The sequence below is a fragment of the Devosia sp. MDV22-iso42 genome (assembly GCF_058629155.1).
Genome location: NZ_JBZVWR010000003.1, coordinates 1 through 55911, shown reverse-complemented (window position 1 = coordinate 55911; position 55911 = coordinate 1). Strand labels below are relative to the sequence as shown.

Genomic DNA, 55911 nt, shown 5'->3' with positions numbered 1-55911 from the left:
CGAACAGCAGACAGACCGCAATCCACCCCATTACCGACATTGCGGTCACCTGAGCAGATGTTCAGCTCCTGGGAAATCGAAACGGCCACCTGGATTGCCGGAACGCGGCTCATGCATTGTGAAACGCGGTCAATCCAGACTAGTCTGCATCGGTAATAGGATCACTTTTTATCATAAAATGTCAGCATATTGGTTCGAAATTGATCATCGAGCCACCAAACACGGCACCGCACCTCGCCATCGCCCGCAACGGTGCTGACGTGCTCCTGAAGCACCTTCGCCGCTGCTTGTGCAGGGCTTTGCGCCTCGACGTGAACAAGTTCGGTAGAATTGCCCTGCCCGTTCAAGGATGCTGGTTCTACCGAATAACTGGTCAGCTCCTACATATACTCCCATTTCAAATTTTGAGCGAAGGCCCATGTTTTCATAGGTGAGGCAGTGACACAACGCGCCTACAGCCAACCAGGGCGGCTTGGTAGCAATCGCCGCTGCTGGGCGTAAGAAATTTCGCATTTTCTTCAGTTGCCGAATACGTCGCTGACTTTGCTGACACCCGGTTTGGTCGAATAAGCCTATAGCTCGAGGGACTTATCTATTTCGCACTGGTATGAGGCCAGGCCCGCAAAGACAAGCGTTGGACGCAAGAGCAACTGGCCTTTGAGGCTGGGGTCAAACGCGCCTATCTCAGCGAGGTCGAGAACGGGCAGCGCAATGTCAGCTTGGACGTGGTGGAGAAACTAGCTAGGGCCCTAGATGTTCTCCCGAAACATTGATGCTGCCCTAGATCAGGCAAACATGTTAGTGGTGCACAGAACTGACGTGCTGGTCTTTCGACCCGCGTCGCTGCCTAAACCCCAAGTGAGATGACTGAATGAATGACGTTGCTGAACGTGCCATGATGGACGCAGATCGCTTGGAGCAGGTGACAGAGATTGTTGCTGCGTATGTCTCGCATAACGCTCTGTCACCCACTGACCTCCCTAAGCTGATTGCAGAAACCCACAAGGCACTGCAGTCGTTGTCCGGCGCGGTGGCGCGGTCTGAAATGGCAGCACTGCAGCCCGCTATCGCCATCAAGAGATCGATCACCCCGGATTTCATCATCTGCTTGGATGACGGCAAGAAGTTCAAATCCATGAAGCGGCATCTAGCGCAGTTGGGCATGACGCCGGATGAGTACCGGACGAAGTGGGGTTTGCCTGCGGATTATCCGATGGTCGCGTCCAATTATTCTGCAACACGATCCGCGCTTGCCAAGTCAATTGGACTGGGCCGAAAGCCTGCGGCAGAACCGGTTGTATCGGCAAAGACGACCAAGAAACCTAAAACCAACGCCTAAGACCCCACGGGGCTTGCTCTCCAAGAAGAGGGCCCAGGAACACGCCCTGGGCCAGTTGAGGTCGGTCCAAATAGTCTGCCTGGTAACTTAGTCAATCTCAATACCGGACTAAAAACCCGACAGTCCGCTCAACGCCATGGAAAATCGAAACTGGACGGATGACTCCTTGCCCTAACGGGCATCGTGCGAGAACTTACGTCATAATTTCCGCCGAGTGAGATACTGGTGTTAACCCTGTCGCGTCGGGTACACATTAGCCAACGAAACTGTTGACTGAAAATGTGTGCGACAGGAGGGAGTGTGATGGGTGATGTCGTTCGAATTCGAGCAGCTGAAATCGCATATTGGACGAGACAAGTGGAGTTGTGGACTGCACAGTTCGCCCATTTGAAAACCCTCCGGTCAAGTTTGAAGGCGAGTGGACAGTCTACAGCGCCAGTTGACGGATTGATCAGGGATGTAAAAAAAAGCCTTGCCGATGCTTGCGACTATCTTGCCGATATTGAGAGTGATTAGGTGCTCAGCATGGCTGGCGCATCCCCATCAGCAGATATCGCTCACCGATCCGGCTGCAAGCTCATATGCGTGTACTCCAAGCAACGCCTGTAGCGCCTGCCCACCCCGTCCGCTGTGCAAACCCGGAAAGGGAGAAGCGCATCCGGCGATGGGACCTGAAGCGGTGCTCGATGCCATGGAGCGTCGGCTGGAAGCTATGCTCGGCTCTATGGCGGTCCGCCGCCGTACTGTCGAGTAAGACTTCGGCACCACTAAAGGCGCGATGGGACCCACTTGCGAGCGCGGGGTCTCAAAAACGTCGCCACCGAAACCAGCCTGGCAATCTTGGCCTGCAGCATCAAGCGCGCCATCGCCGGCATCGGTCCAATCCGTGAAGCGATGAGGGGATGAAGGGGGCCGCTGATGCAATCGCATCCCTCTCAGGCCATAAGCTGCCGCGAGTTCTCACACAGCCTTGGGTCTGTTGCGGACTAGGTCGTCGAGGACACCATAACCGCCCCGCAGTTATCGACTCCATAACAGCAGAAGTGCTTCTGCGAGGTTCTCCGAGCCCCGCCACTCATGTCTGCACGCTTGTGCCGCTCTTTAAAAACAACGATTGGGTTTCCCACGCCATGCTCAATGATGCCTGGCAGAACGGCGATTGGGTTAAACTCGGCAGCGCCACCCGAGCCGGATTAGCTTTATGCTAACCATAAATTGAAGCAGCTTGCCAAGATTAGCAAACAGCAACCGGTAAGCTGCATATTCGGTCCAGCCAGAACGGCTGTCAGGAAGAACGATATAGTGGCTAGCGGTCCAGACAACTTGGAGGAGCACCGTTTCAGCTGGCTGCGACCCACGCTGCACGTGATAGCCGCACCTATAGGTCGGATACACGGCCGCACCAACCAGCATCGGCAAAGCTCAGAAAACCCCTTGCCAACGGAGAGCCGTCCATACACGACCCCATTCTGGTCGTTCGAGCAGTTGTTGAGTCAACCTAAAAGCGACTTCGCACGCCTCAGGTGGAGTCCAAAAAACTACCCGAGCTACGCTAGTGTGACCGCCACCAGAATTTTGTAGAGGGGTAGAATTTAATCAAGTTGGTAACTATTCAAGCGGAATATCAGGTCCATAAACGTGGTCCGAATGTTCTCATGGTGGCTCGCTATAATGCGCCAACTAGCTCCAGCACTTATTTTGTCGGCTGTTTCGGTGATGCTGGTTGCCGCCTTCATGCTGGCGCCGCAGAGCAAGGGTCAAATGGCGGTCGCCTTTTCGCCCTTCACTAGCGAAGAAACCGCCTGGTCGATAGTGCGCGCTGCCGGCGGCTATGCCGTGGGGCCGACCAGACTCCCCAATATGGTCGTTGCCTATGCTGACGACGCCGATTTCCAGCAGCGGGCCAGAAGCCTGGGTGCGCTGTTTTTCCTTAAGGCTTACGGGCTCTGTGCTCCTCAACCTGATCGCGAAACCACATGACACTTGATACCATCCGCAGTCGTGCCTCGATCTTCGTCGCCGGTCTGGCGGCGACAATGGCCGCTATCGCACTGATCTGTGAATTGATGTTTCAGGGCACATTGGGCCTGGGCGGCATGCTGGCCGGTATCGGGCTCGCGGGGCTGGCGATCACCTATCTGGTCAACCGCCAGTCAGCCGCCTTCCGCTATATGGCGGTAGCCGTGATGATGGCGCAGGTGATGGCCATGTTGATTGCCACCCGCGGCCAGCCAGAGCAAAACGATATTCACATGGCGTTCTTTGCCGGGCTGGCTGTCTGCGCCCTGCTTTACGATACCAAGGCCATCTTGCTGGGTGCGGGCCTTGTCGCAGTGCACCATCTGGTGCTGGGCATGACGCTGGATGATCTGATCTTTTATGGCGGTGGCGGCTTTGGCCGTGTGCTGTTGCACGCCGTGATTCTGATCATCGAAGCTATCGGCCTAGTTTGGATGACGATCAATACCCACCACCTGCTTCAGATAGCCGACGAGCGTTCACAACAGGCCCAGTCCAGCGCCCAGGAAGCCGAACTACTTGCCGATGAAGTGGAGCGCACCACTGCCTCCAGCCGTCAGGAGCGCCAGTCGACGATGCAGCAGCTGTCCAGCGACTTTAACCGCGTGGTCGATGCGGCCAGCAGTGGCGACTTCTCGGCCCGTATCGAAACCAGCTACAGCGATCCTGAACTGGCCAATCTGGCCACATCGATCAATGGGCTGATCACCACCATGGGCGAGAGTCTTGGGGAAACCGGGCGGGTGCTGTCCAGCCTCGCCGAAACCAATCTGACGCAACGCGTCAAAGGCCAGCATAGTGGCGCCTTTGCCAAGTTGCGAGACGATACCAATGCGGTGGCTGACAAGCTGACAGATATCGTGGGTCAGTTGCGCAAGACCTCGCGCGGCGTGCGAGCAGCGACCGGGGAGATTCTGGCAGGGGCCAATGACCTGAGCGAGCGCACGACCAAGCAGGCCGCCACGATCGAAGAGACCTCGGCGACCATGGAGCAATTGGCAACCACAGTGCTACAAAGCGCCAAGCAGGCCCAGGACGCCAGTGTGAAGTCGCAGGAAGTATCGCGCGCCGCCGAAGAAGGCGGTGTGGTGATGACCCAGGCGACCGGGGCGATGGAGCGGATTACGAGTTCCTCGTCCAAGATTTCCAATATCATTGGTCTGATCGACGATATCGCCTTCCAGACCAATCTACTGGCGCTGAATGCGTCGGTGGAAGCGGCGCGAGCCGGTGACGCTGGCAAGGGTTTTGCCGTGGTGGCAGTGGAAGTGAGGCGGCTAGCCCAGTCAGCGGCCAGTGCGTCCTCGGACGTCAAGGTGCTTATCGAGCAGAGCGCCACAGAAGTGGCCGGAGGCTCCAAGCTAGTGGCGGAAGCGGCCAGTAAGCTGGAGGCCATTCTGGCGGGGATCCGCGAGAACAGCCTGGTGATGGAAAGCATTGCACGCGACAGCAAGGAACAGGCGTCCTCGATCGAGGAGGTCAATGTCGCGGTGCGGCAGATGGACGAGATGACCCAGCACAATGCTGCCTTGGTGGAAGAAACCAATGCGGCAATCGAGCAGACTGAGGGTCAGGCCAGTGAGCTAGACCGGATCGTGGACATCTTCATTCTCGTCGACGGCCCAGGCGTTGCCAGACCACCTATGGCTGAGGCCCCGCGGACCGGGATCAAGACGTTGCAGGACAAGGTCAAGCAGGCCTCCAAAGCCTACATCAGCCATGGCAATGCCGCTATCGCCAAAGACTGGAACGAATTCTAGACGTAGATATCGATCCGATTGAATAAAAAGGGCGCCCGCTAGGCGCCCTTTTTATTTTAGTATGCACAGTATGAGGAAAGAACTCCGCTCATGGCTGGATGAAGGCGACGGTCAGGTCACGATGCTGGATGGTCTGGCGCTGATATTCCGTTGAGGACTTTTTACCTCAATCAGGGTATTCGCCGAGCTGTGAGTGTCTGATCAAATCCGGCGGCCCCATCGAGCTGAAGACCGTAGGTCAACTGCCCACCGGTACTTCCAAGCTTATCCTGAAGTAGGCGTCTTGCTCGACAAGCACGCTGCCTTTCCATTTCCGCTCGACCAGCGCGTTCACTAGCTTGGAACCAAACCCCGTGCCCTTAGCCTGCACTTCGTACTGGGAGAGCGGATCTTCCCAATCGAGACAAAACATCTGCTGCCCTGCAGCACGTTTCTGAAAGGACCACTTTACTGTGATCGTTCCCGCGTCCTTTCCCAAGGTGCCGTACTTCGCGGAATTGGTCGCCAGTTCGTGCAAGATCAACCCCATGTCGAAGCAGAGTTCCGGCGAGAGCATTATGTCCCGCCCCTCAGTCAGCACCTGATGCTTGAATGGCTCTAGGATATCATCAATAAGCTCAGCGAACCGTGTCGCCGTCCAGCCACCCCGTGAGACAGCATAGTTGGATCGGGAAAGGGCGCTCAACCGTTCGCTGAAAACCTTCTTCGCAAGTTTGATATCGGCTACATCGCCAAACGTTTGACCTGCTATGCTGTTGACCAATTGCAGCATGTTGCCAGCACGATGCGCCATTTCGCGTAGGAGCAGCTGCTGGCGATCTGTTGCCGCTGCGTGCCTCGCGGCGCCCGTGACGATATTTGCCAGTGATTGGAGGAACTCTGCATCAGTCGGATCAAAAGTCCGAAGATCGCGGGAGTGTATGCCAAATACCCCAAATGGCCTGGCTTCCGAGCCGGAAATGACCACGGACACCCCACTGCGCACTTCGTGGTCATGGAGGAGCTTGGGGCCGTCAAACCTAGTTTCCAGTGACAAGTCCCATACGATGACAGGCTTGTTCACGGACAGGGTGTATCCCGCCTGCGAGGCCATTTCAGTTCCGACTTCGGCGTATCCGACCAGACCCTCCTCCCAGCCTATGCCGGCGCGCAGGACAAGTCGATCGGCGGCATCGGTGAATTGCAGTATCTTCGTCAGCGGGACATCGAGGACTTCTGCTGCGACCTCAACAGCGCGGTCCAGTACCTTCTGGATATCATTCTGGCTAAGCGCAAAAGAGCCAAATCGTGCCACAGCGCTCTGCTGACACAGTCGCCGTTTCAGTTCCGCTTCGCTTTGCGCGCGTTCCGTGACGTCAAGGCAAACTCCGGTCAAGTATCGAGAGCCATCGGTTCCAGAGGAAATGCCGCCAGACGCTTCGATCCATAATTCCTGGTGATTAGGGCGAGGCACCGTTCGGTAAGTCGCCTTATAGGGCGCACTTGCGTCAATGCACGCTTTGATCTTTTGCCACACCGTATCGACATCGTCTGGATGAATGTCTCGTTGGAAGCTTTGGAACGTTCCATCGTATGAACCAGGGCAAAGTCCGTGCACGCTTTCAAGGTTTCGCGTCCATTCCAACTTGTCAGTGTCTATCTTCCACCGCCAGACGCCAACCTTGCCAAGGCGGATCCCATCTTCCAGCGAGCAGTAATCGTCCAGGAAGGGAAGTTCGTTGATTACATCGTGTTCGACGTTCTTCATGGATGGTGCTAGTCCGCGGGCGACCAATAGATGCATTTTTTGCTTTGTCTCACAACTTTGCAAGCCCAAAAAGAGGGTGAGCGAATTCGGATATAGTTCGCCACCTGGCCGCAGATTGCTGCTTGGCAATAGGGCGGCGTCGTTTGCCGATCGCTTGAACTTTGTCTACCTGTGCGACTAGCCGACACCACGGCGTCGCAACCTGCCAAATTCTAAGTTTTGGGCCAAGCCGGTCTCGGCGTATCAAGATTGATGCAGGGTAATGTCCGATTTGGCCCGCTGCGTGCCAAGAGCTGCCGGTCGGCAAACCACCGATCATTTCCATAACCTCGACTTCAGCGGACCGGCTGCTTTTCGGAAATCGGAGAGGCGGTCTGAACGATCGATTTGGGGCGCGTTTCTGCCAATCAGGCATGAAAGGTGGCTAATGCTCTGAGGGGGACGGCTAGCGCCGCAGCACCTCGCCGATGGCTTCTGACAGAAAATCAGCCACCCGCCGGATGCGGGCATTGCTGCGGACTTCCTCGCTCATCACCAGCCACACTGGCAAGGCGCTCAGCTTTATGCCATCGACCAGTTCTAGGTCGGGATGGCGCTTGGCGAGAACGAGCTGACCGACGCCAACGCCAGCGCCGGCGAGCAGCAGATTCCATCCCAGCACGACGTCGTCAGTCCGCAGCGCAAACTCTTCGCGCATGAGGTCGATGCCATTGGCGGCGAAGGCCCGCGCCAGGAAGTCGCTGCGATCGAGACCGATCAGGTCGTGATGGCGCAGATCATCCTTCGAGGTGATCCGGCCGCGGCGATCGAAGTAGTCGCGCGTGGCAAAAAGCCCGATCGGTGTGTCCCCGAGCTTGCGGGCAATGAGGGCGTTCTGCGTCGGTTCGGCCATGCGGATGGCGATGTCGGCGTCGCGACGCAGCAGATTCTGGTTGGTGTCCGAGGCGACGATCTCGATCTGGATGCTCGGCTCTGCCTGCCGGAGCGCCGCAAGCATAGGCGGCAGCATGAGGTTGGCCGCGATGACCGACGCGGTAATCCGGACCGTGCCCTGCAACTGCTGCGAGCGCCCCTGGGCCTTGAGAGTAAGCGCTTCGGCGGCGGCACCCATGGCACGAGCATCATCGACCAGGCCAAGCGCTGCATTGGTCGGGTCCAGGCCCTGTGCTGACCGCGTAAAGAGGATGACGCCCAGCGCGGTTTCCAGCTCTCTGACGTGCCGGCTCAGCGTCGGTTGCGTGGCGCCAATGTTTTTGGCCGCGGCGGAAAGCGAGCCCCCTTCCACGACGGCCAGGAACGAGCGCAGCAGTGTCCAGTCCAGGGTATTCATTTTTGAAATGAGGTAATCCCATATTGCTCAATTTCCATGCAGGAATAGGGCAGCTACCTTGATGAGGTCAACAACGAGATCGCGGGCAGCCCGGCGGTCACCCAAACCAGAGAGACTCATCATGACCGGTACCAGCACCCAGACCCAGTTCATCACCACCGAGGGCGGCCGTGTTGCTTTCGAAGACACCGGCGGCAACGGCCCGGCAGTTCTCGCCATTCCCGGCATGGGCGATCTGCGCTCGGAATACCGGCTGATCCGCCCGGCTTTGCAGCAGGCCGGCCACCGAGTGATCACCATGGATGCGCGCGGTTTCGGTGAAACCTCCGCTCATTGGAGCGACTTCTCGGCCCGCGCCGTCGGCCGCGACGCTGTGGCTGTTCTGAGGCACCTGGGCGTCGGCCCCGCCACTATAATGGGCAATTCCTTTGCCGCCGGTTCGGCCCTCTGGGCGGCACACGACGCCCCCGACCAGGTCAATGGCGTTGTGCTGCTGGGGCCGATCCTCCGCAATCTCGAGGCCTCCTTCATCCAGAAGCTGTCGCTCAAGATCGGCTTTGCCGGCCCCTGGAAAGTCGGGTTCTGGACCATGTACTGGAACACCCTGTTCCCCACACGCAAGCCCGTCGACCATACCAAGGTTAAGGCCGCGATCACCGCGAACCTTCGTGAGCCAGGACGCATGGATGCCCTCATGGCGATGCTCTCCCTCTCGAAGGCCGACACCGCCGCCATTTTCGACCAGACAAAAGTGCCTGCACTCATCGTTATGGGCACCAAGGATCCGGACTTCACCGACGCGGTCGAAGAGGCCCGCATGCTGGCTGGCAAGCTGAAGGCGGAGACCATCATCGTCGACGGTGCCGGGCACTATCCCCACGCCGAAATGCCCGAATTGGTCGCGCCCAAGCTCCTGTCCTTTCTCGGTGGTCTTAAGGGCAATGGCCCCAAAGCAGGCCTCCGCGCCATCGCCTGAGACGACTTCCCCCCATCGGCGCCGCCACATCTCCTAAGCGGCGCCGCGACCCAACAAAGGAAACTCCGATGACCACCGCCCCCGATTCAAAGATGACTACGCAAATTGTTCTGCCCGGAATCGTGGCGCCTTCCGGACTTCAGGTTCGGCAAGTCGGCATGTCTGACCCGGCCGCCGGCCAGGTGCTGTTGCGTATGGAGGCGAGCGGGGTGTCGTTCGCCGAAAAGGCGATGCGGCGCGGGCGTTACCCGGGACAGCCAAAATCTCCGTTCGTACCGGGCTACGACGTCGTCGGCACGGTGCTGGCCGTCGGCTCCGGCGGGGACCAGTCGATGGTCGGGCGGCGCGTCGCCGCGGCAATCAAGACCGGCGGCTGGGCCACCCATGTGCTGGTGCCCGCGGACGAGATCGTTGCGGTGCCCGTAGGCGTCGCGGCGACCGAAGCGGAAACCGTGATCGTCAACGGCGTGACCGCCTGGCAGATGCTCTACAACAAAGTCCAGGCCAGGCGGGGGCAAACGATCCTCGTGCTGGGGGCCTCGAGTGGCGTCGGCACGATCCTGGCGCAGCTGGCGATCGCCGATGGCATAAGGGTCATCGGCACGGCGTCGCCGCACCAGCACGCCGCGCTCAGGGCGCTCGGGGTCGAACCGATCGATTATGCTGACCCCGATATGGCGGCACGGGTGCGCGAGTTGTCACCGCGCGGTGTCGACGCGGTGTTCGACCATCTGGGGCCAACCAGCGTTAAGCAGAGCTTTGCGCTGCTCGACCAAGGCGGCATCCTCGTCGTCTATGGCATTGCCGCGGACCTGGACAAGACCACGGCACTGGTGCCCAAGTTCCTCAAGCTGCTCGCCACGCTGGCGCTCTGGACGGCGTTGCCGAATGGCAGGCGAGCCCTGTTCTACGATTTTTGGGAAGGCATGCTGGTCGGAGCAGCAAAAGCCAGGCAGCGGCGCCGCCAAGATATGGCGAAGGTCTTGGCGCGGCTGGCGGCCGGCGCAATCAAACCGGTGATCGCGGCAACGTTTCCGCTCGGCGATGCGGCGGCTGCCATGGAACGCTCCGAGGCACGTGGTCAGTTCGGCAAGGTGGTGCTCGTGCCGTGATGCTTTGCGCCCCAACAAGCGTCAGAACTGCGACAGCGGCAGGATCAAAGCACTGTTCAGAGCCGCTGTGATGAACCGTCGTTTTGGGAATGGCAGCCACCGCTAGTTACCATTCCGCGAGCTGCCATCCTCCATTCCACCTCGTTGCCTTCACTTGAGCGGACCGTCCGCCTTCAGGAAATTCAAACGCCGTCTGAACGGCCGGTATGGGGCGCGTTTCTGCCTGGCAGGTGTCGACCCCCTTTCGGCCATCTGCACGCCGAGAGCGAAATCCGAAAAGCTGCCATCCACGTCATCCCTTCCAGGTGTGAGATGATCACAGATTTGCCGCGGCCTTGGTCTCTGCCCTAACCGGCGTCACTCGGGCGATAGGTGCTGCCCGGCGAGAAGCGGCGCGTAGGCGTCAAGCCGGCGGGATATGAACTCGGTGAAGAGCCGCACGCGCTTGGTCTTGCGTGTCTCCCCCTGCGTGAGAAGCCAAACCGGCCCATAGAGCTGCAGGTCGGTATCCGGCACTCTCTTCAATAGTGGGTCGGTATCGCCGACGAAACACGGGATCGCCGTGATGCCAATGCCCTGCCGCACCGCCGCGATCTGCGCTGCGAAGTCCGTGGTCCAGAACGGCGTCCCAGAGGTGCGACGCTCTCCGGCGCGGGTCCAATCCGGGACGCCTTGGCCGCTGATGCCGATCCACCTAGGATCCGTCCCACCCGCCCGCCATTCGGCGAGTTGAGCGCCGGACATATAGAAGCCGCCACAGAGAGGCGGTCCCTTGAGTCCGTAAAGATTGGACGGCAGGGTCTCGCGATCATAAACAACGCGGATCGCGACGTCGGCCTCCCGGTTGGTCAGGTTTGCCAGTGCGCCGGACGACAGGATTTCCATCTCGATGCCGGGATGCAGGCGTGTGAAATCGGCCAGGTCCGGCATGAGCAGATGTGCAGCCAAGGGCGGCGGCAGCGTTACACGCAGGAGCCCGCGCACGCTCTGGTCGCGCCCGAAGACGCGAGTTTCCAATTGCAGAGACGACGCTTCCATCTGGCCTGCGAACTCGAGGACCTCCTCACCCGCTTCCGTCAGGCGGTAGCCGGAAGGCAGCCTGTCGAACATCTGGGTCCCGAGGCGCTCCTCAAGCTGGGCGATGCGGCGCAGCACGGTCGCGTGGTTCACGCCGAGGCGCTTGGCGGCGGCCCGAACTGAGCCCCCGCGCGCCGCGGCAAGAAAATAGCGAACGTCGTCCCAGTCCATCATGGTGCATTCCCGCGCCGTACGCTGCGTCTTGCCAAGCTCATCTCCGTGCACTGAGCCCCATTTGTGCGGCTGCTGCAACGGTTCATCGTCTCGCCGGATCGTTTTCGCACCACCGATGTGCGCGATTGACCACTGAGCGGCTGACTGCGACGCGCCTATGTCTTGGCTCTCAAGGCGACCTCCTCCCTAGACCCACATTGGCGAACCAAGGATACCAACATGACCAGACTGAAGGACAAGACCGCCGTGATCACCGGTGGTGCAACCGGCATCGGCCTCGCCGCGGCAAAGCGCTTCACTAGGGAGGGTGCCTTCGTCTTCATCTTCGGCCGCCGACAGGACGCTCTCGACGCTGCCTTAGCCGAGCTCGGGCCCAATGCCCGCGCGGTGCAGGGATCGGTCTCCGACGAGGCAGACCTTGACCGGCTTTATGCGGCGGTCAAGGTCGAGCGCGGAACCCTCGACATCGTGTTTGCCAATGCCGGAACGGGAAGCCAGCTGGCACTGGGCCAGCTCACCGCCGCGCATATTGATGACACCTTCGACACCAATGTGAAGGGGACCATCTTCACGGTCCAGAAGGCGCTGCCATTGATGGGGCCAAGCGGGTCGATCATCCTGACCGGGTCGAGCGCCGGCACGACAGGCGCCCCGGCATTCAGCGCCTATGCCGCGAGCAAGGCCGCCGTCCGCAATCTGGCGCGGACCTGGGCGGAAGACCTCAAGGGAAGCGGCATTCGGGTCAACGTGCTGACGCCCGGGGCGGTAGCGACCGAACTGGCCAAGGCAGCGCTGGGAGCAGAGGGCCTGGCGGTCTATGGCGCGATGACGGCGCTCCAGCGCATGGGCGATCCCGCGGAAGTCGGCGCTGTCGCCGCCTTTCTCGCGTCGTCGGACAGCAGCTTCATGACCGGCAGCGAAGTCGCCGTGGATGGCGGCCTGGCGCAAGTCTGACCCCGACATGCTTAACCCAAGGAGAAAATCATGACTTACGCAATTATCGGCTTCGGCAGCGTCGGCCAGGCGCTGGCCAAGGCATTTGCTCGCAACGGCATCGAAGTCGCCGTTGCCACCACACGCGACCCAGAGAGCTTTGCCGCCGATGCGGCGGCGATTGGGCCCACCATCATCCCCAAAACCCTCGCGGAAGCCGTCACGGCGGACACCATCATTCTCGCTGTTCGTTTCGAGCGGCACCAGGACGTCGGCAGGGCCCTGCCCAACTGGGAAGGCAAGACGGTGGTCGACGCGATGAACAGCAACCTTCCTCTTGAGGAGATGAACGGCCTGCTGTCCTCTGCCTTTGTCAGCCAGGCGTTCAACAGCGCCAAGCTCGTGAAGGGGTGGAACCACCTGCTTGCAGCCACGCTGGCGACTGACCCGGAGGTTGATGGCGGTCATCGCGTGGTCTTCCTGTCGAGTAATGAAGCGGATGCGATCCCGCCAGTGGCGGCCTTGGCGAAGCGACTCGGGTTTGCCCCTGTTGACCTGGGAAAGCTCGATGAGGGTGGCGCACTGGTGCACGCCCGCGGCCGCGTCTGGGGCCCGCTGATCTTCAAGGACCTGTTCAAGAAGGAGCAGTAGTCGGCCCAAGCGTCTGGTCGACGCCAAGGACTGGTCGCGCGCTAACACCTCGAGTTGCGCGCGATCAACCATTTTGAGGCTGCAGGGACGCGAAGCCTGGGCGGGGCGGTGCGGCATGTGCGTTGCTCAGAAAAAGTCGTGTGGCGTTCCGCAGCGGACGTGGCTGCATAACGGTCGCCGTCTTTACAGGGCCAACGTCCGCTGCCGCGGCTCCTGGTCTGAGAACTGGCCAGCTTCCCACCCCCTTATCGCCATTACGTCGACTTCAGCGGACCGACTGCTTTTAGGAAATAGAAGAGACAGTTTGAACGGCGGGAATGGGGCGCGTCGCTGCCTGGCAGCATCCTGCCCCCATTTTGTCGTTAGCACAGCATGTCGGTAGTCTTGGAGGCGGTCATCGAAGCTTGATAGAGGGCATTTCGAATGCAAGCTCGATTCTAGGCTGTCCGCAGACCAAATGGGGTATCTGGCAGGGAACAAAGAAAAGGTGCTCCAATTAGGAAGCGCCTTAGGTTCTCTCGGGGAGAACGTCGAGAGGGAGGAGATCCCCAACTTGCGCTCAGCGGATTAACGGGCTGCTAACGACGTCCTCCGGTCAATCTGTGGCTCAATGAGGAGCTGTAGTGATCACCTTGGCTTGCTCGGGGCAACATCAAGCCAAGACACATCGCGTTCGGCCCGGTGCGATCCGCTCCCGCCGACATGTTTTGCATTGATCTGGAGTCTGTGCTTGATCACGTGCACCACTATAGGGAGGTCTAAAACGCACCAAAGTGACGGCCCAACAGTTCGAGTCGACTGTGTCTATTTGCGAACTTAATACGCACCAATCTTACGCTGCCTCCCCCGTTGGGACCTCCGTTGATCAGTCGCTGTTCAACCTCGAAACTTTCGACGAGTCCCCTGGTTCTCCAGTGGTATGGCCAAAGAGCGACCGGCTTGAGCGTCCCGTCCTGACAAAATATCTCGGCTACGTCGGCTGTTACGTCCTGTATAAGGCCTCGCACGACATCGTCGGCGTGCATTTCAAGCCGAGCTGCACGTAGTTCTGTAGCTTGAGCTATCGCAGCGCCAACTGAAGTTTTCTGAAGCAGTTGGTGCCCAATCTGTTCGGCCGTCCGGCGACTATAGCCTGCTCGCACAGCAGCAGCTTTTGCGCACATGTCCAGCATATATTGGCGAACGAACTCTGCTTGCCGCTGAGTAAGTTGAGTGTTTTTGGCCGTAGATTTCTTCATTTTGACCATTCCAGGTTTCAGTCGGGAGGGTTTGTGCAAAGGCGCGAGTGAGGCTTCGACCTCCACTCGTAGCGCCTGGGCTTGGCGGCACCGCGCTCTTTCGAGCAGGAGTTAGCGGCACCCACTGCGGCGTGACGGTCCGGGGTAGAGCCGAACAAAATCTTCGACCATCTGCCGGACGTTGGCGCGGCTCTCAGGAGATTTTTCAAGTGGAGGCGCAGGTAATTGTGGACTTGCTATCTTCTGCAGATACCGGTCCCGCGCACGCCTATCGGCTGCGAACCGGCACGTCTTTGCCACGAGTGCTGGGGAAGGCCTAAATCGCCCATCATGCCCTGGCGCCTGTCCACGAGTGAACATTGAAGCTGCGTCCATGACCAGCTCTGCCTCGAATCCATCAACGGCCTTTATGTAGAACCGCAACATCTCCTCTGCGGATACATCGCTCGTTGCATTGGGGTAGGGGGCAACGATTTCCCTGATTGCCTGCAATCTGCGTTTCGCGTCACTCATGACCGGTATCCATCTGACTCATCAGGCGATCGGCGACATCGGCAATGGATTGTTTCTCAAGCTGAGGTGACCGCGACAACGCCACCGCAGGCTGGTCTGCCCATCTGTCTTGGTTGAGCCAGGTGGAGGGGTTGCACCAAGGACGATCATCCCGCTTAGAGACGTATCTGTGCAGACCAGCCATCAAAGTGGCTAGCTCGACACGCTTTAGCGCACCTTTGAAGGCCCTCTGGGCCGCTGCCTTCCCGACTTTGTTAGGGTAGCTGTTCCAAAACTCATCGAAAATCCCACCCTTCGGCACGAGCGCAAGCGCGTTCTCCGAACGAAGTGAGGCGTCTGTATCTGTAGCTGTATCTGTATCTGTATCTTGTCGTTCGGCCTCGTTCGTCCGAGTTTGGTCAAGTTCACTCGCGTTCGAATGCGTTTGGTTGCGTTCGCGCTTCTCACGCTGAGACTCGCGCCAGCTTTTTGCGCGGGCTGCAGAACCATCTTCCCGAACCGGCTGGCGCTTCTCCCATGATGCAAACCTCAGGCCTGAGACAATGCCCTTGGCAGTCATCGACTGAACGATGGCTTCAATCTGCTCGGGCTCGCAACCGAAGAAAGCCGCTAGGGCATCTGGATCGTAGCCTGCGATGCTTCCTCGTTGCTCAGCCTGCGACGCACGATCCAACATCGACCAAGCCACCGCAATGACAAGGCTCGTCGGTACGTCCGCGATTTTGGCCAGAGCCAGCCATTTTATATCAGTTGGCGCGCCGTGCCATGAGCGGAACCACTCAACTGCCATCGCCGACCCCCCATTCATCATCGCCAAAATGGGTCGAGATGATCGGAAACTCGGAAGCGAATTTCGCCTTGTCCGAGCCTGCCACTGCGCAAGCTATCGGACCTTGTGAGAAACTGCTTTGGGGGTTAAAAAGGGAGTGGTTCATGCGGCCAGCAGAACCCTTTTCTACCACGATGCCCGCCTGTCAATTACGGGCGGGCATCGTTGCATTAAGAGGCTACATCGGAAACCTCCTGGCGAGCGGTTCGTACCTGCGGCGGCCTTTTTGATGTGGGGGCTCATGGCTTGCTGACCTCCCTGATCGATTCAAGGTATGCGTCCAGATCTGCCCGGAGGATGAGCACCCGCTTGCCAGCCTTCAAGCGCGGCAGCCGGCCCGCTTCGAAGAGCTTATAGAAATATGACCGTGACAGGCCCGAGTACCGGACCGCTTGCACGATGGTCAGTGAAAAGGGCGCCCACGGAATGTTCAGTGTGCTCATGACTATCTATTTCCTTGGAGGTTTTGGATAGTCTTTGGTTAACGTCGCTGCTCGCGCCGGTATATACGGCGCTAATTCGGACTAGATAGGTATGAGCGCAACGTCAGGGTATGCCTTTCGAAGGCGAAGAATTCTTTCGTAGGTCCGGCGCCTGTGGTCTGCAAATTCTTGGGAGGTCGTATCGATTTCGTCGAACTTCTTTCCACTTGCCAGATTCTCTAGAATTGTGATTTTTGCCGCGAGGTCACTAATACTGACCTTTTTCCTCAAAGTCAGTTCCACTGCAGCCTTTTCCCGAAAAACAGCCCTTAACCAGTTGCGATCGTTAGCTACCTTATTAGGATGGCCATGCTGGTAGCCGCGGTTCCTCTCAGTGATGCCTAGGATCGGGTTTTCAATTGCTAAATGGAATAGTGTCTCCGCTAGCCAATGGGTGGTGCTGGTATCGACGCCATAGGCAATCGCAACGGTTCGAAGTGCTGTCGGCAGCTTTTGCCTAACCGTTTGAGATATGGGTTCTGGAAGTACTCGATCGAGAAGTCGAAGATACCTCTTATATTCTGGATGCATAATGCCTGGCGCCATCGGATCATCGGTGGGATCGACCATTGGAAGAGGGGGTGTTGGTCTGTTCTTTCGGTTCTGGGGTACGAATTTTACCGGTTTCTTTTTTGTGTCTGGCTTTCGGGTCATTGCTCGACCCCATCGCTCAGATACTCGGCCCACTGCTGCATCAGGAGCCGCCTCTTCTCCAGGGCGTCCGCCCGCCGATAGGCTCGCTCGGTCGCATCACCAACAACGTGGGCAAGTGCGGCTTCAGCGGTCTCGCGAGCGTGTGCCGTTTCCTCGCCGGCCCAATCGCGGAATGAGGACCGGAACCCATGCACGGTGACGTTGGCCACCCGAAGCCGGCGCAGCAACATCTCCATCGCCATCGCTGACAACGGGCGCGCGGCCTTTTGGCCAGCAAACACGAACTCAGATGTTCTCGTTGGGCCAAGACCCTCGATAAGACCACGCGCCTTCTGCGATAGCGGCACTCGATGGGGCCTGCCGGCCTTCATCCGCTCTGCAGGAATTTTCCAGATACTGGCTTCAAGGTCGAACTCCTCCCACCGCGCCCCAAGAACCTCTCCTGATCGAGCAGCGCAGTAGATCAAGAATTCCAGTGCTCTTGCGGCCATCGCATCCGAATGTTGCAGCCGTTTTACAAGCGCAGGAACTTCCTTGTAGTCCATCGCCGCGTGGTGCCCTCTGCTAAGCTTTTGTCGCGGTGGTAGAATGCTCTTCAGATGGCCGCGCCAGAGTGCAGGGTTCTCTCCAGTTCGCCAGCCCCGCGCTTTAGCATAGTCGAGCACGCGTTCGATGCGCCCTCTGATGCGCGAGGCTGTCTCTGGCTTTTTCATCCATATGGGATTGAGAACCGCGAGAACGTCCTCCGTATTGATATGCGAAACGCGCTTGTCCGAGATAGCCGCGCAGTAGGTATCGCCAAGCGTCATTCGCCATTGCGCGCGATGCTTTGCATTGCGCCACTGGGTTTCCATGGACGACAGAAACTCGTCCGCACATTCGGAGAAATTGAGTTCCCTCTGCGGCGTGCGAAATGCCTTTGGATCAGAACCTTCAGCAACAGTCGAGCGCAGCTCGACAGCTTTGATGCGCGCCGATGCCAGGCGAACTGCCGGGTACGGGCCCAGCCCCACTGCCTGCCTCTTTCCGCCTCTAGCGAACATGAATATCCAGCTCTTTGCGCCGCCGGGCTTGACGTTGAGATACAGCCCACCGCCGTCGCTATAGCGGCCTGGTCCAAGCGCGGACTTTGCAAAGGTATCCGAGATTTTATTGAGCGCTCTTGCCATGGTGTGCACTTCCGTATGCACTTCAGGTTGGAGATAGCCAGAGATAATGAAGCGCAACTGAGGACGATAGAGCGGCTTACGCACCAAAAAGTCAAGCGAATGCGGCGTTATCGAGTATCATCATAAACAGTCAAGAACGGCAGTACGGCGGACTCTCTCTCCGCCATCGATCTTTCCTGAAGCCAGATTGCCGCGTGCTGCCCGCTGGTGCGGGCGCTGTCGCGTCGGCGCGCCAGCCGGCAGGACAAAGGGACGGCGTGTGCCGTCCCTTCCGCTATCGGGCTGGCCTGACTGAAGCGTCAGGTGGCGGTGACCCCAACGCGCCTCAGCGGCGGATACCGCCGGCGGCCTGACGCAGGTGCTGGACGTCCCGGTCGGGCAGCGGGCCGCGCGACCGGGTCGTGGCGCCGTCATCGGTCTTGAATACCTCGACGATGCGGTCGATTTCCCGGGCCTGGTCTTCGGTCTGGGTAATGGCGGCATTGGTCTGCTCGACCAGCGCCGCATTGTGCTGGGTCATCTGGTCGATCTGGCGTACGGCGCCCGAGACCTCCTCGATGGCCGAGGCCTGTTCGCGGCTGTTGCGGGCAATGCCTTCCATCAGGGTATTGTTGGCGCGGGCCGCCTCCATCATGGCGGCCAGCTTGCTGGCGGCCTCGGCCACCAGCTTGGTGCCCGCGCCCACTTCGCCGGCAGAGGCCTCGACCAGGGTCTTCACATCGGCCGAGGCCTGGGCGGCGGACTGGGCCAGGCGGCGCACCTCGACGGCGACCACGGCAAAGCCCTGGCCGGCATCGCCAGCCCGGGCGGCTTCCACCGAGGCGTTGAGCGCCAGCAGGTTGGTCTGGAAGGCGATGTCGTCGATCAGGCCGATGATATTGGAGATCTTGGACGAGGATTCGGTGATGCGGGACATGGCATCATTGGCCTGGCGCATGACGGCGCCGCCTTCTTCACCGACCTGGTTGACCTTTTGTGCATTGGCATTGGCGTCGCGCGCGCGATCGGCATTTTCCAGCACGGTCGCTGCCAGCTGCTCGATGGCCGCGGAGGTTTCCTCGATGGTGGCGGCCTGTTTGGTGGTGCGTTCGCTCAGGTCATTGGTGCCGATGACGATCTCGCTGGTGGCCGCGCGCATGCTGGAAATGGCGCTGCGCAACCCGCTCATGATGGTGGTCAGCGTATCGGCGAGGGCATTGGTGTCGCTCTGCAGCGTGGCGAAGGCGCCGCGATACTGGCCGGTCATGCGGGCCCGCAGGTCGGCATTGGCCAGGCTGGCCAGCACGCGGGCGGTTTCGCCCAGGCTGCTGCCAACCGTTTCGATCAGGCCGTTGATCGAGGTGGCCAGATTGGCCAGTTCGGGATCCTTGTAGGTGGTTTCGACACGGGCCGAAAAATCGCCGCTGCTGGCCGCATCGACCACGCGGTTGAAGTCGCTGGACAGCTGCTGCATCGTGGCCTGCCGCTCCTGGCGCCCGGTCGCGGTGGTGCGCTGGACTTCGTCGGCCAGCAATTCGGCTTCCCGGGCGCTGGTCTGGGCCTGCTCCGAACGCTCGTCGGAAATCTGCAGCAGGCGCTGGGTATTGACGGTCATCCAGACCAGGCTGACGGTTTCCACGATCAGGATCACGGCATGCAGCAGGACGCGGGTGAAGCCGCCGCCGCCATAGAAGATCAGGTCGTCCAGGGTCATGCCCAGCACCAGATGGTGCACGGCGACCAGGGCAGCGCCCAGGATGATGGCCTTAGTGTCGTAGAGCAGGGCGCAGACGGCCAGCCCGGCAAAGAAGGCCATATGGATATCGGTCTGCAGCGGATGGCCGCGGGCGGCGATCAGCAGGGCCATGACCTCGGCCATCATGACGGCGACCGCCATGTAGCGGAAGGTGGCTGACTGACGGTTGACAAAGAAGGTGGCGAGCAGGGCGGCCAGGCCCAGCGCGGCCAGCATGCCGGCCAGGTTGAAGTCACCGTGCAAGGCCATTTCAAGGATGATGGCGCTGGCGGCCATGAGGGCGGCGAGGCTGGCCACCAGGATCGATGCGCGACTGCGGATGGTGTCGAGGGTCATGTGATTTCGCGTTCAGGTTGGGGCGCACAAAGCCCGGTGGCGTTCAGAAAAAACAGGGCGCCCAGACTTCTGGCGCGCTCCTGGAAGCCGGCATCGCCGGCATAGGCGACCACCACATTGGGCAGTCTGGTGGGGGCAACGGCGTAACCGCCCGCGGCGCGCACGATGGACCAGGCGGTCGCTTCGCTGGTGAAGGGCGGGAAGGCCACGGCCATCTGCCCCCGGTCGGCGGGGGCGAGCAGATAGGCGCTCACCAGCAGCACCGTCAGCGTCGAGAAAAGCAGAGCAGGCGCAAACTGTCGCATGATCGGTCCCCGGAGATGCCCCAAACGCCTGAATTACAGGCAGCAGCATTCACCAGAAATGGTTACCAATTCGATTAAATGCCGGCGTGCCTGAAAATACATTGCCGGCTGGCGTGGGGCGTCACGATCAGTTCAGCAGGACCCGGACGGTGTCGCCGCGGCCCTCGGCATCGACCACCGAGAGGGTGACATAGCCGGGCCCGTCCGGCTGCCAGCTGTCCTGGCGGGCGAAGTTGGGGCGGCCGAAGGGCGCGCCATTGGCAAAGAAGGTGAAGGGCGGCACGCCATTGCGTACCTTGACCATGAGCGGGGCAATGTCGCCGGCGGCCAGGCCCAGATCGACGGCGACGCCATCGCCGGGAAAGGCGATTTCCGGCGCGGCGTCGCGGGCGACGAGGCCACTATCAGGGTGGCGAAACCGTCGCAGCGGCGCCGGCAATTCACTCGTGGACGCCAAGAGCGCACCCTGCGGCGCCCGCGGCAGTGCAGCGCGGCGGCTGCCCAGGCGGTCAAAGGCTTCGAACAATATGGGGGCGGCGGCGGTAATGCCGGAAAGGCCCGGTACCGGGGCGCCATCGGGGCGGCCGGCCCAGACGCCGATGACGGTCTTGCCGTCAAAGCCGATGGCCCAGGCGTCGCGATAGCCATAGGAGGTGCCGGTCTTGTAGGCGACGCGACCGGGCGAGCCGTTGAGCGGCGGTGGCACGTCGGCCAGGATATCGGCGACATACCAGGCGCTGAGCGGGTCCAGTACGGGGGCGGCGCGGCTTGGCGCGGCCGGCGGCGCGGTGCCGTCGTGGAGCTGCACGGGCACGCCGCCATGGGCAAGGGCGGCATAGACCGAGACGAGGTCGCGCAGCGAAATGCCGACGCCGCCCAGCCCGACGGCCAGGCTCGGCGCGGTATCGACCGGCAGGCGCGGATCGGCATAAGCGCGGCGCAGGCGCGACACCAGGCGGGCCGGGCCGACGGCGTCGAGCACCACCACGGCGGGAATGTTGAGCGAGAGCGTCAGCGCGTCGTGAATGCTGACCGTGCCGCGGCTGAAGCCGTCGAAATTGACCGGCACATAGGCGCCGAAGGCGGTGGGGCGGTCCTCGATCAGGCTTTGCGGATGGGCCAGGCCCAGTTCGAAGGCGAGGCCATAGATCAGTGGCTTCAAAGTGGACCCCGGAGACCGTATCGCCGTGGTCATGTCGACATAGCCATCGCTCTGGGTGGCAAACAGCCCGGCCGAGCCGATCGAGGCCAGGATTTCGCCAGAGTTGATATCGGCGGCGACGATGGCGACGGAAACGCGCGGATCGATCAGCCGGGCGCGGGCAGCGGCGAGCTGTTCGAGCGCGTCCTGCAGGCGCCGGTCGATGGTCAGGGCCAGGGTGCGGGCCTCGGGGCGGGCGCGCACGGCCTGTTCGGCCAGGTGGGCGGCCAGCATGGGGAAGTCGCGGCGCGTCGTCGGCAGGGGCTCAGCCTTGGCGGCCAGCGCCTCCTCGGCGGGCAGGGCGCCCAGGGCGACAAGGCGATCGAGCACCTTGTCGCGGCCGGCGCGCGCCGCCTCGGGGTGGCGGTCGGGCCGGCGGGCCTCCGGCGATTGCGGCAGGGCCACCAGCAAGGCGGCCTGGGCGGTGGTCAGCCGGCTCGGCTCCTTGCCGAAATAGGCCAGGCTCGCCGCGCGGATGCCCTCGATATTGCCGCCATAGGGGGCCAGGGTCAGGTAGAGGTCGAGGATCACGTCCTTGTCCAGGTCCTGCTCAAGCGCGCTTGCATGCACCATCTGCCGCAGCTTGCCAAAGGCATTGCGGGTGGGCTGGCCCTCAAGCAGCCGCGCCACCTGCATGGTCAGCGTCGAGCCGCCCGAGACCACCTGTCCGCCCGCCAGCACGAGCTGGCCGGCGGCGCGCAGCATGGAGCTCCAGGCAATGCCGTCATGGGTGGCAAAGCTGCGGTCCTCATAGGCCACCAGCATGTCGAGGAACCTTGGATCGACCTGGTCACGGCTGATTGGCAGACGCCAATTGCCGTCCGGCGTGGTGAAGGGGCGCAGGAGGTTGCCGTCGCGATCGGTCACTGCAGCCGAAACCGGCATCGTCGCCAGGTCCGGGATCGGCGGCAGGTTCTGGGCGATTCCAGTGACCGTCGAGGTCAGCTGGATCGTTGCTGCGCAGCCCAGCACGAAAAGACTGAAACTTGTGAGCACCAACCACCGCGCCCAAGGGCGCGGTGGTGAGACATTGGTGCTGGCGTCCGGCCCGCTCATGGCCCGGTCGCGGTGACCTCGACCGTGCCCGATGCGGTATTGGCGCGGCGTTCGGGGCGATACATGTCTTCCACAGTGGCGCCGGGCAAAGCGAAGCTGCCGGGGCTCACCGCGCGCACCAGATAAGCGGTGGTGACGCTGCCGGTTTCGCTGAAATAGCGGAAGGCGGCGACATATTGGTCGGTCCGCGATTCCACATGGGCCGGCGTATCGAGCTCAAGCCAGTTGAAATCGGACACGCCCTCCCCGGCCGAGAGGTCGGGGTTCTCGATCTCAAAGCCCGCCGGCAGCGGATCGGCCAGCACATATTGCCCGGAGCCGAGTGCCTCGGGATAGGCCGTCAGCACGACGACGAAGCGGTCGTTCTGGGACAGCGAATGGGCGACCGGGTCGATCGGCGTGCCATCGGGCAGGTAGTAGTCGCGGGTCAGGGTGAAGCCATTGCTGGCTGGTTCGGGCGGGGTTGCCGGATAGCCGGTGACCGTCACCTTGGCCTGGGTCGCGGCGGCGTCATTATTGGTGATCTCGACGGGAGCAAAGCCGAGGGCGTCAAAGCGGCGATAGAGCGGGGCGCTCAGGGCCTCGCCATCAAAGCTGATGCTGCCATCGGTGCCGGCCTGGCCCAAAGCGGCGGCAGCCAAAAGCGTCCAGCTGTCTTCCTGGGTCGAGGTATAGTCGGCATTGTCGCGTAGCGCGGCGAGCTGGTTGGCCAAAGCCAGCAGGTCGACGCCGGCAGGCTTGAACTCGGCGGCCAGAGCCAGCACGCCGGCGGTGTCGCGCAGGGCGCTGCCATAGTCGGTGCGGTAGCGATTGCCGTCCGGGGTGTCGGCCAGGCCGGCGACCGCCGCGGTGAAGGCGGTGTTGGCGCGGGTCGTGTCGCCATAGAGCGCCAAAGCGGCGCCGAGCTGGGCCTGGGCCAAAGGCGAGCCGAAGGCGTCGAGGCGGGCTTCGAGATAGTAGCGCAGATCGCCCATGGTGGCGCGGCCGGCCCGGGCCAGGTCATAGAGCGCATAGGCGACGTCTTCGCCGCCCTGCTCGAAATCGCTGGCATAGGCGAGCTGGTTGGAGAGGTTGTCCAGTGCCCTGGTCATGGCCTGGTCGGGCACGGCATAGCCGGCCGCCTGGGCACGCAGCAGCATGTCGGTGACATAGGCGTCCAGCCAGGCATCGCCGCCGTCAAAGGGACCCCAGAGGCCAAAGCCGCCGCCCGAATTCTGCTTGGACAGCAGGTCGGCAATGGCGGCGGTGACGGTGGTGTTGAGGTCTTCATCGCCGGCCAGGCCAATGAGCTTGGCGACGTCGTTGAGATAGAGCAGGGGCAAAGCCCGGCTCGAAACCTGTTCGGCGCAGCCATAGGGATAGCGGTCCAGGGAGACCAAGAGGCCCGGAATATCGAGCTGGGCGAGGGGGCCAATGGCCAAGGTCATCGACCCGGTATTGGCCAGATAGTTGGCAAAAAAGCTGTCATCGACAATGGTGCTGGCGCCGGGCTTGAGGGCAATAGTGCGACTGGTGGTGGCCGGCGCGCTGGGCGGGCGGACGCCCAGGGTCAACTGCTTGACGCTGGTGCTGCCATCGGGCGCGGTGATGGTCACCTCGATCGGCCAGTCGCCAATGGCAGTGCCGGTGAGGCTCAGGTTGAGCGCGGTGCGCTCGCCCTGTTCCAGGGTAACCTCGCTGGCTGCAGCATCGGTGGCGAGGCCCGTGCCGGTGGTCAGGGCAATGCCATAGGTGCCGGCGGCGCCATCGACATTGTTGATCTCGACCAGCAGGCGCGAGGTGTCGTCAAGGCGCAGAAAGCGCGGCGGGCTGAGCGTGACGACGACCGGGTCGCGGACCACGACATCGGCCTGCGCATGGCCCACGGCGGTGTCGGTCCAGGCCATGGCCATGACGCGCACGGTGCCGGAGAAATCGGGCATGTCGAAGGTCACGCTGGCCTTGCCGTCGCTGTCGAGCTGGACAATGCCGGAATGCAGCGCCACCAGCACCGAGGTGGGTGGGGGCGTGCCGAGGCGCGCGGCCCCTCCATCGCCGCCCGAGCGCAGCGCGCCGGCCATGCCCTGGGTCGGATCGATCAGCGAGCCATAGAGGTCGCGCAGGTCCATGCCGAGCTGGCGCTGGCCGAAATACCAGGCGTCGGGGCTGGGCGTCTTGAAATTGGTCAGGTTGAGAATACCCAGGTCCACGGCGGCAATACTGACATAGGCGGTCTGACCGGCGGCCAGATTGCCCAGCGCGACATCGACGGTAAAGCTCTGGCGCGGCAGCGAGACTTCGGGCGCGGAGAGGGTCACGTCGAGCTGGCGATCGCCCGGCTCGACATCGGCAAAGGCCAGGCCCAGAGCCCGCGAGGGCATGCGCTTTTCCCCGGCATCGGCGGGGCGATAGAGAATGGCGGTGACATAGGCGCCCGGGCCCCATTCTTCGGTCACCTCGAGATCAACCGTCGTGCCCTCGGCGGGCACCTCGACCGCCTGCATGGCGATGACGCGGTTGTCGACGACCATGACCAAGGCGGTGCCGGCAAATTGGGGGTCGAGCTTGAGTTTAGCCTTGTCGCCCAGGCGATAGGCGGGCTTGTCGAGCGCGACCTGCAGCGTGTCGGGCGTGTCCGAACCGGCATCGGCATAGTAATAGCCGGCATAGAATTCATAGCTCGAGGAGGTGGCGTCGGGGCCGGTGCTGTTGACCTCGAGGCGGTAGCTGCCCCAGTCGACATTGGCGCCGACGGTGACGGGGCCGCCCTCGGGCGTATCGACACTGCCGCTGGCAATGTCGCGCGTGGTGGTAATGGCTTCCCACTGCCAGGCCGTGCCGTTGCGATACCACTGATAGCTGGTTTCAAGGCGCGACAGGGTCCAGTTCAGGCCGGTTTTTGCCACGGCTTCGCCCGCCGGCGAGACGGCGATGATGTCGAACTGCGCTTCACTGCCCGAAGCCAGCCCGGTCGGGTCCGAGAAGACGGGCTTGATGCCGATGCGGTCGGCATCGGCCAGGACAGGGCGGGACAGGCTGCGTTCGATGCTGCGGCCATTGGTATCGACCAGGCGCAGCAGGATCTGCGCGGTCAGTGGCTTTGTGGTGGTCTGGATCTGCGGCAGCTGCACCTCGGCCACGGCATTGCCGGCCTCGTCGGTGGTGCCGACCACGCCGAGCGGCTCGCGCGTGGTTTCCATGGCGTCGTCGAGCCGGCCAAAGCTGTAGCCGGGGAAATCCTTGAGCGTGCTGACCGGGCTGATGATGGCGTCAGCCTCGATGGCGAGGCCCGGCGCGGTGGCGCCGTAGAGATATTTGGCGGCGACGTCGATGGCGGTGACGGCCCCCAGGGCAAAGGGGGCGGCGTCCGGCGTGCTCAGCTCGAAGGCCAGCCGCTCGGGCTCGAAATCTTCCACCAGGAAGCTGGTGGACGAGAGCGCATCGGCATGGGGATCGGCATAGAGACGCAGCGTCCAGGAGCCGCGCATGACCTCTTCGACCATGGGCAAAGCAGTGAAATAGCCGCCTTCACCCTGGTCGGTCAGCAGTTGCGTACTGGCAACGACGCCATCGGGGCGCTCGACTTCCAGGGTCAGCGGCAGGCCGGTCACGGCATTGGCGCGCTCGTCGCGCAGCAAAGCGGTGAGGAAGACGGTTTCGCCGGGGCGGTAGACGCCGCGCTCGGTGGTGGCAAAGAGGTCGAGCGGGCCGGGCGAGGGGCGACCCTCGACACCGCGATCGGTGAGGTCGAAGGCCGGCCGGCTGAGATCGAGAAAGGCGTAATCGCCATCTTCGGTTTCGGCTACCAGCAGCTGCGGCGCGGCGCCGCCGGTGCCACGGGCCAGGCCGGGGGCAAACAAGGCGCGGCCATCGGCGTCGGTTTTGGCTTCGCCCAGCACTTCATTGTTGACGGCCACCAGGCGGACGCTGGCATTGGCAATGGGCTGGGCGTCGGTCAGGCCGCGCACAAAGGCATGCACGCCATCATCGCCGGCAATTGTGGTCAGGCCCAGATCGGTGACGATGAACCACTGCGTGGCCTGCTCGCTCCAATATTGATCATCACTGGCGCCCTTGATGCGGGCCGTTACCACATAGGCGCCGGCCGCCATGTCGCCGATGGCTTCGGCGACGGGAATGGCGGTGGTCGTCAGTTCATTGAGCGGACCGCGCGCCAGCTCGATCTGCCCGCTCCACACCGCCTCGCCGACGCGGTCGGCAATGTCCTCGGCGGCATATTGGGTGAGATTGCCCTGGAAGATGCCGTCGCGCACGGCCGTGGCGACGCTGCGGTCGCCGATGCGGTAGATCATCAGCTCGGCGCTGTTGGCATTGACCGAGGTAATGGGCAGGCCGCCACCGAGACCGGCCGGCATGACATAGGCATTGTTGGCAAAGCCGACAAAGGGGGCGCGGTCGGGCACATAGACGTCGAGATCGACATCCTTGGCCAGCACCTCGCCATCGGCCGAGGGCAGGCCGGCGCGCAGCTTGATCGCATAGCGGCTGCCATGGGTGACGCCCTCGACGCAGATCTGGTCGGCTTCGGTTTCCACCGAGGTCTGGGGTGCATCGGCGACCACGACATAGGCGGAGAGGTCGGTGCTGCCGAGGGGATCGGAGAAGACGGCGCAGATGCGCGGGGCAGCGGCTTCGGCATCGACCACGTGATTGACGACGCCGAAGCCGTGCTGGGCCACGACCTCATCGAGATGGGTGGCGACATCGGCATCGGGGACCAGATTAAGGCTCAGGCGATAGCTGGCAATGGCCTCGCGCCAGCTGCTGGCATATTCCAACCCATTGGCCAAAGCGCGCAGGGCAAGGGCGCGCGCCTCGGTGGTTTGCGCGCGCAGATAGGCGTTGAGCGCGGCCGATACGGCGGTGGCGCCGAGTTCATAGCTGTTGTCGCCGTCGGCCTGGCCGGCCACAGCTTCGGCGCGGCTCAGGGTGGCCACGGCCAGAGCCTGCCAGACGGCGCCGTCATTGGGGTTGATGGCCAGGGCCTGGCGATAGGCGGTGATGGCGCCGGCGGGATTTTCCGCGGCGCTGGCGGCGTCGCCCTCTTCCACCAGGTCGGCATAGCTGACCTTGGGCGGCGGGGCGTCGGTCTGGGGCAGCTCATCGGCGAGGCGCCGGGCGGCGTCGATCAGGTCCTGGGCCGGGAAGGGCAGTTCGGCCTGGCGAACCACGGCGGTGCTGAGCTGAGACGTGCTGCGGTCGAGCGTGCCGGAAACGGCGCTCTTGAATTCAGTCGCCTCGCCAGCCTCGCCCTTGAGGAAGCACCAGTTGGATTTCTGGTTGAAGGTGAAGGCCAGGCATATCTGGTCACCGACACAGGCGGCGGTGCAGGCGTCGAGGTCGGTATCCTTGACGATGGCATAGTCAAAGCCGGGCAGATCAGTGTCGGGTAGCAGGGTTACCTTGGGGTCGGCCGCCTGTGCCAGGCCCAGGGTCAGAAGCAGTGCCGCGCCAACCAAACCAATCGAGCCAAGACCATGCCGCATGCTGCCCTCCCAAGCGTCAAGCTTTGGCTGCATATGGAGGCCAGGCGCGAGCAGAATGCAAGCGCGATACGCGCTATGCAATGGTCACAAACGACGGCCGTTCAAACGTCCCTGGTGGCCAGCGCACCCGGCTTGAACAGCGAGAGCGGGCGGATCTCATAGGCGCCCGAACCGGGATTGGCCGCGGCCAGATCCCTGGCAAAGCCGATCGCCTCATCGAGGCTGTCGCAATCGGCAACGTAGAAACCGAGGAACTGCTCCTTGGTCTCGGCAAAGGGGCCGTCGATCACCAAAGGCGCGCCATTGTTCTTGCGCAGGGTAGTGGCCGCCTTGGTGTTGCGCAGCCGCGCCACCGGGCCGAGCTTGCCTTTGGCTCCCATGGTCTGGTGCACCAGGTCGAGCCGGGCCATGCAGGCATCGTCCTCCTCCTTGGTCCAGGCGCCAACGGCCTTTTCGTCCTCGTAGCACAGGATGGCATAGAGCATGCGGCACTCCCCCTTTTTCACGACGCGACAACACTATGCCCAGTTTGGAGCACAGGAAAAGATGGAGCGCGCACAAAATGCGCCGGGCCGGCTTCGCGCGCCAGCGGGCTTGGTTTATGTAATGTTCTCATTGCGGCAGTGAATCAGGCAGATCGCGAGGAGAGCGGCCAATGGAATATCGTTATCTGGGGCGCTCGGGGCTCAAGATCTCCGTACTGACCATGGGGACCATGACCTTTGGCGGCTCGGCGCAGGTCGGTCACACCGAGCAGGCAGAGGCCAACCGGCAGATCGATCTGTGCCTGGATGCCGGGATCAACCTGCTCGACACCGCCAATGTCTACAATGCCGGCGTCTCCGAGGAGATGCTGGGCGTGGCCCTGGCCGAGAATGGCCGGCGGCAGAAGGCGCTGGTGGCAACGAAAGTGCGCTTCAAGATGGGCGAGGGCCCCAACCAGATCGGCCTGTCGCGTCACCATATCATCGAGCAGTGCAAGGCCAGCCTCAAGCGCCTGCAGACCGATGTCATCGACCTCTACCAGGTGCATGAATGGGACGGCCTGACACCGATCGAGGAGACCATGGAGGCGCTCGACACCTTGGTGCGCCATGGCCATGTCCGCTATATCGGCTGCTCGAACTATTCGGGCTGGCACATTGCCAAGGCGCTGGCGGCGGCCAGGGAGCGGGCCGGCGAGCGCTTCGTCAGCCAGCAGATCCACTATACCCTCCATTCCCGCGAAGCCGAATATGAGCTGGTGCCGATCAGCCAGGACCAGGGGCTTGGCATCCTGGTCTGGTCGCCGTTGGCCGGTGGATTGCTCTCGGGCAAGTATCGCCGTGACGGCGGTCCGGAATCGGGCCGCCATGTCGGGGGCTTCCGCGAGCCGCCGGTCCATGACTGGGAAAAGCTCTACAGCATCGTCGACGTCATCGTGGCCATTGCCGACGAACGCGGCGTCTCGGGGGCGCAGGTGGCGCTGGCCTGGACGCTTGGCCGGCCGGGGGTGACCTCGGTGATCATCGGCGGCCGCAACCACGCCCAGTTTGCCGACAATCTGGCGGCAGCCGACCTGGTGCTCAGCGCCGAGGAGCGGGCGCGGCTCGATGCGGTCAGCCAGCCGCCGCTGCTCTATCCCTATTGGCACCAGTCATTCACGGCGCAGGACCGGCTGGGCCCCATCGATCTCGATCTCATCGGACCTTACCTAGAGGACTTCAAGCGTGGCTGATTTTCTATTCGCGCCGCCCAACCCGGTTACCGTGCCGATCGCGCGGGGTGGGCTGTTTGCGGTGCGCCGCGTCTATTGCGTGGGTCGCAATTATGCCGAGCACATTGTGGAAATGGGCAATGACACGCGCGATCCGCCGTTCTTCTTCACCAAGCCGGCTGATGCCGTGGTGGTGGGCGGGGCGAGCATTCCCTATCCGCCCCAGACGGCCGACTTCCACCACGAGATCGAGCTGGTGGTGGCCATCGGCAAGGATGGCAGCGGCATCGCCAAGGAGGATGCGCTCAACCACGTCTATGGCTATGCGGCGGGGCTCGACATGACGCGACGCGACCTGCAGGCCTTGGCCAAGAAGGCCGGGCGGCCCTGGGACATGGCCAAGGGCTTTGATTTGTCCGCACCTATCGGCACCATCGAACCGGCCAGCGCCATTGGCCATCCCGACAAGGGCGCCATTACCTTGAGCGTCAATGGCGTGGAACGCCAGCGCGGCGATCTGAGCGACCAGATCTGGAGCGTGGCCGAGACCATCGCTTTTCTCAGCGGCTTCGTGACGCTGCGGGCCGGCGACCTGATCATGACCGGCACGCCGGCCGGGGTCGGCGCGGTGGTGGCGGGCGACCTGATCGAAGGCAGCATTGCCGGCGTCGGCACCGTGCGGACAGCCATCAGCCAATGACCGTCTGGTCGCCCCAGCAGGATGCGGCGCTGCTGGCCGTCTCGGCCTGGCTCAAGGACACGGACGGGCCGCAGGTCTTCCGCCTGTTCGGCTGGGCCGGCACGGGCAAGTCGACGCTGGCGGTGCATCTGGCGCAGGATGTGCGCAGCGTCAAGTTCGCCGCCTTTACCGGCAAGGCGGCACTGGTGATGCGCAAGCGCGGCTGCAAGGGCGCCCAGACCATTCACAGCCTGATCTATACTTTGGTCAGCGAAAAGGATGGCGAGCCGCGCTTCGTGCTCGATGCCGAAAGCCCGGCCGCCGATGCCGATCTCATCGTCATCGACGAGGTGTCGATGGTGGACGAGCAACTGGGCCGGGACCTGCTCAGCTTTGGGGTCAAGGTGCTGGTGCTGGGCGATCCGTTCCAGCTGCCGCCGGTGCAGGGGGCGGGGTTCTTCATCGCAGACGAGCCCGACATCATGCTGACCGAAATCCACCGCCAGGCGGCTGACAATCCGATCATTCACCTGTCCATGCAGGTGCGCGAGGGCGGCTTTCTCGAGCGCGGCAGCTATGGCGAATCGGTGGTGGTGGGGCGCGACAGCGTCGACCGCGATGCGGTGATGGTGGCCGACCAGGTGCTGGTGGGTCGCAACAAGACGCGGCTGCAATACAATGACCGGCTGCGCGAGCTCAAGGGCCTGCCCTTCCACGAGCCGGTGGAGGGCGACCGCATGGTCTGCCTGCGCAACAATCCGCGCAAGAAGCTGCTCAACGGCCAGATCTGGATCGTCACCGAGGCGACGCGGCGCTCAAACGGCAAATGGAGCCTGCTGCTGGGCGCCGACGAGGGCAAGGGCGAGGCCAAGGTGCTGACGCACAAGGCGTTCTTTGCCGGCGAGGAAGACGCCATGAGCTGGCCCGAACGGCGGCAATTCGACGAGTTCACCTTTGGCTATTGCCTGACCGTGCACAAGGCGCAGGGCAGTCAGTGGGACAATGTCTATCTGTTCGACGAGAGCTTCGTCTTTCGCGAGGAGCGAGCGCGCTGGCTCTATACCGGCATTACCCGGGCGGCCGAAAAGATCACGGTGGTGTCATGACCCTGCTGTCGGTGCGGCACGAGACGGTCTATCGCTATGCTAGGCCGGTCCAGTTCGGCGACCACCGCATGCTGGTGCGGCCACGCGACAGCATGGAGCAGCGGCTCGACCAGTTTCGCCTCGAGATCACACCTGAACCGGCCGGTATCCGCTGGATTCTCGACGTGTTCGGCAATGGCATCGCCATTGCCAGCTTTGCCGAGCCGGCCGAGGAGCTGCGGATCGTGGCCAGCATGGTGCTCGATCATACCCATGTGCTGGTCCCCGAATTCGAGATCGACAACCGTGCCAAGAGCTACCCGTTCGACTATGGCACGCCGGACGGGCTTGACCTGGCACCCAATATGGCCCGGCTGTTTCCCGAGGAAACAGAGGTCGATGCCTGGGCCCGGCGGTTCCTCGATTCGACCGGCAAGACGGGGACGATCCATCTGCTGGTCGGCATGACGGCGGCCATCAAGTCCGATTTCACCTATCTGCGCCGCCCCGATCCCGGCACGCAGCGCCCTGCGACGACGCTGAGCAGCCGGGCCGGGACCTGCCGGGATTTCGCGCTGCTGATGATCGAGGCGGTGCGCTCGCTCGGCTTTGCCGCCCGCTTCGTCACCGGCTATCTCTATTCGCCGGCGCGCGACGGCAATCATCGCGGTGGCGGCGCGACCCATGCCTGGTGTCAGGTCTATCTGCCGGGGGCGGGCTGGGTGGAGTTCGACCCGACCAATGGCATTATCGGCACGCGCGACCTGATCCGGGTCGGTGTGGCGCGCGAGCCGCGCCAGGCCATTCCGATTTCGGGGACCTTTGTGGGCAAGAAGGACGACTATATCGGCATGAATGTCGAGGTGATCGTCGAGCGCGTCACCAGCGTTCAGGACGGCATGGGCTAATCCCGCGTGACGCGGCCCAGAGCAGGATATGGGTATCGAGCAGTATCTTCATGCGCCCGTGCCAAAGAGCTGCTCGATCTCCTGGGCACCCATCTGGTCAAAATCAGGGGGCACGACAAACTGACCGCCCATGAATCCCAGGCGGCGTACTTCCGCAGCGGCAGGTTGATCGAGGGGCACAACCTTCACCATGGGCTTGCCGGCCTTGGCGATGATGAAGGCCTCACCCTTGGCCGCCCGCTCCATCAAACGGGACAGATGCGTCTTGGCTTCGTGAATGTTGACCGTTTTCATCGCAGCTGCCTCGATTAATTTAGCCCACAGTAATGTGCAGTATAGCTCATTTGGCGCGATTGGTGTCGCGGCGAGCCGGCCCCCCAGACCCCTTAATCCCGCGTCACGCTCACCGCATCGGTGGTCCATTCCTGGGCCCGGTCGCCATTGATGGCATCGGTCCAGACCCGGATGGGGTAGGAGTTTACCTGGCCGTAAATGGTGGCAAAGGCGGTGTCGGCCGCGTCGCGACCGACGCCGATGCGGACCATGCCGTCAAGGGCAGCCATGCGGGTAGCGTCGAACAGGTACCAGCGGTCGCCGAGATAGGCCTCGAAGACGGCGTGGAAATCCTGCGGCTCGAGCTGCCAGGCATAGCAGGAGACAAAGCGGGCCGGGATGCCCAGCGCGCGGCAGAAGGTGATGCCCAGATGGGCAAAGTCGCGGCAGACGCCGGCGCGCAGCGAAAAGGTGTCGGCGGCGGTGGTGGTGGTGTCGCTGGTGCCGAACAGGTAATCGACCTCGGAATTGATCCAGTTGCAGATCTCGACGACGCGGCCGAAGCCGGGCTCGATATTGCCGAACTGGCGATTGGCGAAGCGCGCCAGCTGGTCGGAGGGGCAATAGCGCGACGGGTTGAGGAAGGGCAGGGTGTCGAGCGGCAGCTTGGCAATGGGCACTTCATGAATGACGGCGGGCGCCCGGTGCAGGGCGTCGAGCTCGATCTGCGCCTCGTAGCGCAGCGTCACCTGGCCGCGCGGCACGGTGAGGCGCAGATAGCGGTTGCCGCTTTCCTCGGAGGTCTTTTCGTCGGCCGGCAGGTCGGGGGTAATGGTCAGCCGTTCGCTGACCACGCGCTGGCGACCGCCGCGCATGGCCTCGATGTTGAAAATCAAGGTCGTCGTATCGAAGACCTCGTAGCCGATCTCGCACCCCAGGGATAAACGCACGGCGCATCCTTCTCGTCTTGACGGTCTCGACGCGGCGCGCGGCTGGCGCGCCTGGGTGATGACCTCTGCTGCTTACAATACCATGCCGGCGCAAAGGTTTCATGGTGCCGATGGCCCCGCGGTCGGCCCTGGCTGCATGGCAGCACCGCGCCGGACGAGGATGGGCGCAAATTCGCCCCTTTAACTGGCTAGGGGCAGGGCACAAGCGCTTGCGGATCGTAGGCGCATACTCCATCTTGGCGCTAGAGATTGCTGTCCGCGCCAGGATATCAGCCCCGTTCAGGAGACACCATGCACCACGAGATTCCCCTGATCACGACGATCGTAGCGGGTCTGGTGCTGGCCTATATTTTCGGGATGATCGCGCATCGGCTGAAAATGCCGCCGTTGGTGGGCTATCTTTTTGCCGGCATTCTGGCGGGTCCCTATACGCCGGGCTTTGTCGCCGACCAGGCTTTGGGCGCCGAACTGGCCGAGCTGGGCGTGATTCTGCTGATGTTCGGGGTGGGGCTGCATTTCTCGCTCAAGGACCTGATGAGCGTGCGGGCGCTGGCCATTCCCGGCGCGCTGGCGCAGATCGGCTTTGCCACGCTGCTGGGCCTGGGGCTGGCGAGCCTGATGGGCTGGAGCCTGGGGGCGGGGCTGCTGTTTGGCCTGGCGCTGTCGGTGGCCTCCACCGTGGTGCTGCTCAAGGCGCTGCAGGAGCGGCGGCTGATCGAGACCGAGCGCGGTCGCATCGCGGTGGGCTGGCTGATCGTGGAAGACCTGGCCATGGTGCTGGCGCTGGTGATGATCCCGGCCATTGCCAGCCTGGGCGGCGATACCGGCATGCATGATCCCTTCGTCTCTTTCGTCACCAGGCTGGCGGGTATCGAGATTGGCGTCTGGGGCATTCTGGGCCTCACCGTGCTCAAGGTGGCTGCCTTTGTCGGCTTCATGCTGATCGTGGGCCGACGGGTCATCCCCTGGGCGCTGCACGGCACCGCCCATACCGGCAGTCGCGAACTGTTCCGGCTGGCCGTGCTGGCCATCGCGCTGGGCGTGGCCCTGGGCTCGGCCCTGCTGTTCGGCGTCTCGCTGGCGCTGGGCGCCTTCTTTGCCGGCATGATCCTGAGCGAAAGCGAGCTGTCGCATCGCGCGGCGCAGGAAACCCTGCCGCTGCGCGACGCCTTTGCCGTGCTGTTCTTTGTCTCGGTGGGCATGCTGTTTGATCCCTCGATCATCATCACCAATCCACTGCCCGTCCTGGCAACGGTGTTCATCATCGTCATCGGCAAGTCGCTGGCGGCCTTTGCCATCGTGCTGCTGTTCAAGCGACCTGTCGGCACGGCGCTGACCATTTCGGCCTCGCTGGCGCAGATCGGCGAATTTTCCTTCATCCTGGCCAGCATGGGCGTGTCGCTGGCCATCCTGCCGCCCGAAGGACAGGACCTGATCCTGGCCGGGGCGCTGATTTCCATCGTGCTCAATCCGGTGGTGTTCTGGGCCATCGACCTGGCCAAGCCGCGGCTCGAGGCCAGGGCGGCCCTGCGCAAAGCCGGCCGGCCCGGCGAGGATGTGCGGGTGGAGCCGGGTGTCGAGCCGGGCAGTGCCGCCGCCGATCTAGCCGGCCACAGCGTGGCCGAACCGGCCGAACCGGCCGAAGACGACGGCGTCGAGCCGTCGCAGCAGACCGACCATACCGTACTGGTCGGCTTTGGCCGGGTCGGGCAGGTGGTGGGCAAGGGTCTGCATGATGCCGGGGCGCCGCTGGTGCTGATCGAGGATACCGACCATTTCGTCACGGCGGCGCGCGCGCTGGGCATCGAGACGGTGCTGGGCAATGCGGCCCGGGCCGATGTGCTCAAGCTGGCCAACCTGCCGGCGGCCAAATGCCTGCTGATCGCCATTCCCAATGGCTTTGAGGCCGGCACGATCTGCGAGGTCGGGCGCAAGCTCAGCCCCTCGGTGCGGATCATCGCCCGGGCGCATTCGGCCGAAGAGGAAGAGCATCTGCGCCGACTGGGCGCCGATGTGGTGATCATGGGCGAACGCGAAATCGGCATGGGCATGCTGGCCTGGCTGCGCGGCGAGCGGGTGGAAGGGGAAGCCGGCGAGACCGAAGCCAGCGGCCCCAGATTGCCCCCCGGCGAGAATCTGCTGGCCAAGGCCGGGATCGCGCCGGCCGTACTGGCAGCCGCGGTGGCCAGCACCGATGAAACACTCGACAGCGTTGCGCCGGCCAGCGGCCTGACCGCCGAGCCGGAAGCTGTGACTGAGCCAGTGCCAGCGGAGGCGGTCATTGAACTGCCGCCGCCGACGATCGTCGAGCCCATGCTGGACAGCAACCCGGCGCCGATCCTGGAAACGCCGACCCCGGTCGAGCCGGTGGCGGATCCGGCCCCCGCGCCGGTGCCAGCGGCCGAGCCTGCGGTGGTGGTGGCAGAACTGGTGGCGATTGTTCCTGCGGCAGAGACCGAGGTCGAAGCGGAGATCCCGGTGGCGGCCGAGGCCGAGCCCGTTGCGGACGTGGCCGAGGTCGATACGCTGGCCACCGCGATGCCCGAACAAGCCGAGAGCGGTGTTGCGCCGGCGGCCGAACCGGCCGAACCAGCTGAACCGGTGGTCGAGACGGCGGACGTGGCAGCCGAGACGGTGGCCGAGCAGACGGCGGACGAGATCAGCGAAGGCGGTCCGGTGCAGCCGGCGGTCGAAAGCGACCCTGCCGGGGCCAGCGATGCCGAGACGGACAAGCCGGCGCCGGGGGCGGCGCCCGCCGTGCTGCCCGAACCGAAAAACTGAGGCGGGGATGATCTCGCAGAAAGCCAAATATGCCCTACGGGCCCTGGTGGCGCTGGCCCGCGCCGAGCGCGGCCAGACCATGATGATCGGCGAGATATCCAAGGAACAGGCGATCCCCAAGAAGTTCCTCGAGCAGATCCTGCTCGAGCTCAAGCGGGCGGGCTTTGTCGGCAGCCGCCGCGGCCGCCTGGGCGGCTATGAACTGGTCAAGGCGCCGGAGGAGATCATGTTCGGCGAAGTGCTGCGGCTGATCGACGGACCGATCGCGCCGCTGCCCTGCCTCTCCAAGATCGCCTATCGCAAATGCGACGATTGCCGGGACGAGGGCAGCTGCGAGATCCGGCATGTGTTCGAGCGGGTGACGCTGGCCACGCGGGCCGTGCTCGACAGCACGACGCTGGCCGATTCGCTGCGACTGGAAGACCTGCCGGTCTAGCTCAGCGCCCGCCGAAAAAGCCGCCAACGGTATCGAGCAGGCTCTGCAATAGAACGGGGTTGTTCCACAGCAGATAGGCGCCGATGAGCAGGGCCGCCAGCAGCACCAGGCCAAAGACCTTCTTGACCAGCGAGAAGACCAGCCAGACGATGAACAGTCCGGCCAGGCCGAGGCCGATCAGCGTGAGATTGTCGGTGGGCATGGTGGAGTTTCCTGGTGGTATGGGGGAGTGCCGCGGTCAGCCGAAGACCACGGTCTTCTTGCCATTCAGCATGACCCGGTTTTCCAGGTGCAGCTTGACGGCGCGGGCCAGCACGCGGCTTTCGATGTCGCGGCCGGCGGCCACCAGGTCCTCGGCGCTCATGGCATGGGTGACGCGCGCGGTTTCCTGCTCGATGATCGGGCCTTCGTCCAGGTCTGGGGTGACGTAATGGGCGGTGGCGCCGATCAGCTTGACGCCGCGCTCATGAGCCTGGTGATAGGGCTTGGCGCCCTTGAAGCTGGGCAGGAAGGAATGGTGGATATTGATCACCTGGCCGAACAGCCGCGTCGACAGCGTGTCGGAGAGCACCTGCATATAGCGCGCCAGCACGACGAGATCGGCGCCGGTCTGGTGCACGATGTCGAGAATGCGGGCTTCCTGCTCGGTCTTGGTATCCTTGGTCACCGGCAGCAGGTGGAAGGCGATGCCGGCATCCTCGGCGACCTTGCGGGCGTCAGGATGGTTGGAAATCACCGCCGCCACATCGGCTTCGAGCCAGCCGACGCGGATCTGGTAGAGCAGGTGCAGCAGGGTGTGGTCGAATTTGGAGACCAGGATGACGATGCGCTTGCGCTGGCTTTCGGCGACCAGGGCGGTCTTCATCGAAAAGCGCTCGATGGGGGATTTGAGCGCGCGCTCGATGGCGTCGCGGGTGATCTCGGCCGGGGCGGCAAAGGCCAGGCGCATGAAAAATCGCCCGGTCTCGCGATCCCAGAACTGGTTGGATTCGGCAATATTGGCGTTGAGCCCGGCCAGTTCGGTGGTGACGGCGGCGACGATGCCCGGGCGATCGGCGCAGGACAGGGTCAGGACGAAATTGGCCGTGGACATCAAGGCACTCCGGTAAATCTGGCAGCGGTATCCATGGCTTGGCTGCATTCGTCAAGGCAAGCAAAAAGGGCCACCCTGACGGGCGGCCCTTCCTGAGACTTTCGGCCTCGAGAGCCGAGGAGGCGGGTGCTAGCCGAGATCACTCCCAGCCGTCACCTTAAATCCACGACCTGCTTCGAGAACCATAACCTCAAAAGACATTGGATCACCTCCTTGCACGTTGGTTGAACATAACATGATGGTGCGCCCGTTTTCCGGACCTGTCCAGAGCCATGTTCTTGCCGTTTCCGTGAACGAGATTGCCGTGGGGAGAGCGGCATGACCAATCCACGCGATGTCAAATATGCCAATGAGAGCATGGCGCGCTGGCAGGAGGCGCTGCGGCAGCGCGCGCTGCTGCCGACGGGCAATATTGCCTTTGCCTGCCTGCGCGGTTTCCTGCACGAATTGCGGGCGCGGCTGCCGCTGGACGCCATTGCCATGGTTGGCAACCACCTGCCAGCGGTGCAGCGCGGCGTCTTCTATCAGGACTGGGTGCCCGGGCCGCCGCTGCCGCTGCCTGATCTGGCGGACTTCGAGGCGGCGCTGGCGCAGCGGCTATTACCGCATGTCCATATGCCCGAGGGGCTCAGCGCCGACATGGTGTGGCTGCTCAAGAGCCAGAGCGAGCCGCATGATGCCGCGGCCATCCGCGCCGTGCTGCCGGCGCCGCTGGCATCGATCTGGGACCGGGTCTAGCCGGGGGACCGTTTGGGCCGGGCGCGCAGCTGGATGATGGTGGCGGCAAAGACGCCCAGGGCGACGATGCCGATGATGATGGTGGCCAGGGCGTTGACGTCGGGCGACACGCCCAGCTTGACCTTGGAGAAGATCACCATGGGCAGGGTGGAGGAACCGGGACCGGAGACGAAGCTGGCAATGACCAGATCGTCCAGCGAGAGGGTGAAGGCCAGCAGCCAGCCCGAGACCAGCGCCGGGGCGATGATGGGCAGGGTGATGTCGAAAAACACCCGTACCGGCGTGGCGCCCAGATCCATGGCCGCCTCTTCGAGGCTGATATCCATGTCGCGCAGGCGTGACTGCACCACCACCACGACATAGGCCATGCAGAAGGTGGAATGGGCGATGATGATGGTCAGCAGTCCCCGGCCAGCGGGCCAGCCCAGGGTGGCTTCCATGGCAACAAAGAGCAGCAGCAGCGACAGGCCGGTAATGACGTCGGGCATCACCAGCGGCGCCGAGACCGTGCCGGCCAGCAGGGTGCGGCCGCGGAACTTGCGGAAGCGCACCAAAGCCACGGCGCACAGCGTGCCCAGCACCAAGGCGATGCTGGCGCTGATAAAGGCGACCTGGGCGCTGAGCCAGGCGGCGCCCAGGATCTGCGGATCGGCCAGCAGCGCGCCATACCACTTGGTGGAAAAGCCCGACCAGACGGTCACCAGGCTGTTCTCGTTGAAGGAGAACACCACCAGCGAAATGATGGGGGCATAGAGAAAGGCAAAGCCCAGCGTCGCCGTTATCGGGAGGAACCAGCCGCGCCGCATCTCAGACTCCCCGTTCCTTATCCTGCACCGCATCCTGGGCGCGTTGCAGCAGCATGATGGGCACGACCACGGCGACCAGCATGGCAATGGCCACGGCGGCGGCACGCGGCCAGTTGGTATTGGCGAAGAACTCGTCCCACAGCACGCGGCCGATCATCAGCGTCGACGGACCGCCGAGCAGCGCGGGAATGACGAATTCGCCGATGGCCGGAATGAAGACCAGCATGCAGCCGGCAATGATGCCGGGCATGGACAGGGGCAGGGTGATGGAGAGGAAGCTGCGCACCGGCCGTGCGCCCAGGTCGGCGGCGGCCTCGAGCAGGGCGCCGTCGAGTTTGACCAGATTGGTATAGAGCGGCAGGATCATGAAGGGCAGGTAGGTATAGACGATGCCGACATAGACGGCGAAATCGGTCTGCATCATCACCAGCGGCGGAATGCCGAACAGGCCCAGGAACTGGTTGATCACGCCATTGCCGCGCATGAAGCCACTCAGCGCATAGACGCGCAGCAGGAACGAGGTCCAGAACGGCAGGATGACCAGCATGAGCAGGATATTGCGCCACTGGTCGGGAGCGCGGGCTATGGCATAGGCCATCGGATAGCCGATGCAGAGGGCGACGACGGTCGAGATAAAGGCGATCTTGATCGAGCTGAGATAGGCGGCGACATAGAGACTGTCGGTGAACAGGCGCAGGTAGTTGTTCAGATGCAGCGTCAGCTGCACCGTGCCGTCCTCATTGGTCAGCAGCGGCGTATAGGGCGGCCGGCCGAACTGCTTCATGGTCAGCGATATGGAAAAGACCACGGCCAGCGGCACCAGGAAGAACACCGCCAGCCAGATGGCCGGGGCGGCGATGACCAGGGCCCGGCCGGAAATGCCGACGGCGGCCAGGGCGCGCTCGACGCCCGACCAGACGCGGGGACGTGGCGCGGGGGAGTGGCTGTCGAAGCTGCTCATACTGTCAGCACCGAACCGGCGCTGTGGCCCCAGGTGAGAAAGACCTTCTCGTCCCAGGTGATGGCGTCGGGATTGCCGCGCATGGTGTTGGTCTGGGTGACGCGCAGCCGTTTGCCACTGGCCAGCAGCACCTGGTAGACGCTGACATCGCCCAGATAGCTGATTTCCTCGACCGTGCCGGCGGTGACATTGGCGTCATGCGCGCCAGCGGGGCGCTCGCGGCTCAGGGTGAGCTTTTCCGGACGGATGGCCCAGCTCAGGCGCTGGTCGGGGGCGCAGTCGACGCCATGGCCGACATAGATGTCGCAGCCGAGTTCCTCGGAGCGGATGCGCACATGGGCCGGCTCGTCCTCGGTGACGACGCCCTCGACCATGTTGACCGAGCCGATGAAGCCGGCGACGAATTTGGAATTGGGAAATTCATAGATGTCGGTGGGCTCGCCGATCATGGCGATCTCGCCCTGGTTCATCACCCCGATGCGGGTGGCCAGACTCATGGCCTCTTCCTGGTCATGGGTGACGACGATGAAGGTGACGCCCAGCGTCTCCTGGATCTTGACCAGTTCGAACTGGGTTTCTTCGCGCAGCTTCTTGTCGAGCGCGCCGAGCGGCTCGTCGAGCAGCAGCAGCTTGGGCCGCTTGGCCAAAGCGCGGGCCAAGGCGACACGCTGGCGCTGGCCGCCGGACAGCTGGTGCGGCTTGCGCGCGCCATAGTCGGCCAGCTTGACCAGGGTCAGCAGCTCGGCGACGCGGTCGGCAATCTCGCCGCGCGGCAGGCCGTCGCGCTTGAGGCCATAGGCAATGTTCTGCTCGACATTCATATGCGGGAACAGCGCATAGGACTGGAACATCATGTTGACCGGCCGGTTATAGGGCGGCACATGGGTCATGTCCTGGCCGTCGATCTCGATGCTGCCCGAAGTGGGCTCCTCGAAGCCGGCCAGCATGCGCAGCAGGGTCGACTTGCCCGAGCCCGAACCACCCAGAAGGCAGAACAGCTCGCTCTTGTAGATATCGAGCGACACGTCGGCCACGGCGAAGATGTCACCGAATTTCTTGGTGACATTCTTGATGCGCACGAAGGGCTTGGCCGCTGGATCGCGCCAGGGGCGCGTGTCGACGGCGAGCTGGGGTTTTTTGACCATGTCGGACCCTATGGAGGCAGAAGGGGCGGCTCATGCCGCCCCTCGGGATTGGACTTACTGGCCGGTCTTGATGCGCGTCCAGGTGCGGGTCAGCACTTCCTCGAATTCGGGGTTGTGCGCCGCCATGACGAAAGCCTTGGCGATGGTCTCGGCCGGCGGATAGATGCCGGGATTGGACTTGACCTCTTCGGCGACGAACTCGGTCGCGGCCAGGTTGGGGTTGGCGTAGAACACATAGTTGGTGATCGCGGCCACGACCTCGGGCTCTAGGATATAGTTGATGAACTTGTGCGCATTGTCCGGGTGCGGCGCGTCAACCGGAATGGCGAGGAAGTCGAACAGGGTCGCGGCGCCTTCCTTGGGGATGACATACTGCACCTCGACGCCCGCATTGGCAGCCGCGGCGGCATCGGCGGCGATGAAGATATCGCCCGAATAGCCAAGGGCCACGCAGGTTTCGCCATTGCCCAGGTCATCGATGTATTGGGACGAATTGAAGTAGCGGATGAACGGCTTGATCGAGGTCAGCAGTTCCTCGGCCTTGAGCAGGTCTTCCTCGGCTTCCGAATTGGGGTCGAGGCCGAGATAGTTAAGCGCAATGCCGACAACTTCGGAGGGGCTGTCGAGCAGGCTGATGCCACAGGCGGAGAGCTTTTCGGCAAATTCAGGCTTGAAGATCAGGTCCCAGCTGTCGGTGGGGGCGTCGGCACCCAGGATTTCGGTGACCTTGGCGACATTGTAGCCATAGCCGATGGTGTTGATCATATAGGGCACGGCGTGGGCGTTGTCGGGGTCCTGGTTGGCGGCGGTGGCCATCACGGCAGGGTCGAGATTGCCCAGATTGGTCAGCTTGGTCTTGTCGAGCGGCAGGATCAGGCCGGCCTGGATCTGGCGCTCGAGGAAATTGCCCGAGGGCACGACGATGTCATAGCCGGAGCTGCCGGCCAGCAGCTTGGCATCGACGATCTCGTTATTGTCATAGACGTCGTAGTTCACCTTGATGCCGGTGGCGGCCTCGAAATTGGCGATGGTGTCTTCGGCGATATAATCGGACCAGTTATAGACGTTGAGCACGGGTTCTTCCTGAGCCAGCGCAGGGCTGGCCACCAGGAGAGCGCCGAGGGCGAGGACAAGCTTTTGGTTCATGTGGACGGGAGCTCCTGTTCGCGTGGTTCTGGGTTTTGGGGCGCTGCACCTTGTGCAGCTATTGTCGTCATGCTGCCCCTGCCGGGACAGCGGCCGCTGCGGCCAGGGCCTAGCTTTCCAGGTCCGGCTGATGGCGAATTTGCTGGTCGTGGAGTGCAGAAACCCTGCGCGCGATGGCGCCCGGCAACCTGACTGAACCGGCCCCGTTGCAGGACCCATAGCGATCTGCGGCAGTGACGCGATCAACCGGAAACGTGTTCAGTGCAGTGCCCTTTCTGCAATGGAGTATGGGCAAAGCGTAAAGTGAAATTGCCGGGCGGACAAGGGATTTGGATGCGGCGTCGGCGGGGGGTTGACGCTGTGCGACAACAAGGCGCAAAACCCGCGCCAACAGGGCCGGTATGGCCCGCTTTTCGACCCTTCAGGAAGACCTCATGACCGCTACGGCCTATCTTTCGATCAGCCCCGATGTGCAGCAGGCACTTGATGCGGGCAAGCCGGTGGTGGCGCTGGAATCCACCATCATCACCCATGGCATGCCCTATCCGCAGAACCTGGAAATGGCGAAAAACGTCGAGGCGGTTGTTCGCCAGCATGGCGCCGTGCCAGCCACCATCGCCATCATGGACGGCAAGTTCTGCGTCGGCGTCTCGGGCGACGACCTTGAGCGGCTGGCGCTGGCCGGCGGTTCGGCGGCCAAGGCGAGCCGGCGCGATGTCAGTGCGCTGCTGGTCAAGCGCGCCATTGCCGGCACCACGGTGGCCACCACCATGCAGATTGCGGCCTTGGCCGGCATCAAGGTGTTCGCCACCGGCGGCATTGGCGGGGTGCATCGCGGCGCCGAGACGACCTTCGACATATCCGCGGATCTTCAGGAACTGAGCCGCACGCCGGTGGCAGTGGTCTGTGCCGGGGCCAAGTCGATCCTCGATATCGCCAAGACGCTCGAAGTGCTCGAGACCAATGGCGTGCCGGTGCTCGGCTATGGCACCGACGAGTTCCCCGCCTTCTGGGCGCGGCAGAGCGGCTTTCCGGTCGATCACCGCTTCGATGATGTCGCCGATATCGCCGCGGCGATCGCCAACCAGATCGCCCTGGGCATGGGCGGCGTGCTGGTGGCCAATCCGATTCCGGCGGGCGATGCGCTCGACCCGGCCGCCATCGAGGCGCGCATTGCCGAGGCCATTGCCGGGGCGGAGGCCGAGGGCGTGTCGCGCAAGGCGCTGACGCCGTTCCTGCTCAACCGCATTTTTGAGCTGACCGGCGGCAAGTCGCTGGTCGCCAATATTGCCCTGGTAGAAAACAATGCCATGGTTGCCGCGCAGATCGCGGTGGCACTGGCGGCCGCATCGGCGGCATGAAAGCGCGGGTGCTGGTGGTCGGGGATGTGATGACCGATGTCATCGTCATTCCCGACGGGCCGATCGTCAAGGGCAGTGACCGGCGCGCCAGCGTGCGCAGCCGACCGGGCGGATCGGGCGCCAATCAGGCCGTCTGGCTGGGGGCCATGCAGGCCGATGTGTGGTTTGCCGCCCGGGTCGGCGCCGCCGACCGCAGCATGTACGAGAACTATTTCCGCGGTCGCGGCGTGGTGCCGATGCTGGCGGGGGATGAAGAGCAACCCTCGGGCGTGCTGGTCACGCTGGTTGATCCCGATGGCGAGCGCAGCTTTCTCACCGATCGCGGCGCCAATCTCAACCTGTGCGCGGCCGACCTGCCCGAGACCCTGCTCGATGGCGTGGGCCTGGTCATGGTGTCGGGCTATAGCCTCTTTGCCCCCGGGCCGCGCGCTGCGGTACTGGGGCTGCTGGCCAGCGCCAAGGCGCGTGGCGTCGCCATCGGGATCGACCCGGCCTCAACCGGGTTCCTCACCGATATCGGCCCGGCGCAATTTATCGACTGGACCAAGGGAGCGGACTGGATTTTTGCCAATGCCGAGGAGGCGGCGCTGCTGAGCGGCGCGGCCGGGCTCGAAGACCAGGTGCGGGCGCTGGGGACCTGCTTTGCCAATGTGATCGTCAAGCGCGGCCGGCTGGGCGCCGTATTGGGTGGCCGCGACGGCATACGCCTCGACCTGCCCGCGCCCAGCGTCACGGTGCGCGATTCCACCGGGGCGGGCGATGCCTTTGCCGCCGGCTTTATCGCCGCTTTTCTTGACGGCAAGGAAGAGGCCGCCGCCATGGCAGCGGGCATCGCCGCCGGCGCCAGGGCCGTGCAGGTGATTGGCGGCCAGCCGCAGGAAGATGGCGGGCCGACAGCGCCGGCAGGCTAGCCAAGCGGCATCGGCGCCGCTAAGCCTTGCGCAACAGGGAGGCATGACATGAGCGGCAAAAAAGTGCGTTGGGGCATTCTGTCCACGGCCAATATCGGCCTGCAGAAGGTCATTCCCGGCATCCAGAAGTCGGCGCATTCCGAGGTGGTGGCGATTGCCTCGCGCGACCTGGGCCGGGCGCAGGCGGCAGCCGACACGCTGGGCATTGCCAAGGCCTATGGCTCCTATGAAGAGTTGTTCGCCGACCCCGATATCGACGCCATCTACAATTCGCTGCCCAATCATCTGCATGTGCCCATGACCGTGGCCGCGGCCAAGGCGGGCAAGCATGTGCTGTGCGAAAAGCCCATGGCGCTCAGCGCCGCCGATGCGCAGGCGCTGCGCGCCTGCCCGCCCGACCGGCTGGTGCTGGAAGCCTTCATGATCCGTTTCCATCCGCAATGGGCGCGTGCCCGCGAGATCGTGCGTTCCGGCGAGCTGGGCGAGATCCGCTCGATCAATGCGGTCTTTACCTATTTCAATGCCGACCCGGCCAATGTGCGCAACCAGGCCGATATCGGCGGCGGCGGCATCATGGATATCGGCTGCTACCCGATCACCGCGGCGCGCTACCTGTTCGAGAGCGAGCCGGTGCGCGTGGTGTCGCTGGTCGAGCGCGATCCGGGTTTCGGCACCGACCGGCTGGCCAGCGTGCTGGCCGATTTCGGCGGCGGGCGACAGCTGAGCTTTACCTGCTCGACCCAGACCGTGCCGCATCAGCGGGTGCAGGTCTTTGGCAGCAAGGGCAAGCTCGAGGTGATCATCCCCTTCAACGCCCCCGCCGATGAGCGCACCGCCATTACCGTGGATACGGGCGCGCCGTTCGACGGTTCGCTGGCGCGGCGGGAAATCCTGCCGGCGGTCGATCAATATGCCGAACAGGCCGAAGCCTTTGCCCTGGCCGTGCTGGGCCAATCCAGCCTGCCCTGGGGCATCGAGGATGCCATTGCCAGCATGAAGGTGATCGACGCCATCTTTGCCAGCGAAGAGAGCGGCGGCTGGGCCCGCGTCTAGCCGGCCTGGCCCGGCTTTGTCACCGATGCCGGGCGCGACCGGCGTGTGGGCAGCGGCCGCTTTGCCTCTTGCCCGGCGCGCGCTGTTTCTCCTATCATCGGGGTCGGATGGGGCTGTAGCTCAGTTGGGAGAGCGCGTCGTTCGCAATGACGAGGTCAGCGGTTCGATCCCGCTCAGCTCCACCATTCTCGCTCATTATCGTTTTGATTTTGCTCGATTAAATTCACTACTTTTAGCCTTTCCCCATTTCCATCCCCACTTTGGATGGCTGCTTGGACGGCGGATGGACGTGATTCTGCAGCAAACCGCTGCGATACTGGCTCTGTCCACAACAACAGCCAGATTAGAATTTTAAAGTGGTTTTACTGCCGATTCACCAGCGAACATCGATCCGCACGGTAGCGCCATTCCCCACACCGCCGCGGACTTGAGAAAGCCTCCTCGGCGGACTTCCACCGTATCCCACTTGGCTACACCAAGGCACCATTGAGCCACGCCAGAAGGCAGGGCGAAGTTCTCGGCCATTATGGCTATGACCTGATTGGTTTCTGATCCGCAGTTCGAAGGTGGGGCGCAAAAGTCGTTCTCGATAGCGAGCTCCTGAGCGAAATCCCAACCCATGGACATTGTCCATTGGCCCACGCCATAGCCGCCGCCGAATACGAGTATCGTCATCAGCACGATTGCGGGCAATCTAGACCGCCAGCTCGCGACCTTTGGTTGGGGCGTCGGAGGAGGTGGAGCCAGCACAAGCGGCTCTGGCTCAACATCGGCTTGAGGGGCGGGCGCAACCACATAGGGTGTGAGGAAATCGCGCCAGCCCGCCATGTTGCCCATTGGGTCGGTATTGACCGCTGGAAACTCCGGAACCTGAATACCGACAGCGGCGAGACGTGGCCGCAAATTGTCCAGCGCCTCTATATCGGCCAACGGGTCTGTGCCCAAGTCCAATGTCCAAGGTCGAGTTTCCGCTAGCTGACCCAACATTTGGTCTAGCCAGTCGACAGTGTGGCGCACGTCTTGCGCTAAACTCGGGTCCGCCATCCCGCTGCCCCCCCCATTCCCAGCAATCAAGCAGAGCTTTCAGAGGGAGTCGAGTCGGTCCACGCATTTGTGCCTTTCGCCTTGGCCAGTCGGCGGTCACTGACTACAATTGCAAGTTCAGGTTCGTTCCGTAGACATCCTACCCGCGGCATCCCACTCGATGTCGGTTTCGACGAATGCCTCGACAGTCACGTCCTCTGCAAAGCGGGAGGCATGCTCGGCCAGCAGCGAGCGTGCAGCGGCAACCGCGGCTTTCTTGCCAGCGCACTTCACGTGGCACGTGTCTACCGTTGTGCCGACCGGGCCGACATAGTCGCTCGTGGTCCACTGCATAATCTCAACATATGCATACCATATGCCGTCGCCCTTGCGTCGCCGCCGCGCAATTTCCAGCAATTCGTCGGCCATCTCCGCGACAGCTCTGTGCAGGATTGGGTTGTCGAATTCGCCAGACAGTCGCCTTGCTTCAAATGCGATGCCGGCAAGCGCAGGTTCCTTCAAGTTAGAGAGTGCATCCTGGATTCGATAGAACGGCTCATTTAATGAGGAAAGAGCGCGTTTCCCCTCGTGTGTGAGTGGCGGCGGTTTCACCGCCGATCCCTTGGCTGCCTTTAAAGTGCCGGACCTGCTCTTCTTGAAAATGTCGGATACCACGACAGCGAGGTCGTCCTCCCCTACCGCCCAGTGGTGTTCTTCCTCGTATTGTTTCCGCCTGATTTTCGGCTGCAAATCCACTACCTTGCCGCTGCTGGTCGCTTTGTTCTGCCACCAGGTTTCGAGGCCGGCCGCGAGGGATTTCTGCAGGCTCTCGGCAATGCCACCATCCTTGTCGAAGACCCAAATGGAGCCGCGGTTGGCAACGATCTGGTCGGGCTTCCCATCGACATTGTCGAGAACGATTTCGAGGACCTTCTGACGTGTGCCCGCGTAGTCCGGCAAAAAGTCTTGGGCCCTGCTAAGCCGTTCGACCAGTTCCGTTGGCAGCCGGATGGGTGGCGCGCCATCGGGGAACAAATAATGCCGGACAGTGTAGCCCAAGAGGTTCCTCCCAACGACCAAGTTGAGAGGCACAATTACATGGAATATATACGTTTCGGAAGAGTCCGTGGTGTTTATGACGGTTGCCATTGGGCTTAGATCATCAGCCCCTGCAATTGGGGCGCCGACCGTGATGTCATCTGATGAGGTAACGGGGGTGTTCCAGGGGTTGGGGGGTGATGACATCACGGTGCTATCCTCTGGAGGACGTCTCCAATTAAACTATGGGCTTACAGTTTCCGTGAGTGCAGTCACTAGTGCATGAGAGGGGACACCGAGCGCCACCAGCCGGTTGTAAAGTCGCGCTTTAGCGGTCGGATCGGTGAGCTGGCGACACCACACATGAGGGAGCGTATTCCCCTTGGCGATGTTGCAAGCCGGGCAGCAAGGCACCCGATTGAGGGAGTGCCACTCATTAGTGAAAAGCCAACCGGCGTTTTTGAGCGCGCACTTTGGGACAATGTGGTCAATCGTTTTGGCTCGGGGCTCGCTTTGGTCGGTTGTTCGGACAAGCTCCGCAGAGCAGTAAAAGCAGGGTGATTCCGCGCGCCGATTTTGTGGCACTTGCGGCGTTGAAACCCCCGAAAATACGGGCGAAACGTGGGATGATTCCACTTCGCCTAAATCAGGCATCTTTCACCCCCATGCGGCGTCGGCAGCCCATCGAGCAGGGCCCGCACCAGTTGGAACGCTAGGCGCTCGTCAACGAAGCCGGGCTCCCGCCCATCGGGGAAAGCATGCCAGTCCAGTACGCGGGCTTTGAGCTGGATATGGGCCGGGGTCTGAGCCGGAAGGTCGGCAATCTGGCTACAAACGTCAATCAAGGCATTGCAGGCAACATTGTATGCGGCTTCATCTGCGTCGCTGCTGCCGGGGACATCAACACGCGCCGCTGCTTTCCGCTCCAATGACGCGGCTTGATCAAAAACCACAGCGTGTTCGTCCAGGGTCGGCACTAGGATCGGGTTCATCATGCGGCCTTTCGGGTGATGCGCTTGGCGCGGATCGGGGGCGGGTTCATGGTTTGGGGGCTGGTGTTGTCGTCGGGCTCGTCGCCCGCGTCGTGGCCTTCCCTGTCGTCGGTGACATAGTGCCAGCCACCGGAAGGACGGAGGGCGATACCGAAGCCCAGGGACGGCTCCAAGTCGCCGTTGGGCTCTAGGTCCGGGTCCCCGTCGATGGTATCGAGCAAGGCAATTAGTCGCTCTATGGCATCCTCTATCTGGCGGCGGTCTAGCGCTCCCATGGCTAGCCCCGCTTGAACGCTGCAGGGGGCGCATAGCCGGCGATAGCCTCGGCCTCGGCCACCAGCCCAGCGGCAGGGCCGTCTAGGTCGTGTTCCCCGTAGTTTGTCAGCAGCAAGAGCTTGATGGCAAAGCCGTCGAGCGTGGTGGGGCGGATGGCGGCTGCCTCCTGCTCGATGGCATAGAGCCGCGCCATATGAGCATCGGCCCGCGCGTCCGCAGTGTGGCATACCGCGTCATACTCGGCCCGCCATTCGATCATAAGGCTATGCAATCTGGCATCGCTGGCGGCGGGCTCTGCTGCCGGGACAGGGCTGAGGGGCAAGGCGCACACAAGGGCAGCGGCGCTGCTTTTTATCGCGGTGCGGCGATTGGGTAGGGGTAGCTTATCCATGGCTGTTGCTCTCTCTGGGCGGGGCTGGGGGAGGCTTGGGGGAGCGTTGCTGCGCGTTCCCAAGCCGTCACAATTCAGGCGGCGGCGATGGCCAGAGCGTCGGGGCAGGCGGCGGCGATAAGGGGCCATTCGTTTCCATCGGCTGGCCGGGTAGTCTGGGCGGTGTGGAGCGCCAGCACGTAACCGCCGTGGAATGCCCCGCCCAAGCCTTCCAACGTTGGACGCAGCCGTTCCGCATCCGCCAGATATGCTAGTGCCTTGGCGCGGATGCCCCAGACAGACGCGACCGGGGCGCGCGACACAGCCGCAAAGCCATCAGCAACGGCGCGCGCAGCATCGGCGCGGCGCTGCAGCATTTTCGCGGCACCCGACATTTCTAGAACGCGCGCCCGCTCGTCAAAGTAGGCTTGGCTGATAGCAAGTCTGCGCTCTAGTCCGGCCACGTTCTTGGCAAGCCGGACCCGGTCCTTTTCCAGCGTGTGAGGCAGGCGCCCGCGCGGCCCATATGACCGGGCAAATGTCAGCAGGTTGATAATGTATTCCGGGTTCTCGACGGAGAAACAAAGGCGCTCCCCTGCCTTGGCGCGCTTCCCCCAACGCAAGGGCAAATCCTCGGCACGGCGGAAAATGAACGCCCCCAGAATATCGGTTTCGGCCTCTAGGCGCTGGCCATAGCCTTTGTCGGCATTGGCGAAGCCCAAGATTTCTTCTGGGGCGGAGGGCCAACGGTGGCGCCATTCGGCCTCAAACCAATCTAGGTCAGTGCTGGCAACGTCGAGGGCTTTGCGCGCCTCGGCCAGCGCCTGCAGGGCAGTGACGATTTCCGGGGTTTCGACGGCGTAGCCCGGTAGGGGCAGGGCGGCGGGCAATTCAGCGGACAGAGCGGCGGAACCGATAGCCACGGAAGCGGCAGAGGCGGCAGCAATGCCGAAAGCGGCGCGGCGGGTAATCTTGTGATCCTGAGACATGGCTAAACCTTTCAGGGCGGGGAGTTGGGCGGAGGGGATTGAGACGGGTTGGGGCTAAGCCGCCAGCCGCGCCAGTTCAGCGGTCAAGACGCTGTGTTTGTTCCAGTCGGTACGCTCGCCATAGGCCATCCATTCTAACTCGGCGTGGATAGCAGCAACGCGGGTGAGGGCGGCGGCAGTGGCGGGCTTCCGGGCAGCTACGGGGGCAGCGGCAGGCTTTGCGGCTGCGTTGGTCTTGGCAACTGCCCAAGCCATGCGCAGGCAATAGGCGAAGTGGGGGCGGTTGAAGGCCTCCCCACGGCGAACGCCCCAGCCATTGAATACATCACGCCGGTAATCGGCCCAGGCCTTGGTGAACATTGCGGATCGGTTGAGCATTTACGTTGCCCTCATTAGCGATACGATGTATCTATAACGATAGTCCGTATCTGTCAATACAGGGTATCGAAATTAATACGAGGTATTTATGACGCCAGCACAGGCAAGAGCAGCACGGGCCCTTTTGAAGCTCGGCGTGCGCGAGGTAGCAGAACTGGCAAAAGTGACGCCAAACACGGTCAGCCGCATCGAACAGGACGACCAAGGGCCAAGGGGTGCGCAGCCGGTGACAGTGGATGCAATCAGGCGCGTCTATGAGGAAGCGGGTGTGGAGTTCATTCCCGAGAACGGCAAGGGGGCCGGCGTCAGGCTGGCGAAACCGAAGGATCGGGCGTGATGCCGAAGCTTAGGCGACGGGGCAAAACGTGACACCGCTGGCAGCCAGACTATTCAGGACGACCGACGAGGCCACCCAGCGCCAATTGGCCGCCTCTCAATTCTTCGAATGCACCGCTCTGACGCCGTTGGCACTTGAGATGCGGTTTTCCGACGACACAGAAAGCGGTTTCAGCGGAAATGCTCGACTGCCTGCACAAAAGACGTTTATCGAGGCCCTCATCAGGGGCAAGCGCGTCGCATTTATATGCCAAGAGCGCGAGGACGATGGGAGGGTGTCCGTCAATGCGATTGCTGAGTTCGATGGACGGGCTCATCTCGCTTGGCAGGCTGCCTTCACGCCGGGCACCGATCAGATCACGTTCAACGACAAGGCGCTGCCATCCAAGGAGATGCAGGACGCGATTTTTGTCGGCCTTACGCTGGTAGAAAAGTTTCTTTGCATCATCAACCAGCCGGGCCTGATCGACCTTCGCGCCAGGGACACTGACAAAAGGGTGATGCGGGAAGCCAAGGCTCGAAGCATGGACCCACCGCCCGCCCGCTGGCATCAATGCCATATTCGTCCCGGCCTGCACGGCGCTGGGAGCGACGCTGGCGCCAACCACCGTGAGCACCAGCTGCACTATGTGCGCAAACACAAGAAGCCATCGCTGGGGCCAGATCGTTGGATTGATGGTTATTGGCGAGGAAATGCGGATCTCGGCATACACCTGAAGAGCTATGTCGCTCATCCACCGCAAGTTTAAACCGAACGGTGGAAAGTCGACGGCATGACCATGCGCGGGCCCTAGTCCTCGTCATCTATGGCTGTCGCAAGCCACGTGGGCCGAATGCGAAATTTCGAGGGCGACCGCTTTTGGATGCGAGCCCGCAGGGCATCGGCCACGGCGTTGGCCGTATACTGATCTGTCCCGTTGGTCTGGCGTGACAAGACCCGCGTGGCATAGACCAGAACGTCCTGCGCCGATACGAACGCCTGGTCCACCGGCACGCCTTTGGCGCGCTCGGCATCGAGATGGTAGAACAGTCCCTCGGCGACGGCGCGATTAAGGATGTGGGTGGTGGGCGCACCGGCATTCTTGAGCTTGTTGCGGCGCTTCTGCTGACGGGCGGTATCGGCTTTGAGCGCCCGAGCGCGGCGGCTGGAGTGATGGTCCGACATTACTGGCTATCCTTGCCGCCGAAGCTCGGCAAGTTATCCAGCCAAGCATTCAGATCACGCGCCAAAACGATGGTGCGATTGCCGATTTTGCGTACCTTGATTTCACCAGCAGCAACCAGCTGGTAGAACTTGGTGCGGCTGATGCCGACCAGCTTCAGGACGTCGGAAACGGAATATGCCACGGGGTCCATGATTGGGCTCCGCCGGCTGAACGGCCGGGCGCGCACCCGACTGGATCAGGCGCACTCCCCATTATTCACACATCGTAGCAAGGGACACGCGGAAACAAAAAACCCGCCGTTAGGCGGGCCTTTCGGACACTGACAATATCTAGGCTACTCGAGGCTTGTCATCGCCCATTGAGCAGCCTGCCTAGCAAGCTAGGTCTTAAAGCCCGATATCCGGGGTACGAGCGGAATATAGGTCATTAGTCGCGTTTCAACAAGTGGCCCATTCCAAGCCCATGCAGCATACCGATACGCACTGCAGCTAAATCGTCGCCGTCCAACTGAGGCGTGGCCCACTTGCGTCTACCGACTTTAAAGCCGTTCAGCCGCGCTATCGAGATGTTCATTATTAGGTCGCATTTGGCCCAGCACGGCAGGGCATCATCTTCATCGGGGTGATAATTTTTCGAAAGGCGCACAACAAACGGCAGGTGGTGCTTCGGCCCCGTCAGGCTAATTGGCACTATCGTGACAAGCTCCGAGCGGTGAGGCAACCGAGGGGACGTCACAACCACTGGCCGAACCTTACAGATTTCGGGTTCCTTGAGGTCAGAGAAATCGGCCACCAGTACTTGGCCAGCGCGTGGATAAAAACTGATTGGCATAAATTACCGCTGTCACGATTCACACCGCCGAGCAATTAAGTTGACCAACTTACCCTCACTCAGCTGCTCCATATTGCACACACGGGCTCGTGGAAGCAGCGTCAGCATGCGTCGAGTCTGCCTTTCCCGTCAGGGAAGATCAAACTCCCAGGCATGGATTGCGGCCATAGCCACAGCGGGCCTATGCTCTTCTTCTAATGTTTGGGGGGAATATGGCACCGGATTACGATCCATTTGCTGGGCGAACCGCTACTGAGCGAGAAGCAATCGCCAGTGCAATGTTCGAGCTCCAGCTTTGGCTTGAGGACCGCAGGGGCTGGTTTACGTGGATGTGGATTTTGGGCGCTGGGGCCATCGGCTGGGTTATGTTTAAATCGGTCACTGAGACGAACTGGCTCTCGAACAACGGTTGGCATGCCGCGATCAATATTTTCGGGGGAGCAGCTTTTTTTGTGTCAGGGGTCGCGCTGCGTATAAATGCGGCGCTTGAGATGGTCCATTTCAAGAGGCTAGAGCGCATAGCCGCTGCGCCGTGCGCTTTTCTGGATAACTTTGATCGTCAGGCCGCCTATCTTGCGACCCGCGACGACAGCACAAAGTGACCGTTTACGCCTGGACTACTGACGACGACGAAGTCGCGCTCGATGCTGTGATTGTCGGCATCGGGAGTGACGGCCCTGCCCTTGAGGGCGCTGGCCTGCCCGCAGAGCCAGTGCTGGCGTCTGTCTACTGGCCGGCGCGACTGTTCCAGGGCGATATAGTCGAAGCCCGCATGGAAGGCCCGTTCGAGCCTGCGGTTGCTCTCGACTATGCCGAGGTAATCGCAAAGCTCTATGAGTTCCCGCGCGTTGTTATCGCAATCCAAGACCGATCCCTATGGCGCGATGAGTGGGGGGAGTTGGCTGAGATTGAGGGATTTCACTGATGTGCGGACGCTTCACCAACGAAATGACCTGGGCACAAATCCACGCGCTCTACAAGCTCAGCGATGAGCTGCACCCAATGGCGCCGTCCAACATGCAGCCTCGGTACAATATCGCACCAACGCAGGACGTTGATTTCGTCCACCTCGACCGAGCCGGGAACATGGAGTTGGACAAAGGCCGCTGGTGGCTGGTGCCATTCTTCGCCAAGGAATTACCTAAGGCGGCCATGTTCAATGCCCGCATCGAGACAATCGACACCTCTGGCGCGTTCCGCGAGGGCTTCAAATCCCGGCGCTGCCTGATCCCCGCCGATGGCTATTTTGAATGGACCGTGAGCGATGAGGACGGGAAGAAAGACCCCTGGCTGCTGCAGATGCCAAATGCCGCCGGGTTCAGCTTTGCTGGTATCTGGGCGCACAATGACAACTTGGGTGTGACCAGCTGTACGATTATCACTGCACCAGCAGTGCCAGAGATTGCCCACATCCACACCAGGATGCCGCTGATCCTGTCGCCGGATGCCTATGGTGCCTGGCTCGATACGGATATCCAGGGCGTGGATGCAAAGGCCCTGCTGCTGGGCGCCCAAATTGATAGCCAGCTTGAGTTTCACCGGGTTGGACGGGACGTGAATAACAGCCGGTACGAAGGCACTGACACCAAGAAGCCGTTGATCAATTCACTCTAGGTAAACGGGGTGCGGTTTCCTCGCGCTCTCCGGTGTCCCCTTCAACCTTCGTATAAAGTCGGACCATGGACACGGGGTGCCCCGGCTGTTGACAATAAACTCGTGCCCGCAGGTTCCGCTTAGCCCCGCTACGGACCAACTGCACGCCGAGAACTAGCTCCGCAGCTTTCTCCGGAGTATGCGCTTCGACGGTCGCTGGATCTGGGTCGATAGTCTCAGTTTGTAAGTCGATAACGAGGTACTTTTTCATAGTGTCCTCGGCTTAACTGGAGCCAGAAATTACGTTGGGTGCACAGCAGTGAGGTTCGTTACGCCTTCGGGCGGCACCCTCAGGTCAAGTGAAGTTAAGTGACGGTCCATCGATGATCGCCGCCGTCCTCGGCCTCCCCGGCGAGGCGCCTACGTTATAGCTCGGCCGAAAGATTGGCCATCAGGTCCGCTGCCGGTCGGGGAACTGTGTCAGCTCTCAATTCGGATTCATACTGCATGCGCAGAGTTCTCATCAGACTTCGAAGGAAGCCCGCGCTCTCGGCATATAGGTGGTCGGGCGGAGGCATGACTAGCACACGAGCAGCGATGACGGCGATTTCAGTGGCTGTGTCGCGCGGGATGTCGGTTTACACCAGCCTCCACCAGGCTGCCGTAGCAGCATCAGCCGCTTCCTGCTTACCTCCGCCAATGCCGGTTTCATTGAACCATCCTGAGCTGCTGCCGGTTCGGTGGACACTCGGTTAGGCTAACTTAGCTTGCTCTT

At 62.5% G+C, this 55911-nt stretch carries 53 protein-coding genes, 1 tRNA gene and 2 pseudogenes; 25 read left to right on the top strand and 31 right to left on the bottom strand.

Annotated features, from left to right (window positions below; translation table 11 throughout):
- Positions 1-626 precede the first annotated feature (626 nt).
- From AC4NN3_RS01190 to AC4NN3_RS01170, 5 genes and pseudogenes are all read left to right on the top strand, one after another.
- Positions 627-773 (top strand): annotated as a pseudogene (locus AC4NN3_RS01190) (helix-turn-helix domain-containing protein); the annotation flags it as partial.
- A 98-nt stretch (positions 774-871) separates the two neighbouring features.
- Positions 872-1339 carry a Ros/MucR family transcriptional regulator gene (locus AC4NN3_RS01185; RefSeq protein ID WP_491925321.1) on the top strand — a complete coding sequence of 156 codons (468 nt, stop codon included), beginning with the start codon at positions 872-874 and terminating at the stop codon, positions 1337-1339.
- A gap of 303 nt (positions 1340-1642) precedes the next feature.
- Positions 1643-1855 (top strand): hypothetical protein, encoded by a 213-nt coding sequence (locus AC4NN3_RS01180; RefSeq protein ID WP_491925320.1) that lies wholly within the window; start codon positions 1643-1645, stop codon positions 1853-1855.
- 1182 nt (positions 1856-3037) lie between these two features.
- Positions 3038-3319, top strand: a complete 282-nt coding sequence (locus AC4NN3_RS01175) for a hypothetical protein (RefSeq protein WP_491925319.1) — start codon at positions 3038-3040, stop codon at positions 3317-3319.
- Positions 3316-5118 carry a methyl-accepting chemotaxis protein gene (locus tag AC4NN3_RS01170; protein ID WP_491925318.1) on the top strand — a complete coding sequence of 601 codons (1803 nt, stop codon included), beginning with the start codon at positions 3316-3318 and terminating at the stop codon, positions 5116-5118. Before AC4NN3_RS01175 ends, AC4NN3_RS01170 begins: the two co-directional genes overlap by 4 nt.
- A gap of 238 nt (positions 5119-5356) precedes the next feature.
- Here AC4NN3_RS01170 and AC4NN3_RS01165 read toward each other — a convergent pair whose 3' ends face one another.
- The gene (locus AC4NN3_RS01165) at positions 5357-6865 is read right to left on the bottom strand and encodes a sensor histidine kinase (RefSeq protein ID WP_491925317.1); all 1509 of its coding nucleotides are present in this window, start codon (positions 6863-6865) and stop codon (positions 5357-5359) included.
- A gap of 445 nt (positions 6866-7310) precedes the next feature.
- Complete coding sequence (locus tag AC4NN3_RS01160) at positions 7311-8195, bottom strand: LysR family transcriptional regulator (protein WP_491925316.1); 885 nt, start codon at positions 8193-8195, stop codon at positions 7311-7313.
- 121 nt (positions 8196-8316) lie between these two features.
- Here AC4NN3_RS01160 and AC4NN3_RS01155 point away from each other — a divergent pair, with 121 nt between their 5' ends.
- Both AC4NN3_RS01155 and AC4NN3_RS01150 read left to right on the top strand, forming a co-directional pair.
- A complete protein-coding gene (locus AC4NN3_RS01155) occupies positions 8317-9171 on the top strand; it encodes an alpha/beta fold hydrolase (RefSeq protein ID WP_491925315.1) in 855 nt (284 codons plus the stop codon).
- 68 nt (positions 9172-9239) lie between these two features.
- Entirely contained in the window at positions 9240-10283 is a 1044-nt protein-coding gene (locus AC4NN3_RS01150; RefSeq protein ID WP_491925314.1) for a zinc-binding dehydrogenase, read from the top strand.
- A gap of 357 nt (positions 10284-10640) precedes the next feature.
- On the opposite strand, the gene AC4NN3_RS01145 is transcribed toward AC4NN3_RS01150, so the two are convergent.
- A complete protein-coding gene (locus AC4NN3_RS01145; protein ID WP_491925313.1) occupies positions 10641-11534 on the bottom strand; it encodes a LysR family transcriptional regulator in 894 nt (297 codons plus the stop codon).
- A gap of 219 nt (positions 11535-11753) precedes the next feature.
- On the opposite strand from AC4NN3_RS01145, the gene AC4NN3_RS01140 reads away from it, so the two are divergent.
- Both AC4NN3_RS01140 and AC4NN3_RS01135 read left to right on the top strand, forming a co-directional pair.
- The gene (locus AC4NN3_RS01140) at positions 11754-12488 is read left to right on the top strand and encodes an SDR family NAD(P)-dependent oxidoreductase (protein ID WP_491925312.1); all 735 of its coding nucleotides are present in this window, start codon (positions 11754-11756) and stop codon (positions 12486-12488) included.
- A 30-nt stretch (positions 12489-12518) separates the two neighbouring features.
- Positions 12519-13118, top strand: a complete 600-nt coding sequence (locus tag AC4NN3_RS01135) for an NADPH-dependent F420 reductase (protein WP_491925311.1) — start codon at positions 12519-12521, stop codon at positions 13116-13118.
- Positions 13119-13876: 758 nt separating this feature from the next.
- On the opposite strand, the gene AC4NN3_RS01130 is transcribed toward AC4NN3_RS01135, so the two are convergent.
- From AC4NN3_RS01130 to AC4NN3_RS01085, 10 genes are all read right to left on the bottom strand, one after another.
- Positions 13877-14356, bottom strand: a complete 480-nt coding sequence (locus AC4NN3_RS01130) for a terminase small subunit (RefSeq protein ID WP_491925310.1) — start codon at positions 14354-14356, stop codon at positions 13877-13879.
- Between the two features lie 505 nt (positions 14357-14861).
- Positions 14862-15659 carry an LvrA C-terminal domain-related protein gene (locus AC4NN3_RS01125; protein ID WP_491925309.1) on the bottom strand — a complete coding sequence of 266 codons (798 nt, stop codon included), beginning with the start codon at positions 15657-15659 and terminating at the stop codon, positions 14862-14864.
- Positions 15660-15937: 278 nt separating this feature from the next.
- Positions 15938-16141 carry a helix-turn-helix domain-containing protein gene (locus AC4NN3_RS01120; protein ID WP_491925308.1) on the bottom strand — a complete coding sequence of 68 codons (204 nt, stop codon included), beginning with the start codon at positions 16139-16141 and terminating at the stop codon, positions 15938-15940.
- 81 nt (positions 16142-16222) lie between these two features.
- Positions 16223-16834 carry a hypothetical protein gene (locus AC4NN3_RS01115; RefSeq protein ID WP_491925307.1) on the bottom strand — a complete coding sequence of 204 codons (612 nt, stop codon included), beginning with the start codon at positions 16832-16834 and terminating at the stop codon, positions 16223-16225.
- Positions 16831-18087: a tyrosine-type recombinase/integrase gene (locus tag AC4NN3_RS01110; RefSeq protein WP_491925306.1), complete on the bottom strand. Its 1257-nt coding sequence runs from the start codon at positions 18085-18087 to the stop codon at positions 16831-16833. The genes AC4NN3_RS01115 and AC4NN3_RS01110 overlap by 4 nt, the downstream gene beginning before the upstream one ends.
- Positions 18088-18328: 241 nt before the next feature.
- Positions 18329-20074: a methyl-accepting chemotaxis protein gene (locus tag AC4NN3_RS01105; RefSeq protein WP_491925305.1), complete on the bottom strand. Its 1746-nt coding sequence runs from the start codon at positions 20072-20074 to the stop codon at positions 18329-18331.
- The gene (locus AC4NN3_RS01100) at positions 20071-20379 is read right to left on the bottom strand and encodes a hypothetical protein (protein ID WP_491925304.1); all 309 of its coding nucleotides are present in this window, start codon (positions 20377-20379) and stop codon (positions 20071-20073) included. Before AC4NN3_RS01100 ends, AC4NN3_RS01105 begins: the two co-directional genes overlap by 4 nt.
- A gap of 127 nt (positions 20380-20506) precedes the next feature.
- On the bottom strand, positions 20507-22576 hold the full coding sequence (pbpC, locus tag AC4NN3_RS01095; protein ID WP_491925303.1) for a penicillin-binding protein 1C: 2070 nt from the start codon (positions 22574-22576) through the stop codon (positions 20507-20509).
- A gap of 56 nt (positions 22577-22632) precedes the next feature.
- Positions 22633-28122: an alpha-2-macroglobulin family protein gene (locus AC4NN3_RS01090; protein WP_491925302.1), complete on the bottom strand. Its 5490-nt coding sequence runs from the start codon at positions 28120-28122 to the stop codon at positions 22633-22635.
- Positions 28123-28223: 101 nt separating this feature from the next.
- Positions 28224-28607, bottom strand: coding sequence for a YciI family protein (locus AC4NN3_RS01085; RefSeq protein ID WP_491925301.1), 384 nt, complete (start codon positions 28605-28607; stop codon positions 28224-28226).
- Between the two features lie 170 nt (positions 28608-28777).
- On the opposite strand from AC4NN3_RS01085, the gene AC4NN3_RS01080 reads away from it, so the two are divergent.
- The 4 genes from AC4NN3_RS01080 to AC4NN3_RS01065 are packed head-to-tail and all read left to right on the top strand — an operon-like array spanning position 28778 to position 32490.
- Entirely contained in the window at positions 28778-29839 is a 1062-nt protein-coding gene (locus AC4NN3_RS01080; protein ID WP_491925300.1) for an aldo/keto reductase, read from the top strand.
- Positions 29832-30518, top strand: a complete 687-nt coding sequence (locus AC4NN3_RS01075) for a fumarylacetoacetate hydrolase family protein (RefSeq protein WP_491925299.1) — start codon at positions 29832-29834, stop codon at positions 30516-30518. The genes AC4NN3_RS01080 and AC4NN3_RS01075 overlap by 8 nt, the downstream gene beginning before the upstream one ends.
- Positions 30515-31603: an ATP-dependent DNA helicase gene (locus AC4NN3_RS01070; RefSeq protein ID WP_491925298.1), complete on the top strand. Its 1089-nt coding sequence runs from the start codon at positions 30515-30517 to the stop codon at positions 31601-31603. Before AC4NN3_RS01075 ends, AC4NN3_RS01070 begins: the two co-directional genes overlap by 4 nt.
- On the top strand, positions 31600-32490 hold the full coding sequence (locus AC4NN3_RS01065) for a transglutaminase family protein (RefSeq protein WP_491925297.1): 891 nt from the start codon (positions 31600-31602) through the stop codon (positions 32488-32490). The genes AC4NN3_RS01070 and AC4NN3_RS01065 overlap by 4 nt, the downstream gene beginning before the upstream one ends.
- 48 nt (positions 32491-32538) lie before the next feature.
- On the opposite strand, the gene AC4NN3_RS01060 is transcribed toward AC4NN3_RS01065, so the two are convergent.
- Together AC4NN3_RS01060 and AC4NN3_RS01055 are read right to left on the bottom strand one after the other, a co-directional pair.
- A complete protein-coding gene (locus AC4NN3_RS01060; RefSeq protein WP_491925296.1) occupies positions 32539-32784 on the bottom strand; it encodes a type II toxin-antitoxin system Phd/YefM family antitoxin in 246 nt (81 codons plus the stop codon).
- Between the two features lie 92 nt (positions 32785-32876).
- Positions 32877-33713 (bottom strand): transglutaminase-like domain-containing protein, encoded by an 837-nt coding sequence (locus AC4NN3_RS01055; protein WP_491925295.1) that lies wholly within the window; start codon positions 33711-33713, stop codon positions 32877-32879.
- Positions 33714-34004: 291 nt separating this feature from the next.
- Here AC4NN3_RS01055 and AC4NN3_RS01050 point away from each other — a divergent pair.
- Together AC4NN3_RS01050 and AC4NN3_RS01045 are read left to right on the top strand one after the other, a co-directional pair.
- Positions 34005-35828 (top strand): annotated as a pseudogene (locus tag AC4NN3_RS01050) (cation:proton antiporter domain-containing protein); the annotation flags it as partial.
- A gap of 673 nt (positions 35829-36501) precedes the next feature.
- On the top strand, positions 36502-36930 hold the full coding sequence (locus tag AC4NN3_RS01045; protein ID WP_491925294.1) for an RrF2 family transcriptional regulator: 429 nt from the start codon (positions 36502-36504) through the stop codon (positions 36928-36930).
- 1 nt (position 36931) lies between these two features.
- On the opposite strand, the gene AC4NN3_RS01040 is transcribed toward AC4NN3_RS01045, so the two are convergent.
- Both AC4NN3_RS01040 and purU read right to left on the bottom strand, forming a co-directional pair.
- A complete protein-coding gene (locus AC4NN3_RS01040) occupies positions 36932-37132 on the bottom strand; it encodes a hypothetical protein (RefSeq protein WP_491925293.1) in 201 nt (66 codons plus the stop codon).
- A 36-nt stretch (positions 37133-37168) separates the two neighbouring features.
- Complete coding sequence (gene purU, locus AC4NN3_RS01035; RefSeq protein ID WP_491925292.1) at positions 37169-38023, bottom strand: formyltetrahydrofolate deformylase; 855 nt, start codon at positions 38021-38023, stop codon at positions 37169-37171.
- 318 nt (positions 38024-38341) lie between these two features.
- Between purU and AC4NN3_RS01030 the strand changes: the two genes are divergently transcribed.
- Complete coding sequence (locus tag AC4NN3_RS01030) at positions 38342-38761, top strand: DUF2267 domain-containing protein (protein ID WP_491925291.1); 420 nt, start codon at positions 38342-38344, stop codon at positions 38759-38761.
- On the opposite strand, the gene AC4NN3_RS01025 is transcribed toward AC4NN3_RS01030, so the two are convergent.
- Genes AC4NN3_RS01025 through AC4NN3_RS01010 form a run of 4 tightly spaced genes read right to left on the bottom strand, consistent with a single transcriptional unit; the run spans position 38758 to position 42819 of the window.
- Positions 38758-39567 carry an ABC transporter permease subunit gene (locus AC4NN3_RS01025; protein ID WP_491925290.1) on the bottom strand — a complete coding sequence of 270 codons (810 nt, stop codon included), beginning with the start codon at positions 39565-39567 and terminating at the stop codon, positions 38758-38760. The two genes, AC4NN3_RS01030 and AC4NN3_RS01025, sit on opposite strands and share 4 nt — an antisense overlap.
- 1 nt (position 39568) lies before the next feature.
- On the bottom strand, positions 39569-40528 hold the full coding sequence (locus AC4NN3_RS01020; protein ID WP_491925289.1) for an ABC transporter permease subunit: 960 nt from the start codon (positions 40526-40528) through the stop codon (positions 39569-39571).
- Entirely contained in the window at positions 40525-41673 is a 1149-nt protein-coding gene (locus AC4NN3_RS01015; RefSeq protein ID WP_491925288.1) for an ABC transporter ATP-binding protein, read from the bottom strand. The genes AC4NN3_RS01020 and AC4NN3_RS01015 overlap by 4 nt, the downstream gene beginning before the upstream one ends.
- A gap of 54 nt (positions 41674-41727) precedes the next feature.
- Positions 41728-42819, bottom strand: a complete 1092-nt coding sequence (locus AC4NN3_RS01010) for a polyamine ABC transporter substrate-binding protein (RefSeq protein WP_491925287.1) — start codon at positions 42817-42819, stop codon at positions 41728-41730.
- A gap of 434 nt (positions 42820-43253) precedes the next feature.
- Between AC4NN3_RS01010 and AC4NN3_RS01005 the strand changes: the two genes are divergently transcribed.
- The 4 genes from AC4NN3_RS01005 to AC4NN3_RS00990 all read left to right on the top strand — a co-directional run bounded on the left by AC4NN3_RS01005 (position 43254) and on the right by AC4NN3_RS00990 (position 46329).
- Positions 43254-44180, top strand: a complete 927-nt coding sequence (locus tag AC4NN3_RS01005) for a pseudouridine-5'-phosphate glycosidase (RefSeq protein WP_491925286.1) — start codon at positions 43254-43256, stop codon at positions 44178-44180.
- Entirely contained in the window at positions 44177-45091 is a 915-nt protein-coding gene (locus AC4NN3_RS01000) for a carbohydrate kinase family protein (protein WP_491925285.1), read from the top strand. The genes AC4NN3_RS01005 and AC4NN3_RS01000 overlap by 4 nt, the downstream gene beginning before the upstream one ends.
- 48 nt (positions 45092-45139) lie before the next feature.
- On the top strand, positions 45140-46144 hold the full coding sequence (locus AC4NN3_RS00995; RefSeq protein WP_491925284.1) for a Gfo/Idh/MocA family protein: 1005 nt from the start codon (positions 45140-45142) through the stop codon (positions 46142-46144).
- Positions 46145-46253: 109 nt separating this feature from the next.
- Positions 46254-46329: transfer RNA gene (locus AC4NN3_RS00990), tRNA-Ala, on the top strand.
- A 166-nt stretch (positions 46330-46495) separates the two neighbouring features.
- Here the strand turns inward: AC4NN3_RS00990 and AC4NN3_RS00985 are convergent.
- The 7 genes from AC4NN3_RS00985 to AC4NN3_RS00955 all read right to left on the bottom strand — a co-directional run bounded on the left by AC4NN3_RS00985 (position 46496) and on the right by AC4NN3_RS00955 (position 51192).
- On the bottom strand, positions 46496-47089 hold the full coding sequence (locus tag AC4NN3_RS00985; RefSeq protein WP_491925283.1) for a hypothetical protein: 594 nt from the start codon (positions 47087-47089) through the stop codon (positions 46496-46498).
- Positions 47090-47305: 216 nt separating this feature from the next.
- Positions 47306-48226 (bottom strand): hypothetical protein, encoded by a 921-nt coding sequence (locus AC4NN3_RS00980; RefSeq protein ID WP_491925282.1) that lies wholly within the window; start codon positions 48224-48226, stop codon positions 47306-47308.
- A gap of 620 nt (positions 48227-48846) precedes the next feature.
- Complete coding sequence (locus AC4NN3_RS00975; RefSeq protein ID WP_491925281.1) at positions 48847-49200, bottom strand: hypothetical protein; 354 nt, start codon at positions 49198-49200, stop codon at positions 48847-48849.
- Positions 49197-49418, bottom strand: a complete 222-nt coding sequence (locus AC4NN3_RS00970) for a hypothetical protein (RefSeq protein WP_491925280.1) — start codon at positions 49416-49418, stop codon at positions 49197-49199. The genes AC4NN3_RS00975 and AC4NN3_RS00970 overlap by 4 nt, the downstream gene beginning before the upstream one ends.
- A 56-nt stretch (positions 49419-49474) precedes the next feature.
- The gene (locus AC4NN3_RS00965) at positions 49475-49732 is read right to left on the bottom strand and encodes a hypothetical protein (protein ID WP_491925279.1); all 258 of its coding nucleotides are present in this window, start codon (positions 49730-49732) and stop codon (positions 49475-49477) included.
- Between the two features lie 206 nt (positions 49733-49938).
- Positions 49939-50832: a hypothetical protein gene (locus AC4NN3_RS00960; RefSeq protein ID WP_491925278.1), complete on the bottom strand. Its 894-nt coding sequence runs from the start codon at positions 50830-50832 to the stop codon at positions 49939-49941.
- Positions 50833-50886: 54 nt separating this feature from the next.
- Positions 50887-51192 (bottom strand): hypothetical protein, encoded by a 306-nt coding sequence (locus AC4NN3_RS00955; protein ID WP_491925277.1) that lies wholly within the window; start codon positions 51190-51192, stop codon positions 50887-50889.
- A gap of 106 nt (positions 51193-51298) precedes the next feature.
- On the opposite strand from AC4NN3_RS00955, the gene AC4NN3_RS00950 reads away from it, so the two are divergent.
- Both AC4NN3_RS00950 and AC4NN3_RS00945 read left to right on the top strand, forming a co-directional pair.
- A complete protein-coding gene (locus tag AC4NN3_RS00950; protein WP_491925276.1) occupies positions 51299-51547 on the top strand; it encodes a helix-turn-helix domain-containing protein in 249 nt (82 codons plus the stop codon).
- Positions 51548-51575: 28 nt separating this feature from the next.
- Positions 51576-52295: a hypothetical protein gene (locus tag AC4NN3_RS00945; protein WP_491925275.1), complete on the top strand. Its 720-nt coding sequence runs from the start codon at positions 51576-51578 to the stop codon at positions 52293-52295.
- Positions 52296-52336: 41 nt separating this feature from the next.
- Here the strand turns inward: AC4NN3_RS00945 and AC4NN3_RS00940 are convergent, their stop codons facing one another.
- The 3 genes from AC4NN3_RS00940 to AC4NN3_RS00930 form a co-directional block, all read right to left on the bottom strand.
- Positions 52337-52711 (bottom strand): hypothetical protein, encoded by a 375-nt coding sequence (locus AC4NN3_RS00940; protein ID WP_491925274.1) that lies wholly within the window; start codon positions 52709-52711, stop codon positions 52337-52339.
- Positions 52711-52902, bottom strand: a complete 192-nt coding sequence (locus AC4NN3_RS00935; RefSeq protein WP_491925273.1) for a helix-turn-helix transcriptional regulator — start codon at positions 52900-52902, stop codon at positions 52711-52713. The genes AC4NN3_RS00940 and AC4NN3_RS00935 overlap by 1 nt, the downstream gene beginning before the upstream one ends.
- 236 nt (positions 52903-53138) lie before the next feature.
- Positions 53139-53543: a type II toxin-antitoxin system PemK/MazF family toxin gene (locus tag AC4NN3_RS00930; RefSeq protein WP_491925272.1), complete on the bottom strand. Its 405-nt coding sequence runs from the start codon at positions 53541-53543 to the stop codon at positions 53139-53141.
- 212 nt (positions 53544-53755) lie between these two features.
- On the opposite strand from AC4NN3_RS00930, the gene AC4NN3_RS00925 reads away from it, so the two are divergent.
- From AC4NN3_RS00925 to AC4NN3_RS00915, 3 genes are read left to right on the top strand one after another with little or no spacing between them, the layout of a single operon-like run.
- Complete coding sequence (locus AC4NN3_RS00925; RefSeq protein ID WP_491925271.1) at positions 53756-54145, top strand: hypothetical protein; 390 nt, start codon at positions 53756-53758, stop codon at positions 54143-54145.
- The gene (locus tag AC4NN3_RS00920; RefSeq protein WP_491925270.1) at positions 54142-54468 is read left to right on the top strand and encodes a hypothetical protein; all 327 of its coding nucleotides are present in this window, start codon (positions 54142-54144) and stop codon (positions 54466-54468) included. The genes AC4NN3_RS00925 and AC4NN3_RS00920 overlap by 4 nt, the downstream gene beginning before the upstream one ends.
- Positions 54468-55157, top strand: coding sequence for an SOS response-associated peptidase (locus AC4NN3_RS00915; protein ID WP_491925269.1), 690 nt, complete (start codon positions 54468-54470; stop codon positions 55155-55157). The genes AC4NN3_RS00920 and AC4NN3_RS00915 overlap by 1 nt, the downstream gene beginning before the upstream one ends.
- Positions 55158-55911: the final 754 nt, after the last annotated feature.

Excerpts from the sequence above, each read along its gene's own strand:
- AC4NN3_RS01185 (WP_491925321.1), top strand. The coding sequence starts at position 872 with ATGAATGACGTTGCTGAACGTGCCATGATGGACGCAGATCGCTTGGAG.
- AC4NN3_RS01180 (WP_491925320.1), top strand. The coding sequence starts at position 1,643 with ATGGGTGATGTCGTTCGAATTCGAGCAGCTGAAATCGCATATTGGACG.
- AC4NN3_RS01170 (WP_491925318.1), top strand. The coding sequence starts at position 3,316 with ATGACACTTGATACCATCCGCAGTCGTGCCTCGATCTTCGTCGCCGGT.
- AC4NN3_RS01165 (WP_491925317.1), bottom strand. The coding sequence starts at position 6,865 with ATGAAGAACGTCGAACACGATGTAATCAACGAACTTCCCTTCCTGGAC.
- AC4NN3_RS01160 (WP_491925316.1), bottom strand. The coding sequence starts at position 8,195 with ATGAATACCCTGGACTGGACACTGCTGCGCTCGTTCCTGGCCGTCGTG.
- AC4NN3_RS01155 (WP_491925315.1), top strand. The coding sequence starts at position 8,317 with ATGACCGGTACCAGCACCCAGACCCAGTTCATCACCACCGAGGGCGGC.
- AC4NN3_RS01150 (WP_491925314.1), top strand. The coding sequence starts at position 9,240 with ATGACCACCGCCCCCGATTCAAAGATGACTACGCAAATTGTTCTGCCC.
- AC4NN3_RS01145 (WP_491925313.1), bottom strand. The coding sequence starts at position 11,534 with ATGATGGACTGGGACGACGTTCGCTATTTTCTTGCCGCGGCGCGCGGG.
- AC4NN3_RS01140 (WP_491925312.1), top strand. The coding sequence starts at position 11,754 with ATGACCAGACTGAAGGACAAGACCGCCGTGATCACCGGTGGTGCAACC.
- AC4NN3_RS01135 (WP_491925311.1), top strand. The coding sequence starts at position 12,519 with ATGACTTACGCAATTATCGGCTTCGGCAGCGTCGGCCAGGCGCTGGCC.
- AC4NN3_RS01130 (WP_491925310.1), bottom strand. The coding sequence starts at position 14,356 with ATGAAGAAATCTACGGCCAAAAACACTCAACTTACTCAGCGGCAAGCA.
- AC4NN3_RS01125 (WP_491925309.1), bottom strand. The coding sequence starts at position 15,659 with ATGGCAGTTGAGTGGTTCCGCTCATGGCACGGCGCGCCAACTGATATA.
- AC4NN3_RS01120 (WP_491925308.1), bottom strand. The coding sequence starts at position 16,141 with ATGAGCACACTGAACATTCCGTGGGCGCCCTTTTCACTGACCATCGTG.
- AC4NN3_RS01115 (WP_491925307.1), bottom strand. The coding sequence starts at position 16,834 with ATGACCCGAAAGCCAGACACAAAAAAGAAACCGGTAAAATTCGTACCC.
- AC4NN3_RS01105 (WP_491925305.1), bottom strand. The coding sequence starts at position 20,074 with ATGACCCTCGACACCATCCGCAGTCGCGCATCGATCCTGGTGGCCAGC.
- AC4NN3_RS01100 (WP_491925304.1), bottom strand. The coding sequence starts at position 20,379 with ATGCGACAGTTTGCGCCTGCTCTGCTTTTCTCGACGCTGACGGTGCTG.
- AC4NN3_RS01090 (WP_491925302.1), bottom strand. The coding sequence starts at position 28,122 with ATGCGGCATGGTCTTGGCTCGATTGGTTTGGTTGGCGCGGCACTGCTT.
- AC4NN3_RS01085 (WP_491925301.1), bottom strand. The coding sequence starts at position 28,607 with ATGCTCTATGCCATCCTGTGCTACGAGGACGAAAAGGCCGTTGGCGCC.
- AC4NN3_RS01080 (WP_491925300.1), top strand. The coding sequence starts at position 28,778 with ATGGAATATCGTTATCTGGGGCGCTCGGGGCTCAAGATCTCCGTACTG.
- AC4NN3_RS01070 (WP_491925298.1), top strand. The coding sequence starts at position 30,515 with ATGACCGTCTGGTCGCCCCAGCAGGATGCGGCGCTGCTGGCCGTCTCG.
- AC4NN3_RS01065 (WP_491925297.1), top strand. The coding sequence starts at position 31,600 with ATGACCCTGCTGTCGGTGCGGCACGAGACGGTCTATCGCTATGCTAGG.
- AC4NN3_RS01060 (WP_491925296.1), bottom strand. The coding sequence starts at position 32,784 with ATGAAAACGGTCAACATTCACGAAGCCAAGACGCATCTGTCCCGTTTG.
- AC4NN3_RS01045 (WP_491925294.1), top strand. The coding sequence starts at position 36,502 with ATGATCTCGCAGAAAGCCAAATATGCCCTACGGGCCCTGGTGGCGCTG.
- AC4NN3_RS01040 (WP_491925293.1), bottom strand. The coding sequence starts at position 37,132 with ATGCCCACCGACAATCTCACGCTGATCGGCCTCGGCCTGGCCGGACTG.
- purU (WP_491925292.1), bottom strand. The coding sequence starts at position 38,023 with ATGTCCACGGCCAATTTCGTCCTGACCCTGTCCTGCGCCGATCGCCCG.
- AC4NN3_RS01030 (WP_491925291.1), top strand. The coding sequence starts at position 38,342 with ATGACCAATCCACGCGATGTCAAATATGCCAATGAGAGCATGGCGCGC.
- AC4NN3_RS01025 (WP_491925290.1), bottom strand. The coding sequence starts at position 39,567 with ATGCGGCGCGGCTGGTTCCTCCCGATAACGGCGACGCTGGGCTTTGCC.
- AC4NN3_RS01020 (WP_491925289.1), bottom strand. The coding sequence starts at position 40,528 with ATGAGCAGCTTCGACAGCCACTCCCCCGCGCCACGTCCCCGCGTCTGG.
- AC4NN3_RS01015 (WP_491925288.1), bottom strand. The coding sequence starts at position 41,673 with ATGGTCAAAAAACCCCAGCTCGCCGTCGACACGCGCCCCTGGCGCGAT.
- AC4NN3_RS01010 (WP_491925287.1), bottom strand. The coding sequence starts at position 42,819 with ATGAACCAAAAGCTTGTCCTCGCCCTCGGCGCTCTCCTGGTGGCCAGC.
- AC4NN3_RS01005 (WP_491925286.1), top strand. The coding sequence starts at position 43,254 with ATGACCGCTACGGCCTATCTTTCGATCAGCCCCGATGTGCAGCAGGCA.
- AC4NN3_RS01000 (WP_491925285.1), top strand. The coding sequence starts at position 44,177 with ATGAAAGCGCGGGTGCTGGTGGTCGGGGATGTGATGACCGATGTCATC.
- AC4NN3_RS00995 (WP_491925284.1), top strand. The coding sequence starts at position 45,140 with ATGAGCGGCAAAAAAGTGCGTTGGGGCATTCTGTCCACGGCCAATATC.
- AC4NN3_RS00975 (WP_491925281.1), bottom strand. The coding sequence starts at position 49,200 with ATGATGAACCCGATCCTAGTGCCGACCCTGGACGAACACGCTGTGGTT.
- AC4NN3_RS00965 (WP_491925279.1), bottom strand. The coding sequence starts at position 49,732 with ATGATCGAATGGCGGGCCGAGTATGACGCGGTATGCCACACTGCGGAC.
- AC4NN3_RS00960 (WP_491925278.1), bottom strand. The coding sequence starts at position 50,832 with ATGTCTCAGGATCACAAGATTACCCGCCGCGCCGCTTTCGGCATTGCT.
- AC4NN3_RS00955 (WP_491925277.1), bottom strand. The coding sequence starts at position 51,192 with ATGTTCACCAAGGCCTGGGCCGATTACCGGCGTGATGTATTCAATGGC.
- AC4NN3_RS00950 (WP_491925276.1), top strand. The coding sequence starts at position 51,299 with ATGACGCCAGCACAGGCAAGAGCAGCACGGGCCCTTTTGAAGCTCGGC.
- AC4NN3_RS00940 (WP_491925274.1), bottom strand. The coding sequence starts at position 52,711 with ATGTCGGACCATCACTCCAGCCGCCGCGCTCGGGCGCTCAAAGCCGAT.
- AC4NN3_RS00935 (WP_491925273.1), bottom strand. The coding sequence starts at position 52,902 with ATGGACCCCGTGGCATATTCCGTTTCCGACGTCCTGAAGCTGGTCGGC.
- AC4NN3_RS00930 (WP_491925272.1), bottom strand. The coding sequence starts at position 53,543 with ATGCCAATCAGTTTTTATCCACGCGCTGGCCAAGTACTGGTGGCCGAT.
- AC4NN3_RS00925 (WP_491925271.1), top strand. The coding sequence starts at position 53,756 with ATGGCACCGGATTACGATCCATTTGCTGGGCGAACCGCTACTGAGCGA.
- AC4NN3_RS00915 (WP_491925269.1), top strand. The coding sequence starts at position 54,468 with ATGTGCGGACGCTTCACCAACGAAATGACCTGGGCACAAATCCACGCG.